The sequence below is a fragment of the Streptomyces sp. NPDC002520 genome, from assembly GCF_053595235.1.
The window spans coordinates 113,137-170,085 of record NZ_JBSFXG010000020.1 but is presented as its reverse complement, the minus strand read 5'-3'; the positions used below and the strand labels follow the sequence as shown (position 1 = coordinate 170,085).

Annotated in this window: 52 protein-coding genes, 1 pseudogene and 1 riboswitch (1 of these 54 only partly in view); of the genes and pseudogenes, 15 read left to right on the top strand and 38 right to left on the bottom strand. The window is 71.2% G+C overall.

Annotated elements, in window-relative coordinates:
- The 5 genes in view from ACWD5D_RS26410 to ACWD5D_RS26390 are tightly spaced (at most 43 nt apart) and all read left to right on the top strand, a layout consistent with a single transcriptional unit that may run on beyond the window.
- Nucleotides 1–269, top strand: the final stretch of a protein-coding gene (locus tag ACWD5D_RS26410) for an ATP/GTP-binding protein (RefSeq protein WP_451375220.1). Its footprint begins 1,231 nt before the window's first position; 269 of the gene's 1,500 nt are visible here — the last part of the coding sequence; the start codon falls outside the window, past its left edge; the stop codon is at nt 267–269.
- The gene (locus tag ACWD5D_RS26405; protein WP_451375219.1) at nt 266–2,023 is read left to right on the top strand and encodes a type IV secretory system conjugative DNA transfer family protein; all 1,758 of its coding nucleotides are present in this window, start codon (nt 266–268) and stop codon (nt 2,021–2,023) included. Before ACWD5D_RS26410 ends, ACWD5D_RS26405 begins: the two co-directional genes overlap by 4 nt.
- A complete protein-coding gene (locus ACWD5D_RS26400) occupies nt 2,020–2,469 on the top strand; it encodes a DUF4913 domain-containing protein (protein ID WP_451375218.1) in 450 nt (149 codons plus the stop codon). The genes ACWD5D_RS26405 and ACWD5D_RS26400 overlap by 4 nt, the downstream gene beginning before the upstream one ends.
- Nucleotides 2,470–2,512: 43 nt before the next feature.
- A complete protein-coding gene (locus tag ACWD5D_RS26395) occupies nt 2,513–2,770 on the top strand; it encodes a hypothetical protein (RefSeq protein WP_451375217.1) in 258 nt (85 codons plus the stop codon).
- Complete coding sequence (locus ACWD5D_RS26390) at nt 2,767–3,885, top strand: zeta toxin family protein (protein ID WP_451375216.1); 1,119 nt, start codon at nt 2,767–2,769, stop codon at nt 3,883–3,885. Before ACWD5D_RS26395 ends, ACWD5D_RS26390 begins: the two co-directional genes overlap by 4 nt.
- Before the next feature lie 5 nt (nt 3,886–3,890).
- On the opposite strand, the gene ACWD5D_RS26385 is transcribed toward ACWD5D_RS26390, so the two are convergent.
- Nucleotides 3,891–4,445 (bottom strand): hypothetical protein, encoded by a 555-nt coding sequence (locus tag ACWD5D_RS26385; protein WP_451375215.1) that lies wholly within the window; start codon nt 4,443–4,445, stop codon nt 3,891–3,893.
- Between the two features lie 40 nt (nt 4,446–4,485).
- Between ACWD5D_RS26385 and ACWD5D_RS26380 the strand changes: the two genes are divergently transcribed.
- Nucleotides 4,486–7,128 (top strand): hypothetical protein, encoded by a 2,643-nt coding sequence (locus ACWD5D_RS26380; protein ID WP_451375214.1) that lies wholly within the window; start codon nt 4,486–4,488, stop codon nt 7,126–7,128.
- A 371-nt stretch (nt 7,129–7,499) separates the two neighbouring features.
- Nucleotides 7,500–8,039: an NUDIX domain-containing protein gene (locus tag ACWD5D_RS26375; RefSeq protein ID WP_451375241.1), complete on the top strand. Its 540-nt coding sequence runs from the start codon at nt 7,500–7,502 to the stop codon at nt 8,037–8,039.
- Here the strand turns inward: ACWD5D_RS26375 and ACWD5D_RS26370 are convergent.
- On the bottom strand, nt 8,020–8,574 hold the full coding sequence (locus ACWD5D_RS26370) for a hypothetical protein (RefSeq protein ID WP_451375213.1): 555 nt from the start codon (nt 8,572–8,574) through the stop codon (nt 8,020–8,022). The genes ACWD5D_RS26375 and ACWD5D_RS26370 overlap by 20 nt on opposite strands.
- A 44-nt stretch (nt 8,575–8,618) precedes the next feature.
- Here ACWD5D_RS26370 and ACWD5D_RS26365 point away from each other — a divergent pair, with 44 nt between their 5' ends.
- A complete protein-coding gene (locus ACWD5D_RS26365; protein WP_451375212.1) occupies nt 8,619–9,125 on the top strand; it encodes a hypothetical protein in 507 nt (168 codons plus the stop codon).
- Here ACWD5D_RS26365 and ACWD5D_RS26360 read toward each other — a convergent pair.
- From ACWD5D_RS26360 to ACWD5D_RS26345, 4 genes are all read right to left on the bottom strand, one after another.
- The gene (locus ACWD5D_RS26360) at nt 9,115–10,008 is read right to left on the bottom strand and encodes an ABC transporter permease (RefSeq protein ID WP_451375211.1); all 894 of its coding nucleotides are present in this window, start codon (nt 10,006–10,008) and stop codon (nt 9,115–9,117) included. The two genes, ACWD5D_RS26365 and ACWD5D_RS26360, sit on opposite strands and share 11 nt — an antisense overlap.
- Complete coding sequence (locus ACWD5D_RS26355) at nt 9,995–10,972, bottom strand: ABC transporter ATP-binding protein (RefSeq protein ID WP_451375210.1); 978 nt, start codon at nt 10,970–10,972, stop codon at nt 9,995–9,997. The genes ACWD5D_RS26360 and ACWD5D_RS26355 overlap by 14 nt, the downstream gene beginning before the upstream one ends.
- 124 nt (nt 10,973–11,096) lie before the next feature.
- A complete protein-coding gene (locus tag ACWD5D_RS26350) occupies nt 11,097–12,353 on the bottom strand; it encodes a LolA family protein (RefSeq protein ID WP_451375209.1) in 1,257 nt (418 codons plus the stop codon).
- Between the two features lie 535 nt (nt 12,354–12,888).
- Nucleotides 12,889–13,899: a polyprenyl synthetase family protein gene (locus ACWD5D_RS26345; protein ID WP_451375208.1), complete on the bottom strand. Its 1,011-nt coding sequence runs from the start codon at nt 13,897–13,899 to the stop codon at nt 12,889–12,891.
- 685 nt (nt 13,900–14,584) lie between these two features.
- Nucleotides 14,585–14,782: riboswitch (cyclic di-AMP (ydaO/yuaA leader) on the top strand.
- Nucleotides 14,783–14,786: 4 nt separating this feature from the next.
- Here ACWD5D_RS26345 and ACWD5D_RS26340 point away from each other — a divergent pair.
- Nucleotides 14,787–15,275, top strand: a complete 489-nt coding sequence (locus tag ACWD5D_RS26340; protein WP_451375207.1) for a transglycosylase SLT domain-containing protein — start codon at nt 14,787–14,789, stop codon at nt 15,273–15,275.
- A 33-nt stretch (nt 15,276–15,308) separates the two neighbouring features.
- Here ACWD5D_RS26340 and ACWD5D_RS26335 read toward each other — a convergent pair whose 3' ends face one another.
- The gene (locus ACWD5D_RS26335) at nt 15,309–16,124 is read right to left on the bottom strand and encodes an HAD family hydrolase (RefSeq protein WP_451375206.1); all 816 of its coding nucleotides are present in this window, start codon (nt 16,122–16,124) and stop codon (nt 15,309–15,311) included.
- Nucleotides 16,125–16,521: 397 nt separating this feature from the next.
- Between ACWD5D_RS26335 and fahA the strand changes: the two genes are divergently transcribed.
- Both fahA and ACWD5D_RS26325 read left to right on the top strand, forming a co-directional pair.
- On the top strand, nt 16,522–17,739 hold the full coding sequence (gene fahA, locus ACWD5D_RS26330) for a fumarylacetoacetase (RefSeq protein ID WP_451375205.1): 1,218 nt from the start codon (nt 16,522–16,524) through the stop codon (nt 17,737–17,739).
- Nucleotides 17,740–17,898: 159 nt separating this feature from the next.
- On the top strand, nt 17,899–18,837 hold the full coding sequence (locus tag ACWD5D_RS26325) for a M56 family metallopeptidase (protein WP_451375204.1): 939 nt from the start codon (nt 17,899–17,901) through the stop codon (nt 18,835–18,837).
- A 95-nt stretch (nt 18,838–18,932) separates the two neighbouring features.
- On the opposite strand, the gene recQ is transcribed toward ACWD5D_RS26325, so the two are convergent.
- The 15 genes from recQ to ACWD5D_RS26250 form a co-directional block, all read right to left on the bottom strand.
- A complete protein-coding gene (gene recQ / locus ACWD5D_RS26320) occupies nt 18,933–20,930 on the bottom strand; it encodes a DNA helicase RecQ (RefSeq protein WP_451375240.1) in 1,998 nt (665 codons plus the stop codon).
- 192 nt (nt 20,931–21,122) lie between these two features.
- Nucleotides 21,123–22,772, bottom strand: a complete 1,650-nt coding sequence (nuoN, locus tag ACWD5D_RS26315; protein WP_451375203.1) for an NADH-quinone oxidoreductase subunit NuoN — start codon at nt 22,770–22,772, stop codon at nt 21,123–21,125.
- Entirely contained in the window at nt 22,769–24,340 is a 1,572-nt protein-coding gene (locus tag ACWD5D_RS26310) for an NADH-quinone oxidoreductase subunit M (protein ID WP_451375202.1), read from the bottom strand. The genes nuoN and ACWD5D_RS26310 overlap by 4 nt, the downstream gene beginning before the upstream one ends.
- Before the next feature lie 5 nt (nt 24,341–24,345).
- A complete protein-coding gene (nuoL, locus tag ACWD5D_RS26305; protein WP_451375201.1) occupies nt 24,346–26,241 on the bottom strand; it encodes an NADH-quinone oxidoreductase subunit L in 1,896 nt (631 codons plus the stop codon).
- Nucleotides 26,242–26,256: 15 nt separating this feature from the next.
- Complete coding sequence (gene nuoK, locus ACWD5D_RS26300) at nt 26,257–26,556, bottom strand: NADH-quinone oxidoreductase subunit NuoK (RefSeq protein ID WP_073901863.1); 300 nt, start codon at nt 26,554–26,556, stop codon at nt 26,257–26,259.
- A complete protein-coding gene (locus tag ACWD5D_RS26295) occupies nt 26,553–27,395 on the bottom strand; it encodes an NADH-quinone oxidoreductase subunit J (protein ID WP_451375200.1) in 843 nt (280 codons plus the stop codon). The genes nuoK and ACWD5D_RS26295 overlap by 4 nt, the downstream gene beginning before the upstream one ends.
- The gene (gene nuoI, locus ACWD5D_RS26290; protein ID WP_451375199.1) at nt 27,392–28,003 is read right to left on the bottom strand and encodes an NADH-quinone oxidoreductase subunit NuoI; all 612 of its coding nucleotides are present in this window, start codon (nt 28,001–28,003) and stop codon (nt 27,392–27,394) included. Before nuoI ends, ACWD5D_RS26295 begins: the two co-directional genes overlap by 4 nt.
- Entirely contained in the window at nt 27,996–29,360 is a 1,365-nt protein-coding gene (gene nuoH, locus ACWD5D_RS26285) for an NADH-quinone oxidoreductase subunit NuoH (protein ID WP_451375198.1), read from the bottom strand. Before nuoH ends, nuoI begins: the two co-directional genes overlap by 8 nt.
- Nucleotides 29,357–31,861, bottom strand: a complete 2,505-nt coding sequence (locus ACWD5D_RS26280; RefSeq protein WP_451375197.1) for an NADH-quinone oxidoreductase subunit G — start codon at nt 31,859–31,861, stop codon at nt 29,357–29,359. The genes nuoH and ACWD5D_RS26280 overlap by 4 nt, the downstream gene beginning before the upstream one ends.
- Entirely contained in the window at nt 31,858–33,204 is a 1,347-nt protein-coding gene (nuoF, locus tag ACWD5D_RS26275) for an NADH-quinone oxidoreductase subunit NuoF (RefSeq protein ID WP_451375196.1), read from the bottom strand. Before nuoF ends, ACWD5D_RS26280 begins: the two co-directional genes overlap by 4 nt.
- Entirely contained in the window at nt 33,204–33,986 is a 783-nt protein-coding gene (gene nuoE, locus ACWD5D_RS26270; protein WP_451375195.1) for an NADH-quinone oxidoreductase subunit NuoE, read from the bottom strand. The genes nuoF and nuoE overlap by 1 nt, the downstream gene beginning before the upstream one ends.
- Nucleotides 33,983–35,305, bottom strand: coding sequence for an NADH-quinone oxidoreductase subunit D (locus ACWD5D_RS26265; protein WP_451375194.1), 1,323 nt, complete (start codon nt 35,303–35,305; stop codon nt 33,983–33,985). Before ACWD5D_RS26265 ends, nuoE begins: the two co-directional genes overlap by 4 nt.
- Nucleotides 35,302–36,066, bottom strand: coding sequence for an NADH-quinone oxidoreductase subunit C (locus ACWD5D_RS26260; protein ID WP_451375193.1), 765 nt, complete (start codon nt 36,064–36,066; stop codon nt 35,302–35,304). Before ACWD5D_RS26260 ends, ACWD5D_RS26265 begins: the two co-directional genes overlap by 4 nt.
- The gene (locus ACWD5D_RS26255) at nt 36,063–36,617 is read right to left on the bottom strand and encodes a NuoB/complex I 20 kDa subunit family protein (protein WP_030742960.1); all 555 of its coding nucleotides are present in this window, start codon (nt 36,615–36,617) and stop codon (nt 36,063–36,065) included. Before ACWD5D_RS26255 ends, ACWD5D_RS26260 begins: the two co-directional genes overlap by 4 nt.
- 15 nt (nt 36,618–36,632) lie before the next feature.
- Entirely contained in the window at nt 36,633–36,992 is a 360-nt protein-coding gene (locus ACWD5D_RS26250; RefSeq protein WP_003992243.1) for an NADH-quinone oxidoreductase subunit A, read from the bottom strand.
- A 742-nt stretch (nt 36,993–37,734) separates the two neighbouring features.
- Here ACWD5D_RS26250 and ACWD5D_RS26245 point away from each other — a divergent pair.
- Complete coding sequence (locus ACWD5D_RS26245) at nt 37,735–38,553, top strand: C40 family peptidase (protein WP_451375192.1); 819 nt, start codon at nt 37,735–37,737, stop codon at nt 38,551–38,553.
- 78 nt (nt 38,554–38,631) lie between these two features.
- On the opposite strand, the gene ACWD5D_RS26240 is transcribed toward ACWD5D_RS26245, so the two are convergent.
- Entirely contained in the window at nt 38,632–40,443 is a 1,812-nt protein-coding gene (locus ACWD5D_RS26240) for a hydroxysqualene dehydroxylase (protein WP_451375191.1), read from the bottom strand.
- An 89-nt stretch (nt 40,444–40,532) separates the two neighbouring features.
- Between ACWD5D_RS26240 and def the strand changes: the two genes are divergently transcribed.
- The gene (gene def, locus ACWD5D_RS26235) at nt 40,533–41,156 is read left to right on the top strand and encodes a peptide deformylase (RefSeq protein ID WP_451375190.1); all 624 of its coding nucleotides are present in this window, start codon (nt 40,533–40,535) and stop codon (nt 41,154–41,156) included.
- Between the two features lie 66 nt (nt 41,157–41,222).
- Here the strand turns inward: def and ACWD5D_RS26230 are convergent, their stop codons facing one another.
- Nucleotides 41,223–42,557 (bottom strand): geranylgeranyl reductase family protein, encoded by a 1,335-nt coding sequence (locus tag ACWD5D_RS26230; protein ID WP_451375189.1) that lies wholly within the window; start codon nt 42,555–42,557, stop codon nt 41,223–41,225.
- Nucleotides 42,558–42,604: 47 nt separating this feature from the next.
- On the opposite strand from ACWD5D_RS26230, the gene ACWD5D_RS26225 reads away from it, so the two are divergent.
- Nucleotides 42,605–43,111, top strand: coding sequence for a GNAT family N-acetyltransferase (locus ACWD5D_RS26225; protein ID WP_451375188.1), 507 nt, complete (start codon nt 42,605–42,607; stop codon nt 43,109–43,111).
- Nucleotides 43,112–43,230: 119 nt separating this feature from the next.
- Entirely contained in the window at nt 43,231–43,548 is a 318-nt protein-coding gene (locus tag ACWD5D_RS26220) for a PASTA domain-containing protein (RefSeq protein WP_451375187.1), read from the top strand.
- 12 nt (nt 43,549–43,560) lie between these two features.
- On the opposite strand, the gene ACWD5D_RS26215 is transcribed toward ACWD5D_RS26220, so the two are convergent.
- The 14 genes and pseudogenes from ACWD5D_RS26215 to ACWD5D_RS26150 form a co-directional block, all read right to left on the bottom strand.
- Nucleotides 43,561–44,253, bottom strand: coding sequence for a demethylmenaquinone methyltransferase (locus tag ACWD5D_RS26215; RefSeq protein ID WP_451375186.1), 693 nt, complete (start codon nt 44,251–44,253; stop codon nt 43,561–43,563).
- Nucleotides 44,254–44,400: 147 nt separating this feature from the next.
- Entirely contained in the window at nt 44,401–45,000 is a 600-nt protein-coding gene (locus tag ACWD5D_RS26210; protein ID WP_451375185.1) for a hypothetical protein, read from the bottom strand.
- A gap of 7 nt (nt 45,001–45,007) precedes the next feature.
- Nucleotides 45,008–46,207 carry a cyclic dehypoxanthinyl futalosine synthase gene (gene mqnC, locus ACWD5D_RS26205; RefSeq protein ID WP_451375184.1) on the bottom strand — a complete coding sequence of 400 codons (1,200 nt, stop codon included), beginning with the start codon at nt 46,205–46,207 and terminating at the stop codon, nt 45,008–45,010.
- Nucleotides 46,208–46,311: 104 nt separating this feature from the next.
- Nucleotides 46,312–47,109 (bottom strand): prepilin peptidase, encoded by a 798-nt coding sequence (locus ACWD5D_RS26200; protein WP_451375183.1) that lies wholly within the window; start codon nt 47,107–47,109, stop codon nt 46,312–46,314.
- Nucleotides 47,106–50,054 (bottom strand): BTAD domain-containing putative transcriptional regulator, encoded by a 2,949-nt coding sequence (locus ACWD5D_RS26195; RefSeq protein WP_451375182.1) that lies wholly within the window; start codon nt 50,052–50,054, stop codon nt 47,106–47,108. Before ACWD5D_RS26195 ends, ACWD5D_RS26200 begins: the two co-directional genes overlap by 4 nt.
- A 77-nt stretch (nt 50,055–50,131) precedes the next feature.
- Nucleotides 50,132–50,593, bottom strand: a complete 462-nt coding sequence (locus tag ACWD5D_RS26190) for a TadE/TadG family type IV pilus assembly protein (protein ID WP_451375181.1) — start codon at nt 50,591–50,593, stop codon at nt 50,132–50,134.
- The gene (locus ACWD5D_RS26185) at nt 50,590–50,994 is read right to left on the bottom strand and encodes a TadE/TadG family type IV pilus assembly protein (RefSeq protein WP_451375180.1); all 405 of its coding nucleotides are present in this window, start codon (nt 50,992–50,994) and stop codon (nt 50,590–50,592) included. Before ACWD5D_RS26185 ends, ACWD5D_RS26190 begins: the two co-directional genes overlap by 4 nt.
- A gap of 114 nt (nt 50,995–51,108) precedes the next feature.
- A complete protein-coding gene (locus ACWD5D_RS26180; RefSeq protein WP_451375179.1) occupies nt 51,109–51,570 on the bottom strand; it encodes a TadE family protein in 462 nt (153 codons plus the stop codon).
- Nucleotides 51,571–51,619: 49 nt separating this feature from the next.
- A complete protein-coding gene (locus tag ACWD5D_RS26175; protein WP_451375178.1) occupies nt 51,620–51,871 on the bottom strand; it encodes a hypothetical protein in 252 nt (83 codons plus the stop codon).
- 80 nt (nt 51,872–51,951) lie between these two features.
- Nucleotides 51,952–52,875: a type II secretion system F family protein gene (locus ACWD5D_RS26170; protein ID WP_451375177.1), complete on the bottom strand. Its 924-nt coding sequence runs from the start codon at nt 52,873–52,875 to the stop codon at nt 51,952–51,954.
- Nucleotides 52,872–53,801: a type II secretion system F family protein gene (locus ACWD5D_RS26165; protein ID WP_451375239.1), complete on the bottom strand. Its 930-nt coding sequence runs from the start codon at nt 53,799–53,801 to the stop codon at nt 52,872–52,874. The genes ACWD5D_RS26170 and ACWD5D_RS26165 overlap by 4 nt, the downstream gene beginning before the upstream one ends.
- 26 nt (nt 53,802–53,827) lie before the next feature.
- Nucleotides 53,828–55,135, bottom strand: a complete 1,308-nt coding sequence (locus ACWD5D_RS26160) for a CpaF family protein (RefSeq protein WP_451375176.1) — start codon at nt 55,133–55,135, stop codon at nt 53,828–53,830.
- A gap of 140 nt (nt 55,136–55,275) precedes the next feature.
- Nucleotides 55,276–56,145, bottom strand: a pseudogene (locus ACWD5D_RS26155) (hypothetical protein); the annotation flags it as partial.
- Between the two features lie 17 nt (nt 56,146–56,162).
- Nucleotides 56,163–56,879, bottom strand: a complete 717-nt coding sequence (locus tag ACWD5D_RS26150) for a hypothetical protein (protein ID WP_451375175.1) — start codon at nt 56,877–56,879, stop codon at nt 56,163–56,165.
- Between the last annotated feature and the right edge of the window lie 70 nt (nt 56,880–56,949).

The window sequence follows — 56,949 nt, the reverse complement described above, 5'->3', positions numbered from 1 at the left end:
AGATGCGGGAACTGGGCGAGATCGTCGGCATGTCGGAGCGGGAGATCGAGCTCGTCTCGTCCTGGTCCTCGCCGCCCGGCTGGGCCAGCACCGGAGGGAACGAGGAGCCGCCAGGCCGCGGCCGTTTCCTGATCAAGGTGGGTGGCCGTCCCGGCATTCCGATCAAGGTGTCCATCACCGACACGGAACGCGACCTGCACAACACCAACAACCGCTGGACGGGCAACGGACTCAACCTCATGAAGCAGAGGGAGGGATCTCCGCGATGAGCACGCGTCCCGTGCGCAAGGGTCACTCGGCCGGAGACGACCTGCTGCCCTGGATCATCCCGGGCGTCGCCGTCCTCGTCGGCGGCGCGTTCGCCGGCGCCTGGTTCGGCGGCACGCTGGGCGCGGCGGCCGACGGCGCGGGGTGGAACCCGCCGCCGTTCTCCCTGAAGACGCTTCAGACCCTGGTCCAGGCCGGCCCCGGGGCCCTGTGGCCCAGCGCGTCGAGCGGCATGGTGACGGCCGGCATCGCCACGGTCTTCGGTGTGTTCGTCGCCCTGGTGGTCACGCTGGTCATCATGGTCCGCGGCCGGGTGTCGCGCCCCCAAGGCCTCGCGGGCCGCAAGGAACTGTCCGGCATGCTACCCAAAGGAGCCGCCGACCGGGCCCGCTCCCTGCGCCCGTCCCTGTCCAAGGCGGCCAGACTGCACCCGGACGAGACCGGCAACCTGCTGGGCAACCTCGAACCGAACGGCCCCGAACTGCGCTCCAGTTACGAGGACGTGGAGCTGGACCTGATGGCCCCGCGCGCCGGCAAGTCCACCGGCATCGCCGTACCCCGCGTGCTGCGCGCCCAGGGCAGCGTGCTGCTGACCTCCAACAAGTCCGACGTCTACAGCGTCACCCGCGCCGAGCGCGAACGCAGCGGCCGGGTCTGGGTGTTCGACCCGCAGGGCATCGCGCACACCGAGCGCGCGATGTGGTGGGACATGCTCGCCGACGCCGCCACCATCGAGGGCGCCCGTCGGCTGGCCGGCCACTTCGTCGGCGCGGTCAACGACGACGCGTCCAAGCGGGACTTCTGGATCTCGGCGGCGCAGAACACCCTCACCGCCCTCTTCCACGCCGCCAACCGGGGCGGGCGGGGGATCGGCGAGGTGCTGGCCTGGCTCGCCGACCCGGCCGACCGCACCCCCGTCGACCTGCTGCGCGACGCGGCGATGCCCGCGCTCGCCGACCAGTTGCAGGGCACCGTCCAGGGCGCCGTCGAGACGCGCGACGGCATCTACGAGACGGCCCGCCAGTGCGTGGCCTGCCTCCTCGACCCGGCCATCGCCGCCTGGGTGACCCCGGACCCGCGGATGCCGCAGTTCCGGCCGGAGCAGCACGTCCTGACCAGGGACACGCTGTACCTGCTCTCCAAGGACGGCGGCGGTTCGGCGGCGGGCGTCATCGCGGCGGCCGCGGACTCGGTGCTGCGGGCGGGCGTCGTGGCCGCCGAGCGCATGGGCGGCCGCCTCGACCCGCCGATGACGGCGGTCCTCGACGAGGCCGCCAACGTCTGCCGCATCTCCGACCTGCCCGACCTCTACTCCCACCTCGGCTCCCGCGGCGTCAACATCGTGACGCTGCTGCAGAGTTACCGGCAGGGCGTACGTGTCTGGGGCGAGCCCGGCATGGACGCCCTGTGGGGCGCGGCCACCATCAAGCTGCTGGGCGCCGGCCTGGACGACGCCGACTTCGTCGAGAAGGTCTCCCGGCTGGTGGGCGAGCACGACGTCTCCACGGTCAGCTACTCCAAGAGCAAGGACGGCCGCTCCCGCTCCACCTCCTACCGCCTGGAGCGCATCCTGCCCGCCGACCGCATCCGCGCCCTCCCCAAGGGCACCGCCCTCCTCCTGGCCACCGGCATCAGGCCGGCCCTGCTCCGGCTGCGCCCCTGGTACGCCGAGCCCGGCGCCGACCGCATCCAGGCCGCCGCCCAGGCCGAGGTGAAGGCCATCACCGCCCGCGCCGCAGAGAAAGCGTTCCGATGACCGAGCCCTCCCTGCCCCAGGAGCTGTCCGACCGGCCGCCGTTCATCTTCTACATGGACGGCGACGAGTACCTCGAGGAGCTGCGCAACCTCGCCACCTGGGTCTCGGACCTGCTGCTGCCCCTCTACGGCCGCGAGACCACCTCCCAGCAGCCCTGGTGCCCCCGCTGGTGGGAGCACCTGGAGGCGATCGCCCGGCTGCACGCCCTCTGGCTGGCCTGGCAGGAGTGCACCGGCGCGGAGGCGGGTGCCGCGGGCCCCTCGGTGTGGCAGCGCGACCATCTCGGCCCGGCGCTGGCCGAACTGCGCTCGCCCTCCGGTCCGTTCGCCGGCTGCAAGGAGGGCAGCCACCGGGCCAAGCCGGCCCCGACGGTGGAACCGTACGACGGCCCGGCCGGTGCCGGGGAGAACGACCACCCGGACCCGTACGAGGTCAGTCTCTGGTAGACCCGGCCCCGTACGAATTCAGCCTCTGTCGGACGAGGACGTCATGAACGAGGAACACCGCACCAGCCCCTCCCTGCGCTCCTACCTCGGCCGGTACGCGGCCGGCGGGGTCACGCGTGAGGAGATGCTCGCCACCGTGGCGAACTGGCCTTTCGAGCCCGAAGAGGCCTTCGACCCGGGCCACACCGCGCCCACTCATCAGGACAACACGCTCTCCGTGGTCGCGGCGGCCCGTCTGCTCGGGCAGCTCACCCGGGAGGACGTGGAGGAGATCCAGCGCAGACTGGACCGGCGGACGTGACCTCCGCCGGTCCGGAAGCCGGACTGAGCCCCGAGTACCAGGGGCTCTACCGCGAGCTGCAGCGGCGCATGGGTCCGGGCGGCGACCTCTCGCCGGGCGACCACGACACCTTCGGCCGGTACCGGCACGGCGTCCTGTGGGACCCGCGACGCGAGCTCATGCACGCCGCGATCCTCGAGGAATTCAAGCAGCGGTGCGCCGGTCTCCCCCGCGACGGTCACGCGGCCCTGCTGACCGCGGGGGCGCCCGGCGCCGGCAAGGGAGGCGCGCTGCGCGGGCTCGCCGAGTGGCAGGGCCGCGACGACGAACTGGGGCGCGCACTGGCCGACGTGCACGGCATCGACGTACGGGAGTACGTCGTGCTCGACCCGGACGAGTTCAAGGTCGCCCTGTTCGAGCACGGCGGCGGCCCCGAACTGCCCTCAGGTGCGTACGAGTTGTCCGGCGGCCTGCGGCTGTCGCCGTCCGAGACGGCGTCGCTCACCCACCGCGAATCCGCCTACCTGCAAGGCGTTTTCGAGCAGTGGGCGCGCGCCGAGGGGTACAACCTGCTCTACGACGCGACCCTGCGGGACCAGCGGTGGAACGTGCAGTTGCTCGGCGACCTGCGCACCGACGGCTACGACAAGCGTGTCCTGCTGTCCGTCGAGGTGCCGCTCGAACAGTGTCTCGCGCAGAACGCGGGCCGCTGGCAGCACGGGAGGGCCGCGTTCGACGCGGGGCGCGACTGGTACGGCGGCCGGATGGCTCCCGAGGGACTGATCCAGGACCTGTACGCGCGCAGCACGACCGGGCGGGGCCACTCGATCGGCCGCGAGAACGCGGAGAAGCTGCTCTCGGGCGGCCTCGCGACCGGCCTGATCACCTCGGACCGCGGCGCCTTCCCGGCACGCTCGAACGCGTCCGGTACAACCGCTCAGAGCTTCCGGCAGGGTGACGCCGTGGTGCGCATCGCCGCGGCGGGGCGGCTGCGCTCGGCCACGGGGACGGTGACGGGGACGGGGACGGCACCGGGTACGTCCGCGTCGCGGACAACTCCTCCCGTGGCCAAGGCTCCCGTGGCCAAGGCACCGGTCGTGCCACCCCCGTCGCCCCGGAACCCCCGGTCGCGATGAGCCGGTTACCGCTGCGGGGGGCTGAAGTGGTCGATGCCGTCGAGGATGCGCCGGTCGCGCTCCAGACGGTCCAGCAGCCTCGTGCGCTCGAACCTGCTCGGGTTCTTCCGGTACGTCTCACGACCCCGGTCCGAGGTGAACAGCTCCTCGGGGATCCGGTCGGCGTCGTCCGGGAGGAACTTGGCGACCTCCTCCAGCGCGGCGAAGGCGTAGACGACGGCCGCACGATACCGGCCATGCTCGGCGGGCGGGGTGTTGAGCAAGCGGATGCCCGCGTCCGTCCCCACCTCGTCGCTGACCCACATGAACTCGCCCGGGTCGATGATGTGCGAGGGCTCGGGGCCGCCGAACGCCGGTGGCGCCGGAGGAAGGTCGTCGGTCATGCGGAAATCGAAGGCGCGCGGACGGCCGCACTGCCCGCACACGCCCTCGAAGACCGCGACCATCACGCCGTCGCGCTGCTCCAGACGGTGCGCGCGCTCGAAGCTGTCGGCCCCGCAGACGCACGCGTGCAGGTCCATGTAGAGGTGCGCTTCTTGCATCGAACGGGCGGTCAGCATGGAAAGATCCTACGTGCCGCAAGGCATGCGGAGGGGGAAAGTGCCAGTGGAACAGGACCCGAACGACCGCGGGGCCGACCGGGCCCGATCCGGGCAGCCCGAGGAGCCGGACGTCATCACCGCGACCGATGTCGCGGGCAGCCGCTTCACCGGTACGTCCGCCGCAGGTGCCGATCAGGCCGCGATCGTCGCGCAGGCGGAGAACACCCTGCCCATGGTCGTGCAGAGCCTGTACGGGGACCGGCTGCGCTCGATCGGACAACCGGACACCGACGACCGCCGGTTCGTGCTGACCGACAACCGGGGCGACACGCTGACCCTGACGCTGGACGCGGTGCCGCTGCCGTCGGGGGTGATCGCCCGGACCTACGTCAACACGACCTCGGACAACCACGTCGTACAGCTCTCCGACCGGATGGACCCCCAGCAGGTCGGCCGGGCCCTGAGCCACGAGGTCGGCGAGATGCTGGCCGTACGCGACCGCGCGGCCGCGGGAGCCGACCGGGTCCGCGGGGACTCCCTGACGCGTGGCCCCCTGACGTCCGACCGGTTCACCCTCTCCGAGGAGGACCTGGGGCGGGTGGGCGAGCTGAACTACCTGGCCGCCCGCATGCACGACGCGAGCCTCGGCCTGTCCCGACGCACGGAAGCCCGCAACGAGTTCTCCGCCCTCCTCGACCACACGGGCCTGCGTCCCGTGTCCCCTGCGGGCAACGCCCCGGCACACGCCCTGGAGCTGCACACCGCGGAGCTCCGGCTCCGCCTGGCCGATCCGCACCTGACCCCCATGGCCATGGACGCGATGGGACAACTCGCCCGGCCCATCGAGCAGTTGTCCTCGTCCGACGCCCGCGCCCTCCAGGACTTCCGCACGCGCGCCGAACAGGCGCGGGCGACGGTCCCGCCGGAGCTGGGTGCGCGGGGCGCCCACCTCATGCCGGGCCTGCGGCCGGACGGCTCCCCCATCCCCCGGGCGGAACTGGCCACGGCCGCCGCCGAGGCGGCCGAGGCGCGCACCCGGGCGAGCCGGACCACGGTGGAGCAACTGCGCGCGGAAGCCGCGACGACGGGGCAGTGGCCGTCGCGCAAGGTCGTCGTCGGCGGTGGCGCCAGCCTCGTCGGACGCGATCCGGACGCCCTCCTCGTCGACGCGCGGGGCCGCTGGCATCTGGACCCCGGCGAGGGCATCGTCCAGTCCGCCGACCAGGTGCGCGACATGCGTCTGACCGGCCTGGGGGACGCCCATCAGTTCGGGGCCGCCACCGGCCGGGTTCCGCGCGACGCGGTACGGCTGTGGGAGGACACGCTCGCCGTACGGGGTCCGGTGATCGACGGGCAGGCCCGCCTGATCGCCGCAGACGACGGCCGGCTCTACGCCCAAATACGCCCCAACGGCTCCCCGGCCGACGGCTCGCAGGACCTGTATGTCAGGGTCGAGGGCGCGCCGACCGTCGCCACCGGTCTGCCCCCGGAGATGGTGCCGGGTGTCGACCGGGGTGTGCAGAACCTGCGCGAGGCCGCCGACGCCCTCGGCGAGCGGCTGGCCGCCGACGATCCGGTGCATCAGCGCCTCGCCGGTGTCACCACCGCCCAGGAGACGCTCCAGGTCCTTCGGGACGAGGGGAGGCTGGATTCGCTCCGGGCCGACCCCGAGGCGCGCGGCGCCCTGCAGACGCTCGATGCCACGGCTCAGTGGGAGCAGGCGAGGGCGCAGGCACCGGGCAGGATCTTCATCGGTGACGAGATCGCCGAGAGCCGTTTCGACCCGCATGCCGAGGGCGCTCCCAAGACGTGGGTCGTCGCGGGTGCGGGCGGTACCGGTGTGGCCAACGCCGAGATCATCCTGGAGGCCGACCCGGCGGCCCGGGTGACGATCATCGGGCCGAACCTGCCCCCTGCCCTGGAGAACCAGGTCCAGTTCAACGCGATGCGCGAGCGCTTCGCCGCCGAGTACGGCGGTGACGGCCGGCTCACCATCGACATCGACCGCGGCAACCGCGTCGGCGCCGTCCAGATGGTCACCGGGCCGGACGGACAGCCGCGATTCCGTGCGGGCGACGTGGAGGCCGAGGGGTACGTCGGCTGCCTCGGCCGCACTTCTCCCCTGCCCCAGGCCGTGCAGGAGCTGGGCGACCGGACCAGGGCCGCCGGCGGCCAGGTCCGGGGCGACCTGATGTTCGACCAGGACCGCCAGTATCTGGGGTACGGGCTCACCTTCGAGTCGGGCGGGAACCGGGTCCGTGTCGAGGTGACCGGCGCGGCCTCCCGGACCCTGCCCCGTGACGTGTTCCCGCCCGAGACCCAGCGGGCGCTCGCGGCGATGAACGGACGGCAGGTACCGGCCCAGACCGGCAACGCGGCCCCGGGCTTCGCACCGACCGCCTGGCAGGCCTCCCAGCTCGCGACGGCCCGGACCCAGGGGACCGTGCAGCTGCACGGCACGGTGCCGGAGGGCTGGCTCCGGCCCACCGTCATCACCCGCTCCACGGCCCCGGCGGGCGGCTCCGGCGGCACGCGTTCGGCCAACCCGCTGGGCGGTGCCGCCGCCATCCGTTCCACCCGCGCCCCGTCCGTTCCGGGACCTCGTCCCGGCGGGACTCCCGGGGCCACGTCCGCGCCCCAGGCGCCCCGCATCCCCCGTCCGCCCCAACCCGGGGACGGGGGGCGCGGCGCGGGAAGGTGACGATCCGGAACACGGACCGAAGGCGACTATCCGGAAGCGGTCCCGCCGGCCGGTGTCCGGCACGGCCCCGTACGCCCATCACGACCCATCTCGGAGGGGTCAGCACGTGCACAGCAAGCGGATGACCATGGCGGCGACAGCACTGGCCGGGGCACTGCTCGCCGGATGCGGATCGGGCGGCGACAACGGCGACGGCGGCGGTTCGGCATCCGGCAGCGGGAACCAGGGCTCCGGTAAGGAAACCTCGCCTATGAGCCCCCGGCCGCGGCCGCGCCTCAACCCCGCGTGCCACGACTGCCACAGGCGGCGGGCCCGCGAGGCAGGAGGACGACATGAGCGGCGATCGAGAAGACAGCGGAAGCGGGACACACATGCGCTGGAAGGTCCACGGCGAGCGCACGCTCCTCGACACCCCCTGGGTGAGGCTGCGCTCACTGGACGTCGAACGGCCCGACGGCGTGCGGGGCGACTACCACGTCGTACGCCTGCGGGACCTGGCCGTGACGGCCGCCGTCGACGACGAGCGGCGCGTCCTGATGATGTGGCGCCACCGCTTCGTCACGGACACCTGGGCGTGGGAGCTTCCCATGGGCCTGGTCGAGGACGGCGAGGAGCCCGCGGAGGCGGCCGCCCGGGAGTTGGAGGAGGAGACGGGATGGCGTCCGGGGTCGCTGAGGGAACTGATGTACGCGGAGCCCGCGGCCGGCATCACCGATACCCGTCACTTCGTGTTCCGCACGGACGACGCCCGGCGGATCGGCGCACCGACGGAACGCAACGAGTCGGACCGCCTGGAGTGGATCCCGCTCTCGCGGATCCGCGCCATGGTCGTCCGGAGGGAGATCGTCAGCAGTGCCACGCTGGTGGGAGTGACGGCACTGCTGCTGGGCCTCAGCCCTGCGGCGGACTGAAGCGGTCGATGTCGGCGAGGATGGCGCGCTTGCGCTCCAGGGCGCTGTCGATCCGGTCCCGGGTGAATCGGGTCGGGTCCTTCGCGTACAGCTCACGCCCTCGTTCGGAGGTGAACCGGTCCTCCGGGATACGGTCCTCGCCCTCCGGGAGGAACTTGGCGACTTCCTCGAAGGCGGCGATCGCGTACGCCGTCTGCGGACGGATCGCCCGGTGCTCGGCGAGGGGCGTGTTCAGCAGGCGGAGTCCGGAATCGGTCGCCGCCTGGTCCCCGATCCACAGGAACTCACCCGGATCGATGATCTGCGAGGGCTCGGCACCGCCGAACGCGGGAGGTGCCGGCGGCAGCTCGTCGGACATACGGAACTCGAACGACCGGGTGCGGCCGCACTGCGGGCACTCGCCTTCGTACACGGCGACCAGGGCGCCGTCCCGGTCCTCCAGACGGTGCGCCCGCTCGAACTCCGCCGCGCCGCAGACGCAGGCGTGCAGGTCCATGTAGAGGTGTGCTTCCTGCGTCGAACGAGCGATCAACATGTCATGACCCTACGGGACTCAAGGCACCACGGCGGGAAACGTCAGTGACTGGGGACAACGACCAAAAGCATTCCGAAGAGGTCATCATCACGGCCACGGACGTGCTGGGAACCGGCTTCCGGGCCGACAGCGGAACGCGTACTCCGGAGCAACGCCTGCTGGCCGAGGCCACGCTGCCCGTGGTGATCCAGGCGCTCTACGCCGACAAGCTGCGCCTGCACGGAATCACCGGGGAGGGCGACCGGCGCGCCTTCGCCCTGAGCGACGAGCGCGGCCGGTCGCTGCCCCTCCGCCTGGAGATCGCGGCGGACGGCGGGCACGACGGGAGCCGCCCAGGGCACGACCGGCAACCCCCTGTCCGCCGCGGCCCGCCTCCAGTCCACCCGCAAGCCCTCCACCGCGCCACCCGCAAGCCACCCCGCACCGGGCACCCGCACCCAGTCACAGCAGCCCCGCCTGCCGCGCCCACCTCAGCAGGGTCCCGGCGGAGGCGCCCCCGGACGCTGACCGGTCCTGAACACCGCCTGCGGCTCGGATCCCCTACGCGCTGATGTCCTTCGCCGTGAACCTCGCCCAGGCCGCCGAGCCGAACACCGCCGCGTAGACCGCCTGGAGACCGAGGTTCTTCACCAGGTCGTCCCAGTACACCGGGTCACGCATCAGGTCTGCGAAGGACAGCCAGTAGTGGGAGAAGAAGTACGGCTGGAGCGCGTGCAGTTGCGGTATCTGGTCGAGGATCTGGACCGTGATGACCAGGCCGACGGTGGTGGCCATCGCCGCGATGCCGCTGTTGGTCAGGGTCGACACGAACAGGCCGAGAGCGGCGACGCCGAGCAGCGAGGCGGCCACGACCAGGGCGATCAGCAGGGCCCGGCCCAGCCCCTCGGCGAAGCTGATCCTGGTGCCGGAGATGGTCGTGAGGTCGCCGAGCGGGAACAGCAGCGCGCCGACGGCCAGTGCGGAGCCGGCCACGACGAGCGTGGCCAGCACGCAGAACGCCATCACCGTCGTGTACTTGGTGAGCAGCAGCCGGGTGCGGCCGGCGGGGGCGACCAGCAGATAGCGCAGGGTGCCGGAGCTCGCCTCGCCCGCGATCGCGTCACCGGCGACGACACCGACCGCCATCGGCAGGAAGAACGGCAGGGTGGCGGCGAGCGCCGTGAACACCAGGAACAGCCCGTTGTTGGTGATCTGCGCGATGAAGGCGGGGCCCTCGCCGCCGCCCCCGCCGGCCGTCGAGCCGTCCCGTGTCTCGAGCTTCACCGCGATGCCGACCAGCACCGGCACCGCCGCCAGCACCCCGAGCAGCGCGAGCGTGCGCCAGCGGCGGACGGTGATGACCAGTTCGCTGCGCAGCAGCCCGAAGGTCCACAGCGGATTCGGCCGGCCCGGACCGGGTGCGGCCGGTGCGTGAAGTGCCTCAGCCCGCGACATCGAAGCCCTCTCCTGTCAGTGCCACGAACGCGTCCTCCAGGGAGGCCCGTTCGAGTGTGAAGCCCCGCACGCGGACACCTGCCGCGACCAGGGCCGCGTTCACCTCGGCGGGGTCCTGTGCGGGCGGTTCGGCGCTCACCCGGTCGCCGTCCACGGTGACGTCCGCGACGCCTTGTTCCTTCAGCACGCGGGCCGCCTCGCCCGCGTCCGGCGTGGTCACGACCAGGCGACCGCGCGCCCCGGCGGCCAGGTCGGCCACCGCGCCCTGGGTGACGAGCCGGCCCCGCGCCATCACCGCCGCGTGGGTGCACACCTGCTCGATCTCGTCGAGGAGGTGCGAGGACAGGAAGACGGTCGTGCCGTCGGACGCCAGCTCGCGGATGAGAGTGCGGATCTCCCGCATGCCCTGCGGGTCGAGCCCGTTGGTGGGCTCGTCCAGGACGAGCAGTCTGCGCGGCTGGAGCAGCGCGGCGGCGAGCCCGAGGCGCTGCTTCATGCCGAGCGAGTACGCCTTCGCCTTCTTGCCCGCGGCCGCCGCGAGGCCCACCCGGTCCAGTGCGGCGGCGACCCGGGCGCGCCGGGTGCGCGGGTCGGCGGTCGGGTCGGCGGAGTCGTAGCGCAGCAGGTTGTCCCGGCCGGAGAGGAAGCCGTACAGGGCCGGGCCCTCGATGAGGGCTCCCACCTCGGGGAGGACCTGCCGGGCCGCCCGGGGCATGGGGCGGTCCAGGACCCGGGCCGTGCCCGCGGTGGGCTCGATCAGACCCATCAGCATGCGGATGGTGGTGGTCTTGCCGGAGCCGTTCGGGCCGAGGAAGCCGAAGACGCTGCCCTCCGGGACGGTCAGGTCGAGACCGTCCACGGCGAGCTGTCCGCCCCGGTAGCGCTTGGTGAGACCGCGCGTGGCGATGACGCTCCCCGCCTCGTCCCGCGGGCCGCCCTGTCGCGTGGCGGACGGTTCGTCCATCGGCTCCCCCTCGACTCGTCGTGCTCCGGATGGGCCTCGCAGGGCTCCGGAAGACCCCGGAACGGCCACTGAGGGGCCCCTGGAGGCCCCTCAGGGGCCCGGGAGCCCGAGGCCCCGCAGGAAGTTACTTCCCTTCGTTCGCGGCCTTCACCAGGGCGTCCTTGGTCACCGCGCCGGCGTACACCTTGCCGTCGTCGGTGATCAGGGCGTTGACCAGGCGGGTGGAGAAGACCGTGCCCTTGCCGAACTTGCCGGAGACCTGGTCGCCGAGCGAGCCGAGGAAGCCGCCGAGGTCACCGCCCGGGGAACCGGAGGCGCCGGAGGGCAGGCCGCCCTTGGCGCCGGTGTCGAAGGTGGCTATGGCGGTCCAGCCCTTGCCGATGACCTTGCCGCCCTCCCCGCCCTGACCGAAGCCCTGACCGAAGCCCTCTCCGGGCTTCGAACCGGGCTTCGTACCGGGCTTCGTACCGTGCTCCGGGGCGTGCTCCCGAGCCTTCGACTCGTCCTTCTGCTCGGTGACCTTCGCGCCCTTGGGCGGGGTGAAGGAGAAGGTGGAGGCGGCCGGGCGGGCGAAGGAGACCTGCGTGAAGCCCGCGTCGATCACGGCGGCGCCGCCGCTCTTCGGGGTCAGCGTGAACTTCAGCGGCATACCGGTCTTCGCGTCCACCGCGATGTTGATCGCGCCGACCGTGGTGCCGGACTGCTTGGGCTTGATCTGCAGCTTGTAGGCGTCGCGTCCGGCGACCTGGGCGGTGCCGTCGACGGTCACGGACGTGGTGTCGTCGACCGCCTTCAGTGCCTCGTCGGCGAAGTCCTTGGGCGTGGCCGGCGCCTCGGTCCGGTGCTCCTTGCCGGAGTCCTCGGCGGTGCCGTGGAAGACCTCGTTGCTCTTGCTGTCGTAGCCCCACACGTCCTTCCCGTTGTGGATCAGGCTGTACTCGGCGCCGCTCTCCAGCAGGGAGAGCTTCTGCCGGTCGGGGCCGTCGGCGGCCACGCGCAGGGTGTGCGTGCCGGAGACCAGCTCGGTGAGCTTGGCCTTCGGGTCCGCGGACGAGCCGTCGTGGCCGCCCTGGGCCGCGCCGGACGCAAGGCTGTTCTCCAGGCCTCCGAGGTTCGGCAGGCCGAGGTCGGTGCTGACCTTCACCGTGCCGGACAGCTCCTGGACGTCCGACTTGGCGATCTTCTCGATGAGCTGCTGTGCGGTGATCCTGGGCAGGTCGGGGTCACCGGAGTCGGCGAGCGCCGGGACCAGCCCGATCGTGGCCGCCGCCACCCCCACCACCGCGACCGGGACCACGTACCGGGCGGCCTTGCGGCGTCCCGAGCGCAGGTCCTCGTCCGGCGCGGCGCCCGTCGCGTCGTCGGTTTCGTACGGTGCCATGTGTGCCTTACCTCCGTCGTCGGCGGCGGCTGTCCTCACGCTGGTCCACCTGAGCCGCCATTCTCACCCGAATCGGTGAGGAGTGGTGATTTCCGTGGTATCCATCAGACCAAATTCGCCACGCGAAGGCGTCAGACCACGGAGCCAAGTCCGCGTACGACTGGGGTATGACGCGCGAGGGGCGGCGTCTCCCCCGACCCGTAGGGGTCGTGCGGGAGACACCGCCCTCGTGTGTGCTGCGGGCCGGTGACCGGGACCCGGGAGAACCAGGAGCCGGGGCCGGAGGAAGCCGGAGCCGGGAGCCCCGAAGGCCAGGGACCGGCAGCCAGGACCGCGAGCCGAGGTCAGAGACCGGCAGCCAGGACCGCGAGCCGAGCCCAAGGGCCCGTAGCCGGACCGCGAGCCGAGGTCAGAGACCGGCAGCCAGGACCGCGAGCCGAGCCCAAGGACCCGTAGCCGGACCGGGAGCCGAGGTCAGAGACGGGCAGCCGGAGCGGGGCCACAAGGGCTGTCCGCCGGGCCACCGCGCCGGGTCCTAGCCGGCGCGGTGCACCACGGCGTCGCAGAGCTGGGTCAGCGCCGCCTTGGCGTCACCCTCGGGCAGCGGGGAGAGCGCGGCCCGCGCCTCCTCCGCGTACCGGATGGTGTCCCGGCGGGCCTGCTCCAGCGCCGGGTGGGCGCGCAGGCCGGCCAGCGCCCGGGCGTGCCGGGTGTCGTCGCTGAGGTCGGAGTCCAGCAGCTCGCACAGGGCGATGTCCTCGGCGAGGCTCAGCCGGGCGGCCCGCTCGCGCAGCCGGAGCACGGGCAGGGTGGGGATGCCCTCGCGCAGGTCGGTGCCCGGGGTCTTGCCGGACTCGTGGGAGTCGGAGGCGATGTCCAGGACGTCGTCCGCGAGCTGGAAGGCGACCCCGAGCCGCTCGCCGTACTGGGTGAGCACGTCGATCACCGTCTCGTCCGCGCCGGACATCATCGCGCCGAACCGGCAGGACACGGCCACCAGGGAGCCCGTCTTGCCGCCCAGCACGTCCAGGTAGTGCTCGACCGGGTCGCGGCCGTCCTGGGGGCCCGCGGTCTCCAGGATCTGCCCGGTGACCAGCCGCTCGAACGCGAGGGCCTGTACGCGGACCGCCTCGGGGCCGAGGTCGGCGAGTATCTGGGAGGCGCGGGCGAAGAGGAAGTCGCCGGTGAGGACCGCGACGGAGTTGCCCCAGCGCGTGTTGGCACTGTCCACACCACGCCGCACGGCCGCCTCGTCCATGACGTCGTCGTGGTACAGCGTGGCCAGGTGGGTCAGCTCCACGACCACGGCCGACGGCACGACGCGCGGCGCGTAGGGGTCGCCGAACTGGGCGGCCAGCATCACGAGCAGCGGCCGGAAGCGCTTCCCGCCGGCCCGTACCAGGTGTTGCGCGGCCTCCGTGATGAACGGGACCTCGCTCTTGGTGGCCTCGAGCAAGCCTTCCTCGACAGCCGTCAATCCGGCCTGGACATCGGCTTCCAGAGCCTGGTCCCGCACGCTCAGCCCGAACGGCCCGACGACGGTCACGAGGGGTCTCCTGTCTGCTGGTGTCTGCTGGCGATTACACGGCTTGTCGATAGGTCGCTGCCATCACTCAAGTCAGCGTATCCGGTCCTCTTTCGATCACCGATAGCACCCACCGGTCCAGCCCGGGCGGTATCGGGATCACGGCCGTTATGTTGTCGATCATTCAATAAGAACGGACATTCATCGACTTAATAGGACGATGCACCCCACCGTCGGGCGCCACGCCGACCGTGCGCGCGTTCGACGCCCCCGAGTGCGACTCCGGGAGCGAGCCCGAAGGCGGCTCCACAGACCTCGAAGCCGCACCCCGGAGGCGATCCGGAGACCGCCTCACCCCCCTTCGGCGAAGTACACCGCCCCAGAGGTTCCGGACCCAAGGGGACAGAAACCCTCCAATGACCTCATTGAGCGCGAATCCCGTTAATCCCCTATGTCTGGTTTTGCGGAATTTGCCGCTTCGTGAATTGGGTCACTCACCCCCCTCGGCGACCCCACCGACCCGACCACCCCTCCCGCCTTGCCCCATCGGGCAGTTGAGTATTGGCAACCGCAAAGGATCAATTACCCCAATTGGCACATTCCAAGGTCAACTACCACTTCATGTGAATCCACCACTTGTTCCGGACATGTGCTCTCGCATACGTTCCGGGCCGTCAGACGGACGCCGAATCCTGCCGCGTCTGACACCACCCACTCGACGAACTCATTTCGTACGGCAGGAGCGGGGGACCCAGGGAAGTCGCCGGACCGGTCGGCACATGTCGCACCGGAACGGCTAGGGGTGAAGTCGCACCACCTCCAGTGCCCAACGGGCCTGGCGGCGCGGCCGGGCACCTCCCCGCCCGAACCCGACAGCTCACCTCGCAGGCGCCGGAGAGGACAACGCCATGCCCGCTGCCGCTCAGTTCCGCCGCACCCGCTCGACCCGCCTCTTCCGCACGCTCACCGTCGCCGGTACCGGCGCCGCCGTGCTCGCCCTTCCGATCCTCGGCGCCACCACTGCCTCGGCCGCCGGCTCGACCACCTCCACGCCGTCCACGACCCTCGCCGGGTACCCGAACAACCTCGACGGCTGGATCCGCGAGTCGCTCGCGATCATGGGCGAGAAGAAGATCCCGGGCACGTACAACGGCATCTACCGCAACATCATGCGTGAGTCGTCGGGCAACCCGAAGGCCATCAACCTCTGGGACTCCAACGCCGCCAAGGGCATCCCGTCCAAGGGCCTGCTCCAGGTCATCGACCCGACCTTCAACACCTACCACGTGGCGGGCACGGCCTACGACCCCTACGACCCGGTCGCGAACATCACGGCCGCCTGCAACTACGCGGCCGCGCGCTACGGGTCGATCGACAACGTCAACGGCGCCTACTGATCCACACAGCGGCAGGCCCTGCTGAGCCTCCGGTCAGCCGACCGGAAACAGTCTTTCGAGGACGACGGCGATGCCGTCGTCCTCGTTCGACTTCGTGACCTCGTCGGCGACGGCCTTGAGTTCGGGGTGGGCGTTGGCCATGGCGACACCGCGGGCGGCCCAGTCGAACATGGGGATGTCGTTGGGCATGTCGCCGAAGGCGAGGGCCTGTTCGGCGAGGACCCCGAGATGCCCGGCGGCCAGCGCGAGGCCCGTCGCCTTGGTGACACCGCACGGCTGGAGCTCCACGGTCCCCGGCCCCGACATCGTGACTGTCGCGAGCGAGCCCACCACCGCGCGCGCGACCTCCGCCAACTCATCGTCGGACAGCCCGGGATGGCGCAGCAGCACCTTGCTGATGGGCTCGCACCACAGGTCGTCGCGCCGGCCGACCCGCACGGCGGGCAGGGTCGGGTGCGGCATCAGATACCCGGGCTCGATCAGCGTGAGCCCGTCCACCCCGTCCTGGTCGACGGCCGCGTACACCTGCCCCACCTCGGCCTCGATCTTGCCGAGCGCGACCTCGGCCAGTTCCCGGTCCAGCCTGACCGACCACAGGAGGCGGTCGGCCCCGGCGTCGTAGACCTGCGCGCCCTGCCCGCACACCGCGAGCCCGGTGGAGCCGAGGACGTCCAGCAGCGGCCGTACCCGCGGGACCGGGCGCCCCGTCACCACCAGATGGCTCGCACCGGCGCGCGCCGCCCGCGCGAGCGCGGCACGCGACCGGTCGGAGACGGTGTCGTCGCCGCGCAGCAGCGTTCCGTCCAGGTCGGTGGCGATCAGTGAGTACGCGGGAGGAGGTGCGGCCATGATCAGAGAATACGGACCGCGCACACCCTCGACTCACCGCGTGGTCACCGGACTTGTGCGCCGCCGGGTCCCACGTGCGGCCCGGCTTGTCCGTGGCGGGCGTTACGTTGTGCGCGAGGCGATGTGACGGAGCGGGGGCGGGCGTGGTGACGGACGACGGGCGCGGGGGCCTGGAGTGGCAGCGGGCGGCCGAGGAGGTCTGAAGGACGCGAGGGCTGAAGGACGCGGAGGTCTGTGGCCCTCCGGCAAGGCCTATTCGGACATCGCGAACTCTTGAGACACCGCCGGGGCAGCCCTGGAGGCACTGCCCAAGACCCGCACCTCAGCCGTAACGTGTGGCGCGACCACATGGAACACAGCGCCATGCATGGCCCGGATGAGAGCGAGGCAGTACCCCATGCCCCCCTTCGACGTCCCCGAGGGCGACCCCTTCGGTCCGCACAACCTTCCCTACGGCGTGTTCTCGCCCTCCGGCAGCGCGGAGCGGAGGGTCGGCGTCCGGCTCGGTGACCACGTCCTCGACGCGGGCGCCGCGGCCGCCGAACTCGGCTCCCCGTACGTCTCCCTGCTCGCCCGGCCCACCCTGGACGCGCTGCTGGCGGCCGGGCCCACCGCCTGGTCGGACGTGCGGCGCGCGCTGACGGCGTGGGTGACGGTGCCCTCCCACCGGTCCGCCATCGAGCCGCTGTTCCACCCCTTGTCCTCGGTGAGGCTCCACCTGCCCTTCGAGGTGGCGGACTACGTCGACTTCTACTCCTCCGAGAACCACTCCCGGAACGTCGGCCAGATCTTCCGCCCGGACGCCGAGGACGCCCTCACCCCCAACTGGAAGCACCTGCCGATCGGTTACCACGGCCGCGCCGGCACGGTCGTTGTCTCGGGGACCGACGTCGTACGGCCCTCCGGGCAGCGCAAGGGCCCCGCCGACCCGGCCCCCGTCTTCGGCCCCTCCGTCCGGCTCGACATCGAGGCGGAGGTCGGCTTCGTGGTCGGTGTGCCCTCCGCGCTGGGCCAACCGGTCGCGCTCGGCGACTTCCGGGACCACGTCTTCGGGCTCTGCCTGCTGAACGACTGGTCGGCGCGGGACATCCAGGCCTGGGAGTACGTCCCCCTCGGCCCGTTCCTCGGCAAGTCCTTCGCGACCTCGGTGTCGGCGTGGATCACCCCGCTGGAGGCGCTGGAGCACGCGCGCACGGCACCGCCCGAGCGCACGCACCCGCTGCTGCCCTACCTTGACGACTCGGCCCCCGGGATCGAGCCCGGCGGCTACGACCTGCGGATCTCCGTCGCCATCAACGGCCAGGTGGTGTCCGAGCCGCCGTTCTCCACCATGTACTGGACCGCCGCCCAGCAGCTCGCCCACATGACGGTCAACGGGGCCTCGCTGCGCACCGGCGACCTGTACGGCTCAGGCACGGTCAGCGGCCCGGCGGAGAACCAGCGCGGCTCGCTGCTGGAACTGACCTGGAACGGCCGCGACCCGCTCGAACTCCCCGACGGCAAGCGGGCGTTCCTGGAGGACGGCGACGTGGTCACGATGACGGCGTGGGCACCCGGCGAGGACGGGAGTCGGGTCGGTCTGGGAGAGGTCAGCGGGCGCATCGTGTCGGGCTGAGCCGGGAGCCGTCGGGCGGACGCGATCGGCGCCGGACACCTGACGCGTGGTGCGTGTCCCCGTCATACTGGCGGGACACGCACCATGCGACGCGCCCTCGGCGCGTCACCCGCACCACCTGCCCCGCACACCTCTCCGACCAGGAACCGGAGCCCCGGCATGACCGTCTGCCTGCTCCTGCTGAGCGTCGTCGGCCTGACGGCCGCCGTACCGGTGCCGCGCGCGCTGACCCGGGCGGTGTGGCCCGAGCGGGACCCCGTGGTCGCCTTGTGGGTGTGGCAGTGCCTGGTCGCCACGGTCCTGCTGTGCTGCCTGACCGCGCTGGTGCTGGGCACGGCGGCCGTCTTCCACACCGTCCGCGACCGGGTGTTCGCCCCCGCGCCGCCCGCCGTCACCGCCGCGTACGACCTCTCCACCGCGCCGGTGTGGGCCTCCGCCCTCACCGTGCTGCTGGCCTGCGGGGCCGCCTGGACGACCGCGATGCTCGCCCGGGAGGTGACCGAGGTGCGCCGGCGCCGCGGCCGGGCCCGGGCCGAGCTGCGCGAACGCGCCCCCGACCTGCCCGCGGGGCTGCCCGCGACGCGCGGGCCGATGCTGGTGCTCGAGGACGAGTACCCGGACGCCTGGTGGATGCCCGGCCACCCGCCCCAACTGGTCGTGACGACAGGGGCGTTGCAGCGCCTGACCGACCACCAGCTGGACGCGGTCCTCACCCACGAGCGCGGTCACGCCCGCGCCCACCACGACTGGCTGCTCCATCTGTCCACCGCGCTCGCCACCGGCTTCCCGCGCGTCCCGCTCTTCGCCCACTTCTGCGACCAGACGCACCGGCTGGTCGAACTGGCCGCCGACGACACCGCCTCCCGCCGCTGCGGCCACCTCACCACCGCCCTCGCCCTGATCGAGCTGAACCAGCACCGCGGTGTCCTGTCCTGCGCCTCCAGCCGCCGCCTCCTCGGCGAGCGTGTCGACCGCCTTCTGGAGCCGCCGCCGCGGCTGCTGCGCCGACACCGGGCGCTGACGACGACGGTGGCGGCGCTGGTGCCGTTGCTGCCGCTGCTCATCACGTTCGCCCCGGGACTCCAGGCGCTGTCCTGAGCCGCTGCGTCCAGCCGCCCCCGGGCCAGTGCGCCCAGTCGGTCCTGAGCGGCTGTCCATCCGGAGCGGGTGTCCATCCGGTCGGCGCCGAGCCGCTACACCCAGTCCTCCGGTTCCGGCTCGTCCCCCGGCCCGGGCCAGTCGTCCTCGGGTGACTCACCGGGGGCGGGCGGCTCGCCGGCGGCCGTCGCGGAGCCGTCCAGGGAGGCGAGCACGGCGAGGACCTCCTCGCCGTACGTCGCCAGCTTCTTCTCGCCGACCCCGCTGACCGTGGCCAGTTCGCCCACCGAGCCCGGCATGCGGGCGACGATCGCGCGCAGGGTGGCGTCGTTGAAGATGATGTACGGCGGGACGCCCTGCTCCCGGGCCTGCCCGGTGCGCCAGACGCGCAGCGCCTCGAAGGCGGGGAGCAGCTCCTCGGGCAGCTCGACCGCTGCGGCCTTGGCCTTGCCACCGCCCCGGCCGGAGCCCGCGCCGGAACCGGAACCGGAACCGGGCCGGGACACGGCCGGCTTCTTCGGCTCCTTGCGCAGCGGCACCTCCCGCTCGCTGCGCAGCACCGCGCCGCTCGTCCCGGTGAGCACCAGCGTGCCGTACTCCCCCTCGACCGCGAGCAGCCCCTGGGCCAGCAGCTGCCGGACGACGCCCCGCCACTCGCCCTCGGTGAGGTCCTGGCCGATGCCGAAGACGGACAGCTGGTCGTGGTCGAACTGGATCACCTTGCCGGTGCGCTTGCCGAGCAGGATGTCGACGATCTGCAGGGCGCCGAACTTCTGCCCGCGCTCCCGCTGCAGCCGTACCACCGTCGACAGCACCTTCTGCGCGGCGACCGTGCCGTCCCAGGTCTCCGGCGGGGTGAGGCAGGTGTCGCAGTTGCCGCAGCCCGAGGTCTCCGCGTCCTGGCCGAAGTAGGCGAGCAGCTGGCCGCGCCGGCACCCGGCGGTCTCGCACAGGGCGAGCATCGCGTCGAGGTGGGCGGCGGCCCGGCGACGGAACGCCTCGTCACCCTCGCCGGACTGGATCAGCTTGCGCTGCTGCACGACGTCGTTGAGGCCGTAGGCCATCCAGGCGGTGGAGGCGAGGCCGTCGCGGCCCGCGCGGCCGGTCTCCTGGTAGTAGCCCTCGATCGACTTGGGCAGGTCGAGATGGGCGACGAAGCGGACGTCCGGCTTGTCGATGCCCATGCCGAACGCGATGGTCGCGACCACGACCAGGCCGTCCTCGCGCAGGAACCGGGACTGGTGGGCCGCGCGCGTGCCGGCGTCCAGGCCCGCGTGGTAGGGCACCGCCTCGACGCCGTTGGCGCTGAGGAACTCGGCCGTGCGCTCCACCGAGTTGCGCGAGAGGCAGTACACGATGCCGGCGTCGCCCGCGTGCTCCTCCCGCAGGAAGGCGAGCAGCTGCTTCCTGGGGTCGGCCTTGGGGACGATCCGGTACTGGATGTTGGGCCGGTCGAAGCTGGCGACGAAGTGGCGGGCCGTCGGCAGGTTCAGGCGCTGGGTGATCTCCTGGTGGGTGGCGTGGGTGGCCGTGGCCGTGAGAGCGATCCGGGGGACGTCCGGCCAGCGCTCGCCGAGCAGGGACAGCGCGAGATAGTCCGGGCGGAAGTCGTGGCCCCACTGGGACACGCAGTGCGCCTCGTCGATCGCGAAGACGGAGATCTTGCCGCGGGAGAGCAGGTCCAGGGTGGCCTCCACCCGCAGCCGCTCCGGGGCCAGGTACAGCATGTCCAGCTCGCCGGCGAGGAACTCGGCCTCGACCACGCGCCGCTCGTCGAAGTCCTGCGTGGAGTTGATGAAGCCGGCCCGCACACCGAGGGCCCGCAGGGCGTCCACCTGGTCCTGCATGAGCGCGATCAGCGGGGAGACCACCACGCCCGTACCGGGCCTGACCAGGGCCGGGATCTGGTAGCACAGCGACTTGCCGCCACCGGTCGGCATCAGGACGAGGGCGTCGCCGCCCCCGACCACGTGCTCGACGATCGCTTCCTGCTCACCGCGGAAGGCCTCGTACCCGAAGACCCGGTGCAGTGTGGCGAGCGCCTCGCTCTCTGCCGCCTCTGCCATCTCCTTGATCACGCCCGTCCCGCGCATCGTCGTGTCTCCCGTACGTCGTCCCTCGACCACTGCCTCAACGATAGGGGTCTCCACCGACAGCCCCGGAGTTGTCCACAGGCCGAGGAGGGTTCCGGCCCGCTGCTCCCGGCCGGAGCACCGGGCTGACGACGCGCGAAGGCCCCGGCTCCCTGAAGGAACCGGGGCCCGCCGCGAGGGACCCGGAGGGGCTCAGCGCACGAACACGCTCGCCTGGTTCGCCAGGTGCAGGAAGTACTGCGGGGCCACACCGAGCACCAGCGTCGCCGCCACGCCGATGGCGATCGTCGCCATCGTCAGGGGTGAGGGCACGGCCACGGTCGGACCCTCCGGCTTCGGCTCGCTGAAGAACATCAGCACGATCACGCGGATGTAGAAGAACGCGGCGATCGCCGAGGAGATCACACCGACCACGACCAGCGGGGCCGCACCGCCGTCCGCCGCCGCCTTGAACACGGCGAACTTCCCGGCGAAGCCGGAGGTCAGCGGGATGCCGGCGAAGGCCAGCAGGAACACCGCGAAGACCGCCGCGACCAGCGGGGAGCGGCGGCCGAGGCCGGCCCACTTGGACAGGTGGGTCGCCTCGCCGCCCGCGTCGCGCACCAGCGTGACCACGGCGAAGGCGCCGATCGTCACGAAGGAGTAGCCGGCCAGGTAGAACAGGACCGACGAGACGCCGTCCTTCGACGTGGCGATGACACCCGCGAGGATGAACCCGGCGTGCGCGATGGACGAGTACGCCAGCAGCCGCTTGATGTCGGTCTGCGTGATCGCGAGGATCGCGCCGCCCAGCATGGTGACGATCGCGACGGCCCACATGACCGGCCGCCAGTCCCAGCGCATCCCGGGCAGGACGACGTAAAGCAGGCGCAGCAGCGCGCCGAACGCCGCGACCTTCGTCGCCGCCGCCATGAAGCCGGTCACCGGGGTCGGCGCGCCCTGGTAGACGTCGGGCGTCCACATGTGGAACGGCACCGCGGCCACCTTGAACAGCAGGCCCATCACGATCAGGGCGGCGCCGATGAGCAGCAGCGCGTCGTTGCCCATCGTGCCCGCGAGCGCCGGGTCGACGTCGGTGACCGAGCCGTCGACGACCTGCGCGATGCGCGCGTACGACACCGAGCCCGCGTAGCCGTACAGCAGGGCGATGCCGAACAGCGTGAACGCCGAGGCGAACGCGCCGAGCAGGAAGTACTTGACCGCGGCCTCCTGCGACAGCAGCCGCTTGCGGCGGGCCAGCGCGCACAGCAGGTACAGCGGGAGGGAGAAGACCTCCAGAGCCACGAAGAGGGTCAGCAGGTCGTTGGCCGACGTGAAGACCAGCATGCCGGAGACCGCGAAGAGGAGGAGCGGGAAGGCCTCGGTGGTGGTGAAGCCCGCCTTCACCGCCGCCTTCTCGCTGTCGCTGCCCGGCACGGACGCGGCCTGCGCGGCGAACGAGTCGACCCGGTTGCCGTGCGCCGCCGGGTCCAGGCGCCGCTCGGCGAAGGTGAACAGGCCGACGAGACCGGCCAGCAGGATCGTGCCCTGGAGGAACAGGGACGGCCCGTCGACCGCGATCGCGCCCATCGCCGCGATGTGCGCCTTCGTGGTGCCGTACCCGCCGGCCGCGAGGGCGACGACCGCGGCGAACGCGGCGCACAGCGCGACGACGGAGACGAAGACCTGCGCGTAGTAGCGGGACCTGCGCGGGACGAACGCCTCGACGAGCACGCCGACCAGCGCCGCACCGACGACGATCAGGGTCGGCGACAATTGCCCGTATTCGATCTTCGGTGCCGGGATCTTCGAGATCGGCTCGGCCGCGGTTGTCCACAGGCTGTGGACGGCTGTTGCGCTCACTTGGCCGCCTCCACCGAGGGCTTGGGGTCGGTCTTGTGTACGTCGGACATGGTCTGCTTGACCGACGGGTTGACGATGTCCGTGACGGGCTTCGGGTAGACGCCCAGGAAGATCAGCAGCACGATCAGCGGGGCGACGACCACCAGCTCACGCGCGCGGAGGTCGGGCATCGCGGAGACCTCCGGCTTCACCGGGCCCGTCATCGTCCGCTGGTACAGGACGAGGGTGTAGAGCGCGGCGAGGACGATGCCGAAGGTGGCGATGATGCCGATCGCCGGGTAGCGCGTGAACGTGCCGACCAACACCAGGAACTCGCTCACGAACGGCGCGAGGCCGGGCAGCGAGAGGGTGGCGAGGCTGCCGATCAGGAAGGTGCCGGCGAGCACCGGGGCGACCTTCTGCACACCGCCGTAGTCGGCGATGAGCCGCGAGCCGCGCCGGGAGATCAGGAAGCCGGCGACCAGCATCAGCGCGGCCGTGGAGATGCCGTGGTTGACCATGTAGAGCGTGGCGCCGGACTGGCCCTGGCTGGTCATCGCGAAGATGCCCATGATGATGAAGCCGAAGTGGGAGATCGACGCGTAGGCCACCAGGCGCTTGATGTCGCGCTGGCCGACGGCGAGCAGTGCGCCGTAGACGATGCTGATCAGCGCCAGGACGAGGATCACGGGCGTCGCCCACTTCGACGCCTCCGGGAACAGCTGGAGGCAGAAGCGGAGCATCGCGAAGGTGCCCACCTTGTCGACGACCGCGGTGATGAGGACGGCGACCGGGGCGGTGGACTCCTGCATGGCGTTGGGCAACCAGGTGTGCAGCGGCCACAACGGCGCCTTCACCGCGAAGGCGAAGAAGAAGCCGAGGAAGAGCCATCGCTCGGTGCTGGTCGCCATGTGCAGCGAGCCGTTCGCGCGGGCCAGCGCGATCTCCTGGAGGCTGAAGTTCCCCGCGACCACGTAGAGGCCGATCACCGCGGCCAGCATGATCAGGCCGCCGACCAGGTTGTAGAGCAGGAACTTCACGGCCGCGTACGACCGCTGCGTGGACGCCGCCGCCTCGCCGTGCTCGTGGGCACGGTCCCCGAAGCCGCCGATGAGGAAGTACATCGGGATGAGCATGGCTTCGAAGAAGATGTAGAAGACGAAGACGTCGGTGGCCTCGAAGGAGATGATCACCATCGCCTCGACGGCCAGGATCAGGGCGAAGAAGCCCTGGGTGGGACGCCAGCGGCGGCTGCCGGTCTCCAGCGGGTCGGCGTCGTTCCAGCCCGCGAGGACGATGAACGGGATCAGCAGGGCGGTCAGCGCGACCAGCGCCACCGCGATGCCGTCGACGCCCAGTTCGTAACGGACCCCGAACTCCGCGATCCAGGCGTGGGATTCGGTGAGCTGGTACCGGGCGCCGCCCGGGTCGAAGCGGACCAGGACGATGATCGCCAGGGCGAGTGTGGCGAGCGAGACCAGCAGCGCCAGCCACTTGGCGGCGGTGCGCCGCCGGGCCGGGACGGCGGCCGTGGCGATGGCCCCGATGGCCGGGAGCACCGCCGTCGCTGTCAGCAGAGGAAAGGACATCGGTATCAGACCGCCCTCATCAGCAGGGTCACGGCGACCAGGAGTGCGGCACCGCCGAACATCGAGACCGCATAGGAGCGGGCGAAGCCGTTCTGGATCCGGCGCAGCCGCCCGGACAGGCCGCCGAAGCCGGCCGCGGTGCCGTTGACGACGCCGTCGACCAGGGTGTGGTCGACGTAGACCAGGGAGCGCGTGAGGTGCTCGCCGCCGCGCACCAGGACCACGTGGTTGAAGTCGTCCTGGAGCAGGTCGCGCCGGGCGGCCCGGGTGAGCAGGGAGCCGCGCGGGGCGACGGCCGGGACGGGCCTGCGCCCGTACATGGCGTAGGCGAGGCCGACGCCGACGACCAGGCAGACGAGCGTCGCGCCCGTCACGGTCCAGGCGCTGACCGGGGAGTTCCCCTCGCTGTGCCCGGTGATGGGCTCCAGCCAGTTGACGAAGCGGTCGCCGAGGTGGAAGAAGAAGCCCGCGCCGACCGACCCGACCGCGAGGACGATCATCGGGATGGTCATGACGTTCGGGGACTCGTGCGGGTGCGGCTCGTGGCCCTCGGCGTCGGGCTGCCAGCGCTTCTCGCCGAAGAACGTCATCAGCATCACGCGCGTCATGTAGAACGCGGTGATGGCGGCGCCCAGCAGGGCCACACCGCCGAGGATCCAGCCCTGGGTGCCGCCCTTCGCGAAGGCCGCCTCGATGATGGCGTCCTTGGAGTAGAAGCCGGACAGGAACGGGAAGCCGATGATGGCGAGGTAGCCGAGGCCGAACGTGACGAACGTGACCGGCATGTACTTCCTGAGACCGCCGTAGTGGCGCATGTCGACCTCGTCGTTCATGCCGTGCATGACCGAACCGGCGCCGAGGAAGAGCCCGGCCTTGAAGAAGCCGTGCGTGACCAGGTGCATGATCGCGAAGACGTAGCCGATCGGGCCGAGGCCCGCGGCCAGCACCATGTAGCCGATCTGCGACATGGTCGAGCCGGCCAGCGCCTTCTTGATGTCGTCCTTCGCGCAACCGACGATCGCACCGAAGAGGAGCGTGACGGCGCCGACGACGGTGACGGCGAGCTGGGCGTCGGGGGCCGCGTTGAAGATGGCGGCCGAGCGGACGATCAGGTAGACGCCCGCGGTCACCATGGTCGCGGCGTGGATCAGGGCCGAGACCGGGGTCGGGCCCTCCATGGCGTCCCCGAGCCAGGACTGGAGCGGTACCTGGGCCGACTTGCCGCACGCGGCGAGCAGCAGCATCAGGCCGATCGCGGTGAGCTTGCCCTCGGAGGTGTCGCCGGTGTGGCCGAGGACCGGGCCGAAGGCGAAGCTGCCGAAGGTGGTGAACATCAGCATGATCGCGATCGACAGGCCCATGTCGCCGACGCGGTTGACCAGGAAGGCCTTCTTCGCGGCCGTCGCGGCGCTGGGCTTGTGCTGCCAGAAGCCGATCAGCAGGTAGGAGGCGAGACCGACGCCCTCCCAGCCGACGTACAGCAGCAGGTAGTTGTCGGCGAGGACGAGCAGGAGCATCGCCGCGAGGAACAGGTTCAGGTACCCGAAGAAGCGGCGGCGGCGCTCGTCGTGCTCCATGTACCCGACCGAGTACAGGTGGATCAGCGAGCCGACGCCGGTGATCAGCAGGACGAACGTCATCGACAGCTGGTCCAGGCGGAAGGTGACGTCCGCCTGGAAGCCGCCGACCGGGATCCACGTCCACAGGTGCTGGGTCAGGGTGCGGCGCTCGGCGTCCTTGCCGAGCAGGTCGGCGAAGAGGATCAGGCCGACCACGAAGGAGGAGGCCGACAGCAGGGTGCCGATCCAGTGGCCGACGGCGTCCAGCCGCCGGCCGCCGACCAGGAGGACGGCCGCTCCGAGCAGGGGCGCCGCGATGAGCAGCGCGATCAGGTTGTCCACGATTCTTCCGACCCCTTACAGCTTCATCAGGCTGGCGTCGTCGACCGAGGCCGAGTGGCGGGTACGGAACAGCGACACGATGATCGCGAGGCCCACCACGACCTCCGCGGCGGCGACGACCATCGTGAAGAAGGCGATGATCTGGCCGTCGAGATTGCCGTGCATCCGGGAGAAGACGACGAACGCGAGGTTGCAGGCGTTGAGCATCAGCTCGATGCACATGAACACGACGATCGCGTTGCGCCGGATCAGCACCCCGGTCGCGCCGATGGTGAACAACAGAGCGGCGAGATAGAGGTAGTTGACGGGGTTCACTTCGACGCCTCCTCGGGCCGCTTGAACGTCGTCGGCTCGATCTCGGTCCGCTCCAGACGCTCCTCGGAACGCTGCTCCAGGGCCCGCAGGTCGTTCAGCGCCTCCGCGGACACGTCGCGGATCTGGCCGCGCTCGCGCAGCGTCTTGTTGACGGTCAGCTCGGACGGGGTGCCGTCGGGCAGCAGGCCGGCGACGTCCACCGCGTTGTGCCGGGCGTAGACACCCGGGGCGGGCAGCGGCGGGAGGTGCTTGCCCTCGCGGACGCGCTGCTCGGCCAGCTCGCGCTGGGTCTTCGCGCGCTCCGTGCGCTCGCGGTGGGTGAGCACCATGGCGCCGACGGCCGCCGTGATCAGCAGGGCGCCGGTGATTTCGAAGGCGAACACGTACTTGGTGAAGATGAGGGCCGCGAGGCCCTCCACGTTGCCGTTGGCGTTCGCCCGGCCGGTGCCGTTGAACTCCGTCAGGGAGGCGTTCCCGATGCCCGCGAAGAGCAGGACGCCGAAGCCGACCCCGCACAGCAGGGCCAGCCAGCGCTGGCCCTTGATGGTCTCCTTCAGCGAGTCCGCGGCCGTGACGCCGACGAGCATCACCACGAACAGGAACAGCATCATGATCGCGCCGGTGTAGACGACGATCTGCACGATGCCCAGGAAGTAGGCGCCGTTGGCGAGGTAGAACACCGCCAGGACGATCATGGTCCCGGCGAGGCTGAGCGCGCTGTGCACGGTCTTCTTCATGAAGACGGTGCACAGGGCGCCGATCACCGCGACGCTGCCGAGGACCCAGAACTGGAAGGCCTCACCGGTGGAGGTGGTGTAGGCGGCGAGCTGCGCGCTCATGCGTCCACCCCTTCTTCTTCCGGCTTCTCGCCCTTGGACACGGCGACCTGCCGTACGGTCCCGGGCGCGGCCTCCGTCACCAGGCCCCGGTAGTAGTCCTGTTCGTCGGCTCCGGGGAAGATCGAGTGAGGCGTTTCGACCATGCCCTCCTCGAGGCCGGCGAGCAGCTGCTCCTTGGTGTAGATGAGGTTGGCGCGGCTGGAGTCGGCCAGTTCGAACTCGTTGGTCATCGTCAGCGCGCGCGTGGGGCACGCCTCGATGCACAGCCCGCACAGGATGCAGCGGGCGTAGTTGATCTGGTAGACGCGGCCGTACCGCTCGCCCGGGGAGTAGCGCTCCTCGTCGGTGTTGTCGGCGCCCTCCACGTAGATGGCGTCGGCGGGGCAGGCCCAGGCGCACAGCTCGCAGCCGACGCACTTCTCCAGGCCGTCCGGATGGCGGTTGAGCTGGTGCCGTCCGTGGAACCGCGGAGCCGTGGTCTTCTTCTGCTCCGGGTACTGCTCGGTCAGCCGCTTCTTGAACATGGCCTTGAAGGTCACGCCGAAGCCGGCCACGGGGTTCTGGAAGCCGGGATTCGACTGCCCGGTCTCCTTGGGCTCCTCAGCCATCGGACGCCTCCTTTCCATCCGAAGATCCGTCACTGACAGTGTCCGACCCGCCACTGACAATCAGCTCCCGCTCCCGGTTCGGGCGGCGCCTCGGCACCGGCGGCAACTCCTGTCCGGGCAGCGGCGGCACGGGGAATCCGCCCGCCATCGGGTCGAATCCGGGCTGCGGGCCGGCGGCCTCCCCGGCCGCCTTCCCCTTGTCGCGGAACATGTCGGCGACGAAGGAGAGCAGCAGCAGGGCGAGGACGCCGCCACCGACGTAGAGCGCGATGTCGGCGAAGTCGTAGTTCTCGTTGCGCAGGGCCCGAACGGTCGCGACGAGCATCAGCCAGGTCACGGAGACCGGGATGAGGACCTTCCAGCCGAGCTTCATCAGCTGGTCGTAGCGGACGCGAGGCAGCGTGCCGCGCAGCCAGATGAAGCCGAACAGCAGCAGCTGCACCTTGATGACGAACCAGAGCATCGGCCACCAGCCGTGGTTCGCGCCCTCCCAGAAGGTGCTGATCGGCCAGGGGGCACGCCAGCCGCCGAGGAACAGCGTGGTCGAGACGGCCGAGACCGTCACCATGTTCACGTACTCGGCGAGCATGAACATCGCGAACTTGATCGACGAGTACTCGGTGTTGAAGCCGCCGACCAGGTCGCCCTCGGACTCCGGCATGTCGAAGGGGGCGCGGTTGGTCTCGCCGACCATCGTGACGATGTAGAGGATGAAGGAGACCGGCAGCAGCAGGATGTACCAGCGGTCGTGCTGCTGCTCGACGATCGTGGACGTCGACATCGACCCCGAGTACAGGAACACCGAGGCGAACGCGGCGCCCATCGCGATCTCGTAGGAGATCATCTGCGCGCAGGAGCGCAGACCGCCGAGGAGCGGGTACGTCGATCCGGAGCTCCAGCCCGCGAGGACGATGCCGTAGATGCCGACGGAGGCGACCGCGAGGATGTAGAGCATCGCGATCGGCAGGTCGGTGAGCTGCATCGTGGTGCGCGTACCGAAGATCGAGATCTCGTTGTCGGCCGGGCCGAAGGGGATCACCGCGATCGCCATGAAGGCCGGGACGGCCGCGACGATCGGCGCGAGGATGTAGACCACCTTGTCGGCGCGCTTGACGATGAGGTCTTCCTTGAGCATCAGCTTCACGCCGTCGGCGAGCGACTGGAGCATGCCCCAGGGCCCGTGCCGGTTGGGGCCGATGCGCAGCTGCATCCAGGCGACGACCTTGCGCTCCCAGACGATGGAGAACAGCACGGTCACCATCAGGAAGGCGAAGCAGAACACCGCCTTGACGACGACCAGCCACCAGGGGTCGCGGCCGAACATCGAGAGGTCTTCAGCGGCGAGGTACGGGCTCATGCCTCCACCTCCTTGGGGGCCTCTTCGGCGACGGTCGCCGGGCCGATGCGGACGAGGGAGCCGGGCTGTGCGCCGGTTTCGGAGGCGACGCCCCGGCCGGCGGAGTTCAGCGGGAGCCAGACCACCCGGTCGGGCATCTCGGTGACCTGGAGCGGGAGTTCGGTGGTGCCGTTCGGGCCGGTGACGGCGAGGAAGTCGCCCTCCTTGACCCCGGCCTCGGCGGCCGTCGCGGCCGACACGCGCGCGTGTGCGGCGTGCCGGGTGCCGGCGAGCGCTTCGTCGCCCTCCTGGAGGACGCCCTGGTCGAGCAGGAGCCGGTGCCCGGCGAGCACGGCCTCGCCCACGGCGGGCCGGGGCAGCACGGCCCCGGTCTCGACGGGCTCGGTGGCCCTCGTGCCGTCCCAGGAGCCGAGCCGGTCGATCTCCGCGCGCGTGGTGCGCAGGTCCGGCAGGCCCAGGTGGACGTCCATGGCGTCGGCCAGCATCTGCAGCACGCGCCCGTCGGTGGGGGCGAGGCGGCGGGTCATCTGCTCGGGCTTGAGGGCCGCGTCGAAGAAGCGCACCCTGCCCTCCCAGTTGAGGAAGGTGCCGGCCTTCTCGGCGACGGCGGCGACCGGCAGGACGACGTCGGCGCGCTCGGTGACCTCACTGGGCCGCAGCTCCAGCGAGACCAGGAAGCCCACACTGTCGAGCGCCTCACGCGCGCGTGCCGGGTCGGGCAGGTCGGCGACCTCCACACCGGCGACCACCAGGGCGGACAGCTCGCCGGTGGCGGCGGCCTCGACGATCTGGTGGGTGTCGCGGCCGTGGCGCGAAGGGAGTTCGGCGAGCCCCCAGGCCGCGGCGACCTCCTCCCGCGCGCGCGGGTCGGTGGCCGGGCGGCCGCCCGGCAGCAGCGACGGCAGCGCGCCGGTCTCGATCGCGCCGCGCTCCCCGGCCCGACGCGGGATCCACACCAGCCGGGCGCCGGTCGCGGTGGCGGCGCGTACGGCGGCGGTGAGGCCACCGGCGACGGCGGCGAGCCGCTCTCCGACGACGATCACGGCGCCCTCGGCGCGCAGGGCCTCGGCGGCCTTCGTGCCGGGCTCCTCCAGGCCGACGCCGCTCGCGAGGGCGTCCAGCCACTCGGTCTCGGTGCCGGGCGCGGCCGGCAGCAGGGTGCCGCCCGCCTTCTGAAGGCCCCGGGTGGCGTGTGTGGCCACCGCGAACACCTTCTGCTTGTGCCCCCGCCAGGCCTTGCGCAGCCGCAGGAAGACGCCGGGCGCCTCCTCCTCGGACTCGAACCCGACGAGGAGGACGGCCGGGGCCTTCTCCAGGGAGGTGTACGTGACGCCCGTGCCGTCGAGGTCGCGTCCGCGCCCGGCCACCTGGGACGCCAGGAAGTCGGTCTCCTCGCCGCTGTGCACGCGCGCGCGGAAGTCGATGTCGTTGGTGTCGAGGGCCACGCGCGCGAACTTGCTGTACGCGTAGGCGTCCTCGACGGTGAGCCGGCCGCCGGTGAGGACGCCGGCGCGGGAGCGTGCGGCGGCCAGACCGCGCGCGGCCGCTTCCAGGGCCTCCGGCCAGGATGCGGGCTCAAGGACACCCTCGGCGCCTCGGACCAGCGGGGTGTCGAGGCGGTCCTTCATCTGCGCGTAGCGGAACGCGAAGCGTCCCTTGTCGCAGATCCACTCCTCGTTGACCTCGGGGTCGTTCGCCGCGAGCCGCCGCATGACCTTGCCGCGCCGGTGGTCGGTGCGGGTCGCGCAGCCGCCGGCGCAGTGCTCGCACACCGACGGCGAGGAGATCAGGTCGAAGGGGCGGGAGCGGAAACGGTAGGCCGCCGAGGTCAGCGCGCCGACCGGGCAGATCTGGATGGTGTTGCCGGAGAAGTACGACTCGAACGGGTCGCCCTCGCCGGTGCCGACCTGCTGGAGCGCGCCCCGCTCCAGCAGCTCGATCATCGGGTCGCCCGCGATCTGGTTGGAGAAGCGGGTGCAGCGGGCGCACAGCACGCAGCGCTCGCGGTCCAGGAGCACCTGGGTGGAGATCGGTACGGGCTTCTCGTAGGTCCGCTTGCGGCCCTCGAAGCGGGATTCGGCGTTGCCGTGCGACATGGCCTGGTTCTGCAGCGGGCACTCGCCGCCCTTGTCGCAGACCGGGCAGTCCAGCGGGTGGTTGATGAGCAGCAGCTCCATCACCCCGTGCTGGGCCTTCTCGGCGACCGGCGAGGTGAGCTGGGTCTTCACGACCATGCCGTCGGTGCACGTGATGGTGCACGACGCCATCGGCTTGCGCTGGCCCTCGACCTCGACGATGCACTGGCGGCAGGCGCCGACGGGGGCGAGGAGGGGATGGTCGCAGAACCGCGGGATCTCGACGCCGACCTGCTCGGCGGCCCGGATGACCAGGGTGCCCTTGGGCACGCTGATCTCGATGCCGTCGATCGTCAGTGTGACGAGGTCCTCCGGCGGGACCGCCGCCTCTCCCCCTCCGGAGGGAGCACTGGTGGTCACGGTCATGCGTTCACCTCCGGGCGGTCCGCCCAGGCCGTCGACTTGGCCGGGTCGAAGGGGCAGCCCCGGCCGGTGATGTGCTGCTCGTACTCCTCGCGGAAGTACTTCAGCGAGGAGAAGATCGGGGATGCGGCGCCGTCGCCGAGGGCGCAGAAGGACTTGCCGTTGATGTTGTCGGCGATGTCGGCGAGCTTGTCGAGGTCGGACATGGCTCCCTTGCCGGCCTCGATGTCCCGCAGCAACTGCACGAGCCAGTACGTGCCTTCGCGGCAGGGCGTGCACTTTCCGCAGGACTCGTGGGCGTAGAACTCGGTCCAGCGGGTCACCGCCCGCACCACGCAGGTCGTCTCGTCGAAGCACTGCAGGGCCTTGGTGCCGAGCATGGACCCGGCGGCGCCCACTCCCTCGTAGTCGAGCGGGACGTCGAGGTGCTCGTCGGTGAACATCGGCGTGGAGGAGCCGCCCGGCGTCCAGAACTTCAGCCGGTGCCCGGGGCGCATCCCGCCGCTCATGTCGAGGAGCTGGCGGAGCGTGATGCCGAGCGGGGCCTCGTACTGGCCGGGGCTCGCGACGTGGCCGCTGAGCGAGTAGAGCGTGAAGCCGGGCGACTTCTCGCTGCCCATCGCCCTGAACCACTCTTTCCCGTTGCGCAGGATGGCGGGAACCGACGCGATCGACTCGACGTTGTTCACCACAGTGGGACAGGCATAGAGGCCTTCCACCGCAGGGAAGGGGGGACGGAGCCGCGGTTGACCACGGCGGCCTTCGAGCGAGTCGAGCAGTGCGGTCTCCTCACCGCAGATGTACGCGCCGGCGCCGGCGTGCACGGTGAGTTCGAGATCGAGTCCGCTGCCCAGGATGTTCTCGCCGAGGTAGCCCGCCGCGTAGGCCTCGCGCACGGCCTCGTGCAACCGCCGCAGAACGGGGACGACTTCACCACGCAGATAGATGAAGGCATGCGACGACCTGATGGCATAGCACGCGATCACGATGCCCTCGATGAGGCTGTGCGGGTTCGCGAAGAGGAGCGGGATGTCCTTGCAGGTCCCAGGCTCCGACTCGTCGGCGTTGACAACTAGATAGTGCGGTTTCCCATCACCCTGGGGAATGAACTGCCACTTCATTCCGGTCGGGAATCCCGCGCCGCCGCGCCCGCGCAGACCTGAGTCCTTGACGAACGCGATCAGGTCGTCCGGCGACATGGCGAGCGCCTTGCGGAGCCCCTCGTACCCCTCGTGCCTGCGGTAGACGTCCAGAGACCAGGACCGGTCCTCGTCCCAGAAGGCCGACAGCACGGGTGCGAGCAGCTTCTCGGGGCTGGTGTCCTTGAGTTCGGGTACCACCGTCATCACTCCCCCTCCTCTTCTGCCGGGGTCGCGGACGGCGCGTCCTGGGGTTCCTGGGTCCGCGGATGGACCACGCGCGCGGGCGCGGCCTCTCCCTTTGCCAGGCGAAGGCCCACCAGCGAGGCGGGTCCCGCGCTGCCGCTCTCCTCGACGGCCCCGGGCCGCTCGTCGGGGAAGCCGGCCAGGATCCGGGCGGTCTCCTTGAAGGTGCACAGGCGCGCCCCTCGCGTCGGCTCGACGGGGCGTCCCGCGCGGAGGTCGTCGACGAGGTGCTTGGCGCTGGCGGGGGTCTGGTTGTCGAAGAACTCCCAGTTGACCATCACGACCGGCGCGAAGTCGCAGGCCGCGTTGCACTCGATGTGCTCCAGGGTGACCTTGCCGTCGTCGGTGGTCTCGCCGTTGCCGACGCCCAGGTGCTCCTGGAGGGTCTCGAAGATCGCGTCGCCGCCCATCACCGCGCACAGCGTGTTGGTGCACACGCCCACCTGGTAGTCACCGGACGGCCCCCGCCGGTACATGGTGTAGAAGGTGGCGACGGCGGTGACCTCGGCGGTGGTCAGGTCCAGCACGTCCGCGCAGAACTTCATTCCGGTGCGCGTGACGTGGCCCTCCTCCGACTGCACGAGGTGGAGCAGGGGCAGCAGGGCGGACCGGGAGTCCGGGTAGCGCGCGATGATCTCGCGCGCGTCCGCCTCCAGCCGGGCCCGGACGTCGTCCGGGTACGCGGGCGCGGGCAGTTCGGGCATGCCCAGGCTGACGCCCCGCTCCGAAGAAGAGGTGGTCACCGGTCGACGCCTCCCATCACGGGGTCGATGGACGCCACGGCGACGATCACGTCGGCGACCTGGCCGCCCTCGCACATCGCCGCCATGGCCTGCAGATTGGTGAAGGACGGGTCACGGAAGTGGACCCGGTAGGGGCGGGTGCCGCCGTCGGAGACGACGTGCACCCCGAGTTCGCCCTTGGGTGACTCGACGGCCGTGTACACCTGTCCCGGTGGGACGCGGAAGCCCTCGGTGACCAGCTTGAAGTGGTGGATCAGGGCCTCCATGGAGGTGCCCATGATCTTCTTGATGTGGTCGAGGGAGTTGCCCAGTCCGTCCGGTCCCAGGGCGAGCTGGGCGGGCCAGGCGATCTTCTTGTCGGCGACCATGACCGGGCCGGGCTGGAGCCGGTCCAGGCACTGCTCGACGATCCTGAGCGACTGGCGCATCTCCTCCAGGCGGACGAGGAAGCGGCCGTAGGCGTCGCAGGTGTCGGCGGTCGGGATGTCGAAGTCGTACGTCTCGTAGTCGCAGTACGGCTGGGCCTTGCGCAGGTCGTGCGGGAGACCGGCGGAGCGCAGGATCGGGCCGGTGGCGCCGAGGGCCATGCAGCCGGCCAGGTCGAGGTAGCCGATGTCCTGCATGCGGGCCTTGAAGATGGGGTTCCCGGTGGCGAGCTTGTCGTACTCCGGGAGGTTCTTCTTCATCTTCTTCACGAACTCGCGGATCTGGTCCACCGCGCCGGGCGGCAGGTCCTGGGCGAGTCCGCCGGGCCGGATGTACGCGTGGTTCATGCGCAGGCCCGTGATGAGCTCGTAGATGTCGAGAATCATTTCACGATCACGGAATCCGTAGATCATGATCGTGGTGGCGCCCAGTTCCATGCCGCCGGTGGCGATGCACACCAGGTGGGAGGACATCCGGTTCAGCTCCATCAGGAGCACTCGGATGATCTTGGCGCGCTCGGTGATCTCGTCCTCGATGCCGAGGAGCTTCTCGACGCCGAGACAGTAGGCGGTCTCGTTGAAGAAGGACGTCAGGTAGTCCATGCGCGTCACGAACGTGGTGCCCTGCGTCCACGTGCGGTACTCGAGGTTCTTCTCGATGCCCGTGTGGAGGTAGCCGATGCCGCAGCGGGCCTCGGTGACCGTCTCGCCCTCGATCTCCAGGATGAGGCGTAGCACTCCATGGGTGGACGGGTGCTGGGGACCCATGTTGACGACGATGCGCTCGTCGTCGGCGCGGGCCGCGGACTGGACGACCTCGTCCCAGTCACCGCCGGTGACCGTGTAGACGGTGCCCTCGGTGGTCTCGCGTGCGGATGCTGACTGTGTGCTCACGAGTACGACCTCCGCTGGTCCGGAGCCGGGATCTGGGCGCCCTTGTACTCGACGGGGATGCCGCCGAGGGGATAGTCCTTGCGCTGCGGGTGGCCCTGCCAGTCGTCCGGCATCATGATCCGGGTCAGGGCCGGGTGACCGTCGAAGACGATCCCGAAGAAGTCGTAGGTCTCGCGCTCGTGCCAGTCGTTGGTCGGATAGACGGAGACCAGGGACGGGATGCGCCGGTCGCTGTCGGGCGCGCTGACCTCGATGCGGATCAGCCGGTTGTGCGTGATCGAGCGCAGGTGGTAGACGGCGTGCAGCTCGCGGCCCTTGTCGTTCGGGTAGTGGACGCCGCTGACGCCGGTGCACAGCTCGAAGCGCAGGGCGGGGTCGTCCCGCAGGGTCTGGGCGACGCGGACGAGGTGCTCGCGTTCGATGTGGAAGGTGATCTCGCCGCGGTCGACGACCGTCTTCTCGATGGCGTTGCCGGGCAGGAGTCCCTGTTCCTCCAGGGCGCCCTCCAGCTCGTCGGCGACCTCGTCGAACCAGCCGCCGTAGGGCCTGCTCGCGGGTCCCGGGAGTCGGACCGAGCGGACCAGGCCGCCGTAGCCGGAGGTGTCGCCGCCGTTGTCGGCGCCGAACATGCCGCGCTGGACGCGGATCTCCTCGCCGCCCTGGCCGCGCTGGCCGGGGAGGTTGGAGGCGGCGAGGTCCTTCTCGGGGTTCACCCCGTTCGCGGACCCGTTCGCGCCGTTGGTGCCGTTCGCGTCGCTCACCGCAGCAGCCCCTTCATCTCGATCGTGGGCAGGGCCTTGAGCGCCGCCTCCTCCGCCTCGCGGGCCGCCTCCTCGGCGTTGACGCCGAGCTTGGAGGACTGGATCTTCTGGTGGAGCTTGAGGATCGCGTCCATCAGCATCTCGGGCCGGGGCGGGCAGCCGGGCAGATAGATGTCGACGGGAACGATGTGGTCGACGCCCTGGACGATCGCGTAGTTGTTGAACATGCCGCCCGAGGAGGCGCAGACGCCCATGGAGATCACCCATTTCGGGCTGGGCATCTGGTCGTAGACCTGGCGCAGCACCGGTGCCATCTTCTGGCTGACCCGGCCGGCGACGATCATGAGGTCGGCCTGGCGCGGCGAGCCGCGGAAGACCTCCATGCCGAAGCGGGCGAGGTCGTATCGGCCGGCGCCGGTGGTCATCATCTCGATGGCGCAGCAGGCCAGGCCGAAGGTGGCCGGGAAGACGGACGCCTTGCGCACCCAGCCCGCGGCCTGCTCGACCGTGGTCAGCAGGAAGCCGCTCGGCAGCTTTTCTTCGAGTCCCATGTCGTTAAAGGCCCCTCAGTCCCATTCCAGGCCGCCGCGCCGCCATACGTACGCGTACGCGACGAAGACGGTGAGCACGAAGAGCAGCATCTCCACGAGCCCGAAGATCCCCAGGGCGTCGAAGGTGACGGCCCAGGGGTAGAGGAAGACGATCTCGATGTCGAAGACGATGAAGAGCATCGCCGTCAGGTAGTACTTGATGGGGAAGCGCCCGCCGCCGGCCGGCGTGGGGGTCGGCTCGATTCCGCACTCGTAGGCTTCGAGCTTGGCGCGGTTGTACCGCTTCGGACCGATCAGCGTGGCCATGACCACGGAGAAGATCGCAAAGCCTGCCCCGAGGGCTCCCAGTACGAGGATGGGCGCATACGCGTTCACCGCTCCTCGCTCCTCTCAGTCGGCACTGACTGCTGGCGGTTGGCCGGGCCGGCTTCCGCCCCGTCAGCCCCACGAACCCCGTTCGTCCCGACGAAGATCGCGAACATGTGAAGCAGGTCACAAGCCCAGTCGCCACGCATCTTATGCCCGCTGGTCTGTGATCTGCGACACGGGGTATTACACAAGCTTTGTGATCTCCACCACCTGACGAAGGATCATGAAGTCGGATGATGGGTGATCTTCATACGCGAAGCGTTCAGGCAGTCACCAGAAGTGACAATTTCATGCATCGTCGCAGGCCGGAGGGGGCATCTCCATATCAAGATGGTTCCGCTGCATGCAAATTGGTGCTGGACGCGGGCGGCTGCTAGAGGTCCGCGTTCACACATCAGGGGGAGGTTCGGGGCGGAGTGTGGACGCCGCTCCGGCACGTGCACGCGTTCACGAGCGCCGCGCACACAGGACGCACGCCTCCCGGTAACCGTTCCGTGACCTCCGCCACACCCGCGAGAGCCCCCCGGGAGCGGGGCTTGGCCATCCACCCCGACCGGTGGTACGTGCGGGGCAATTCGGACGTAATGATCAAAGACCGTGATCAAGGGCTTGATCGCGCTCGTCCGCTATGTCCGTTACGGCGTCAATAAAGAGCGACACGCCCGGGATTCGGGGACCCCATTGAGCAACTGTGGCGCAGCACACGTTTCTTGAAGATATGAAGGAGCCCCTGGTACCAGTTGGTCTCATGTCCCACACCGCTCACATACGCAGCCACCGGAAACCCCGCCGCAGCGCGTCCACCATCGCGATGCGGGCCGGAGTTGCCGGTGGCGTCCTCAGCACCCTGGCAGTCGCCGGGGCGTCCGGGTCGGCGAACGCCGCCGAGCCGGTGACGCAGACCCTCGAACTGCCCACCCTGACGGCCGACGTGGCCACTCAGGTCGCCCAGTCCGCGGACGCCACGCAGCTGGCCGCCGCGAACTACGAGCTGCAGGCCGAGCGTGACGCGGCCGCCGCGAATGCCGCGAAGCAGGCCAAGGCGGACCTCGCGGAGGCGAAGAAGAAGGCAGCGGCGAAGAAGAAGGCCGAGGAGGCCGCTCGCAAGGAGGCCGCCGCTCGCGCCTCGCGCGCCGCGGCGCGTACGACGCTCTCCGCCTCGGCCGGCAGCACCGGCGCCAGCATCTCGACGAGCACGTCCTCGGCCACCGGTTCGGCCGCCACGGTGCTCGCGTTCGCCAAGGCGCAGATCGGCAAGAGCTACGTCATGGGTGCCTCCGGCCCCAACGCGTGGGACTGCTCGAGCCTGGTGCAGGCCGCCTTCAAGCAGGTCGGCGTCAGCCTGCCGCGGGTCTCCCAGGACCAGTCGACCGCCGGTACCCCGGTGTCGCTGAGCAACCTCCAGCCGGGCGACATCCTGTACTGGGGCAGCGCGGGCAGCGGCGCGTACCACGTGGCGATCTACGCCGGCGACGGCATGTTCGTCGGCGCTCAGAACCCCTCCACCGGCATCGTGGAGAAGCCGCTGTCGTACGACCCGCCGACCGGCGCGGTGCGGGTGCTCTGAGCACACCGCCGCCACATCGGCACACGGAAGGGCCGCAGCCGCTCGGGGGCAGCGGCCCTTCCGGCTGTCCGGGGACGGCTATCCCAGGTCGAAGGTGTTGGGGAGCCCCAGCCGGTAGCGCAGTTCGTCGACGCGCTTGAGGGGTTCCATCTCCGGCGGGCGGAACAGTTCCAGGACCTGGCACCGTTCGGCGCCCGAATCGTCCGCGTCCAGGAGTGCGTTGACGGCTCGGCGCGCGGACTCGTTGGCGCCCTCCATCGTCGCGAGGTCCACGTCCGTGCGGACGTAGTCGCCGGCGAGGAAGAAGTTCGGCACCTGGGTGCGGGCGGACGGGCGGTTGTAGAGGGTGCCCGTGGGGTGGATGAGGAGCTGTTCGCGGTTCTGCGGGTCGGGGCCGCCCAGGCCCGTCACCGCCGGGTCCATGAACCAGCCGAGCCGGTCCTCGTCCCGCAGCGTCGTCTTGCCGGAGTCGTTGAGCCCGTCCTTCAGCTGGGCCCACAGCTCGGCGACGATCTCCTCCTTGGTGCACTCGCGGGCCGTCTTGCCGTACAGGATGCCGGGTTTGTCCCACTCGGAGATGATCGTGGAGAGACAGTCGTGCGCCTGCCCGTCGCCGAAGTCGCCCGCGAAGTCGTGCCCGTCCCAGAACTGGGCCTGACCGATGCCGGTCACCGCCCAGGGTGAGTCGAGGCAGTTGATGTGACCGTGCACGACGGGGGTGGGCGTGCGCAGGTAGAACATCACGCCCGTCATCCAGTCGGTCTTCAGCGCGTCGCACCGGCCGAGCTGGGGGTCGGCGGCGCGCAGGGCCCGGCCCCAGGTGGCGCGGGCGTGCTCGACAGGCAGCGCGGAGACGTAGTGGTCGGCGGTGACCGTGCGCTCGGGGCCGCCGTCGCGGGGCGCGACGCGGACGCCGGTGACCCGGCCGCCCTCGTACACCACCTCGCGCACCTGGGTGCCGAGCACGAACTCGACGCCCCGGGAGCGCAGGTGCGCCTCCCAGGGGTCGATCCAGGCCTCGCTGGTCGGGGCGTTCAGGACCCGGTCGATGTCGGCGTCGCCGTCCATGCCGCGTCCCAGCAGGCCCCACAGCAGCAGGGCCTCGATGATGACGCGGCCGACCGTGCGGGTGGAGGCGATCTCGGCGCGGGTGGCGACCAGGTTGCGGGTCTGGCCGATGCCGAGGAGCACCTGGTACTCCCGGCTCATGTCGCCGGCCCGGATGAAGTCCCACCACGCCGTCTTCTCCCACTGGTCCTCGCGGCGGGCGTCGCAGCTGGTGAGGTGGACCAGGAGGCGGTCTGCGAAGTAGGCGGCCTCGTGGGCGGGCAGCCGGGTACCGAGGTCGAGGACGGACAGGATCTGGTCGCGCAGCCAGGACGGCGTGATGTCGCCGGGCGCGGGCGGGGTGGTGACCCGGCGCAGCGGGAAGTGGAGGTCGGGGCGGCCGGCGGCGCGGGCGAACAGGGCCTCCGTCGTGCCGCGGAGGTTGTCGTGCACGCCGTTCGCGTTGCCGGGGAAGGGGATACGGCGCATGGTGTCCGGGAGGTTCCGGTAGAAACCGGGGAAGAACCGGAAGCCGTGCTCGCCGGGGAGCGGGGCGCGGCCGCCCGTGCCGGTTCCGGGGACGTCCATCGAGCGGGCCTTGCCGCCCAGGATGTCGTAGTACTCGTAGACGGTGACCGCGTAGCCGCGCTCGACGAGTTCGTGGGCGGCGCTCAGGCCGGAGACCCCACCACCGAGGACGGCGACGCGCCTGCCGGTGGCCGCGCTCGCGGTGCCGGCGGGCCATAAGGCGAGGGCGCCGACCGCTCCCCCGGCGCCGGCGAGGAAGCGTCTGCGGGTGTGGCCGGTGTTCTCCGGCGGCTGGTGCGCCTGTTCTGTTGTCATGAGTACCGGAGGGTAGGGAGGGGCTCCGAATGCCGGAACCCCGTTGTCCCGCCACCCACAGCATCCTCACAATCACAGGGAGCACAGACATGCCGAGCGTGTTCGTCCAGGGCAGGCCCGTCGACTCGTATCCGCAGCTCGCGCCCGAGGCCCGGCGCGGGTCGGTGCGGCGCATCACCGAGGTCGGCGAGGAGGTTCTGCACAAGCCCTGTCGCGACGTCACCGAGTTCGGGCCCGATCTCGCCGCGCTCATCGACGACATGTTCCTGACGATGTACATCGCCGAGGGGGCAGGGCTCGCGGCGAACCAGGTCGGCGTCGATCTGCGGCTGTTCGTGTACGACTGCCCCGATGACGACGGAGTCCGGCACGTCGGGCACATCGTCAACCCGGTGCTCGAAGCGCCGGTGAGCGGGCGCCGGCTGCTCGACGAGGGCGAGGGGTGCCTGTCGGTGCCCGGCGCCGTCATGGACGTACCGCGGCCGGACCGGGCCGTCGTGCGCGGGCAGGACAAGGACGGCGCACCGGTCGTCGTCGAGGGCACGGGGTACTTCGCCCGCTGCCTCGCCCACGAGACCGACCACACCGAGGGACACGTCTACCTGGACCGGCTCTCCCAGCGGGACAAGAAGGACGCGCTGCGGCAGATGGCGGCCCTGCGGGACGAGGTCCTCGCCCGCCGGGCCGCCAACACGGCCGCGCTCAAGGCCTGAGCGCCCGCGCGCCCGCGCGCCCGCGCCGGTGCGCGCCGGTCACGCCGGTCACGCCGGTCACGCCGGTCACGCCTTCGGCGCCACCTTGCTCAGTGCGTTGATGATGCGGTCGATCGCGTCGCCGCCCGTCGGGTCGGTGAGGTTGGCGAGGAGCTTCTGGACGAACTTCATCAGCATCGGGTGGGTGAGGCCGCGCTGCGTGGCGATCTTCATGATCTTCGGGTTGCCGATGAGCTTCACGAAGGCACGGCCGAGCGTGTAGTAGCCGCCGTAGGTGTCCTTGAGGACCCGCGGGTAGCGCTGGAGGGCGATCTCGCGCGAGGCGGGCGTGGCCCGGGCGTGGGCCTGGACGATGACGTCGGCGGCGATCTGGCCGGACTCCATGGCGTAGGCGATGCCTTCGCCGTTGAAGGGGTTCACCAGGCCGCCGGCGTCGCCGACGAGCAGCAGGCCCTTGGTGTAGTGCGGCTGGCGGTTGAAGGCCATGGGCAGGGCGGCGCCGCGGATCGGGCCGGTCATGTTCTCCGGGGTGTAGCCCCAGTCCTCCGGCATGGAGGCGCACCAGGCCTTGAGGACCTCGCGCCAGTCCAGCTCCTTGAAGGAGGACGTGGTGTTGAGGACACCGAGGCCCACGTTGGAGGTGCCGTCGCCCATGCCGAAGATCCAGCCGTAGCCGGGCAGCAGCCGGTCCTGCGAGCCGCGGCGGTCCCACAGCTCCAGCCAGGCCTCGAGGTAGTCGTCGTCGTGGCGGGGCGAGGTGAAGTACGTGCGCACCGCGACACCCATGGGGCGGTCCTCGCGGCGGTGCAGGCCCATCGCGAGGGACAGGCGGGTGGAGTTGCCGTCGGCGGCGACGACGAGCGGCGCGCGGAAGGTGACCTCCCGCTTGTCCTCGCCGAGCCTGGCCGTCACGCCGGTGATGCGGCCGGTGCGGTCGTCGACGATCGGTCCGGAGACGTTGCACAGCTCGAAGAGCCGCGCCCCGGCCTTCTGGGCCTGGCGGGCGAGCTGCTCGTCGAAGTCGTCGCGCTTGCGGACGAGGCCGTAGTTCGGGAAGGAGGCGAGTTCGGGCCAGTCGAGTTCGAGCCGACTGCCGCCGCCGATGATGCGCAGGCCCTTGTTGCGCAGCCAGCCGGCCTCCTCGGAGATGTCGATCCCCATGGCCACGAGCTGCTTGACCGCGCGCGGGGTGAGGCCGTCGCCGCAGACCTTCTCCCGGGGGAACTCGGTCTTCTCCAGCAGGAGGACGTCGAGTCCGGCCTTGGCGAGGTGGTACGCCGTGGTGGAGCCGGCCGGCCCCGCGCCCACGACGATCACATCGGCGGTGTTGTCGGAGAGGGGCTCGGTCACGGCGGGATCTCCCCAGGGTTCGAAATGTGAGTGCCGATGGGCACTGGACATGGGCAGTCTATTCAGCAGCATTGATCACCCGGCTGAAGGGTTGCCCCGTGAACCGAACTCACCCCGCAGTACGGCTTCGTGTGCCCACCGACGAGGACGCGTTCGTCTGGCACCGGGTCTTCGCCGACCCCGACGTCATGGAGTTCCACGGGGGCCGGGCCGCCGAACTCTCGGTCTACGAGGAGCTGACCGCGCGCCAGCGCCGGCACGACGCGGAGCGCGGGTTCTGTCTGTGGTCGGTGCTGGACGGGTCCGGGGACGTCGTCGGCTTCACCGGCGCCCAGCCGTGGCCGCACGCGTGGGGGCCGGCGGGCGAGATCGAGATCGGCTGGCGGCTGGGCCGGGCGCACTGGGGCCGGGGGTACGCCACGGCGGCCGCCGAGGAGACCCTGGAGCGGCTGCGGGCGGCGGGGGTGCCGAGCGTGGTGGCGATGGTGGACGCGCGCAACGAGCGCTCCGTCGCGGTCACCCGGCGCCTGGGCATGCGGCTCGCGGAGACGTTCACGACGCCGTCCTCGGAACGGCAGGGACGCTGCTACCGACTCGATCTATGACTCAGAGTAACTAACTGCTACAGAACGCCACATGACGCTTCCGAGTGGCTCGGGCGCGCGTTACCCTGCCAGTACCGCTGGGGGTGACATCTGTGCGTATAACACCCAAAACACCCGAAGTGCGCGTCCCTCGTCTGGTCGGTCTGATGGCCATGGACGCGCGCGAGACGGCCCGGACGCTGGGCCTGTTCCTGAACGCCCCGGACCGCCCGGACTTCCACCTCACGGTGGTGGACTACGTCGTACGGCAGTACCCGCAGCCCGGGGCCGAGGTGCCACCGGACTCGATGGTGTACGTGTGGTTCGACTTCGCTGAGGGCGAGGGCGGCGGAGGCGTGCGCGAGCCACGCATCCCGCGGCCGCCCACGGGCGGGATGCAGCGCGAGCTGAACCAGCCCGGCGACGACCCGTACGCCGTGGCGGGATTCAGCCCTTGAAGCCCCCGGGATTCAGTCCTTGAAGCCCCGGTGCAGCGCGACCACACCGCCGGTGACGTTGCGCCACGCCACCCGTGACCAGCCCGCCTTGCGCAGCCGCTCGGCGAGGGCGGGCTGGTCGGGCCAGGCGCGGATGGACTCGGCGAGGTAGACGTACGCGTCCGGGTTCGAGGAGACGGCGCGCGCGACCGGCGGAAGCGCGCGCATCAGGTACTCGGTGTAGACGGTCCGGAAGGGCGTCCACGTCGGGTGCGAGAACTCGCAGATCACCACGCGGCCGCCGGGGCGGGTCACCCGGTACATCTCACGCAGGGCCGCGTCGAAGTCCTGCACGTTGCGCAGCCCGAAGGAGATGGTCACGGCGTCGAAGGTGTCGTCCTTGAACGGCAGCCTCGTCGCGTCGCCGGCCGTGAACGGCAGCCAGGTGTGCTTCTTCTTGCCGACCTGGAGCATCCCGATCGAGAAGTCGCACGGGACGACGTACGCGCCCGCCTGGGCGAAGGGCAGCGAGGAGGTCGCCGTGCCGGCCGCGAGGTCGAGGACCTTCTGCGCGGGACGCGCGTCGACCGCCTTCGCCACCTCCTTGCGCCAGCGCCGGTCCTGGCCGAGCGACAGCACGTCGTTGGTCAGGTCGTACCGTTCCGCCACGTCGTCGAACATCGAGGCGACTTCGTGCGGCTGCTTGTTCAGGGAGGCGCGGGTCACCCGCCCATTGTTGCAGCAGGGGGTACGGCACCCGGGAAGCGCCCTCGGCTCCGCCCGCGCGGCGCACGCCCGAGCCCGCGCCGCGCACGCCGGGCCCCGAGCCCGCGCGGCGCAGGCCCGGCCCCGAGCCCGTCCGGCGCCCCGCGGTCAGCGGCCCCGGTACACCAGCCGCCCGCCGATCACGGTCGCCACGCACGTCCCAGCGCCGCGGCGAACCAGTTCGGCGCGGTCCGCGACGTCGAACACGGCGAAGCGGGCGGGCCCGCCCGGCACGAGCGGCGGCAGCAGGACCAGCGGGGTCGGGGACAGCGCCGCGGGTCCCGGGAGGCGGTCGGGCCGCTGCCCCACCGCGAGTCCGGCCCTGCGCACCGCGTCGGCCACGGCCCGCGACCGCAGCTCCCCGGCCACCGCCACCGTGCCGTGCGCCAGCATCCGCTGCACCCCGCGGCGCGCGCTCGCGCCGAGGCGTGCGGGATCACGGCGGAAGATCGCCCGCGCCCGCTCCCCGCCGATGGGCTCGGTGCCGAGGGCGTCGGCCTCGCGCGGGTCGGGGTGGTAGGTGGCCTCCAGCAGCTCCGGACCGTACGGGTTCAGCAGCCCCGGAGTGAGGATGCCGGGCCAGCGCCGCACCCTGGCCCGGGGTTCGGCGGCGGCCAGCTCCTCGTACGGGCCGACGGCGGCGACGACCGCCCCGTCGACCAGAACCGCCGTCTCGGGAGACCGCTCGGCGACGTGAAGTGTCAGCACGACGGCCCTAGTTGGAGGCGAGCAGCTTCAGCTCGGGGTGGGCCGTGCCGCCCTCGATGGCCGTGGAGGAGATGTGGGAGACGACGCGGTCGTCGACGGGGTCGTTCGCCGGGTCGTCGTGGACGACCAGGTGCTCGTACGTCGTCGCGCGCTGCGCCGGAACCCGGCCCGCCTTGCGGATCAGTTCGATGATCTCCAGGCGGTTGGAGCGGTGCTTGGCACCGGCCGAGGAGACCACGTTCTCCTCCAGCATGATCGAGCCGAGGTCGTCCGCGCCGTAGTGCAGGGACAGCTGGCCGACCTCCTTGCCGGTGGTCAGCCAGGAGCCCTGGATGTGCCGGACGTTGTCGAGGAACAGGCGGGCGATCGCGATCATCCGCAGGTACTCGAAGAGCGTGGCCTGGGTACGGCCCTTCAGGTGGTTGTTCTCGGGCTGGTAGGTGTACGGGATGAAGGCGCGGAAGCCGCCCGTACGGTCCTGGACGTCCCGGATCATGCGCAGGTGCTCGATGCGCTCGGCATTGGTCTCGCCCGTGCCCATCAGCATGGTGGAGGTGGACTCCACGCCCAGCTTGTGCGCGGCCTCCATGATCTCCAGCCAGCGCTCGCCGCTCTCCTTGAGCGGGGCGATGGCCTTGCGGGGCCGCTCGGGGAGCAACTCGGCACCGGCGCCGGCGAACGAGTCGAGCCCGGCCTCGTGGATCCGGGTGATGGCCTCCTCGACCGACACCCCGGAGATCCGGGCCATGTGCTCGACCTCGGAGGCGCCCAGCGAGTGGATCACCAGCTGCGGGAAGGCGTCCTTGATGGCCTTGAAGTGCTGCTCGTAGTACTCGACGCCGTAGTCCGGGTGGTGGCCGCCCTGGAACATGATCTGGGTACCGCCCAGCTCGACGGTCTCCGCGCAGCGGCGCAGGATGTCGTCGAGGTCGCGGGTCCAGCCCTTCGCCTTGTCCTTGGGGGCCGCGTAGAAGGCGCAGAACTTGCACGCCGTGACGCACACGTTCGTGTAGTTGATGTTGCGCTCGATGATGTACGTCGCGATGTGCTCGATGCCGGCGTACTTGCGGCGGCGTACGGCGTCGGCGGCGGTGCCCAGCGCGTGCAGCGGGGCGTCACGGTAGAGGACGAGGGCCTCTTCCGGGGTGATCCGCCCACCGGCTGCGGCACGGTCGAGAACGGACTGGAGGTCGGCCTTCTCGGTCACCGGGGCGGTCCCTTTCGTCGTCTTCGTCTTCGTCGTCCGTCCTCTTCACCAAGGGGTGAGGACGGACCGGACCAGCCTACGCCAGCCGTTTCGGCCACCCGACCTCAGGCCGCGTAGGCGCCGATCAGCAGCCCCACGAAGGCGCCGGCCATCAGGAACGGCCCGAACGGGATCGCCGTCTTGCGGCCCGCCCGCCGTACGACGACGAGCGCACCGCCGTAGAAGGCGCCGAGCAGGAACCCGGCGAACGTGCCGAGCAGCACCGTCGGCCAGCCGTACCAGCCGAGTGCGGCACCCATCCCGACGGCCAGCTTCACGTCGCCGAAGCCCATGCCGGCCGGGTTGATGAGCCACAGCACGAAGTACCCGGCGCCGAGCGCGAGCGCGCCGTACAGCGCGGTGGGCCAGTCACCGGCGTGCTCCGGCAGCAGGGCGGCCAGGCCCAGCAGAGCGAGGGCGACGCCCGCGAGAGGCAGCGTCAGCGGGTCGGGCAGCCGCCGCACCCGGAAGTCCACGACGGCCAGCAGCACACCGACCGGCGCGAGCAGCAGCCACACCGCCAACTCGGGCCGGGTGCCGGTGGCAGCGGCGAGGGCGGCGCATACGAGGGCGGTGACGAGGGCGAGGAGGGGGGCGGAGGGGGCGTACGGCGCCGTCTGAGCGCTCTCCACGCCCGGCGCGTCGCTTACCCCCCGCGCCCCCGCACCGGCGCTGCCCGCACCCCGTGCGCAATCTCCGCAGCCGCACCACCCGAGCCAGCCCCGAAGCACATGCCCCATCGGGCAGCGGGAGCGCCACGGCTCGCCCGCCGGTACCGTGAAGCGGTAGGCCGCCCGGGGCAGGGCGGCGCCCGCCGCCGCGCCCCACACAGCGGCCGTGAGGATCAGGGCGAGGTCGGTCATCCGGCTGTCGCGGCGTCGTCGCGCCAGGTGGGCAGCAGTTCGTCGAGGAAGGCTTCCGTGCGCGCCGGCAGGCCACGGGCGCCGCTGCGGGCGAGAAGGCCAGCCACACGGGCGCGCAGGCGGTCGGAGTCGCCGGTGGCGTGCGTGGCGCGCAGCAGCTCGTTCCACAGCCGCTCGTCCGTCGGCGCGGTCCTCAGGGCCGCGTCGAGCGCCTCGATCGCCTTCTCCGCGCGGTCCTTCTCCAGGTGGAACTCGGAGAGGGCAAGACCGATGTCAGCGACCAGCAGCGGAAGTTGCGCGTCGATGATCTCGTGGGTGAGCCAGCCGTAGCGGCCCTCGGGGCGGCCGTCGAGCAGCGGCCCGCGAACAAGGATCAGCGCGTCGGTGAGGAGGCGACCGCGTACCGCGCGGTTGTCGGCGCCCTTGCCCTGCGTGGCCTCGTGGTAGAGGGAGCGCAGCACGTCCAGGTCAGAGACGACGGACTTGGCGAGGGTGAGCCGGCCGGTCGCGTCGGCGCAAAGGCGGGCGCTGCCGTCGGGATCGGTACCCAGCCACGCGCGCAGCCGCTCGATGAGCGCGTCCCGGACGTCCTCGCCGGCCCCGCGCGGCCACAGCGCGGAGGCCAGCACGCGCGGATGGACACCCTCACGGTGCAGGAGCAGCAGGGCGAGCGCCTCGTGCAGCAGGGCGCTGCGGTCGCCGTCAGGGGTGTCGAGGCCCATGACCTCGTACGGCCCGACGAGCCGGGCGTACACCGCGGGACGGCCCTGTTCGCTGATGTCGACGAGGAACGGCAGGGTGGTGGCCGGCCCGTCCGGATCCCGCTCGGGGTCGGCCTCGGTGAACAGCCGCACGACCGCGCGCTGCTGCGCAACCGGCAGCAGCTGGGCGTCCAGCTCAAGGCCGAGAAGCGGGGCGAGCAGCTTGCCCTCGGTCGTGATCTGCATCTCCCAGGCGGCGCCGGGCAGTTCGGTGGTCTCGGTGCCGATCAGGTAGCCGATGCCGAGGCGGCTCGCGTCGACGGCGAGTTCGGCTAGCTTGACCGCGTCCTCGGCGGAGGGCTGGGCGGCGAGCAGGACGAGGTGCGGGGCCCAGCGGGTGTGCTGGGCGGGGCCGGTACGGCCGGTGAGCACGGAGTCGTGCCCGGCGGCGCCGAGTGCGCCGCGCCGCTGCCGGGTCTCGGCCTCCATGGTCTCGATGAGCGCCTCGATGCCGTCGAGGTGACGGACTCGGTTGGGCGCGAGCGCGGTCAGATCCTCGCCGAAGCCCACAAGGGTGATCGTCATTCGGTCGGACCACCCGTTGGTGGCGAGTTCGGCGGCGATCGAGGCGAACACGGCGGCCCGGTCGGCCTCGCGGCCGCTGAGCGAGACGATGCCGGGTACGGCCTCGAGGTTGAGCAGCAGCCGGGAGTCGTCCATGGTGCCGAGGCTGACCAGGCCGGGGTACGGGGCGGCGGTGTCGGCGTCCTCGTACCGCTCGGCGTCCGCGCGGGACAGCATCCAGAACGTCTGGTCCTGGCCGAGCCGCCAGGGCGCCGGCGGCTTCCCGGCGGGCTGGGCCAGCTGGAGGTGCAGGTCGCCGTGGCTGAGCCAGGCGGCGTAGACGACGGGCAGCGGGCGGGACTCGGCGGTGAGGGCGGCGGCGAGTCCGCGCAGGGACCGGTCGAGGAGTCGTACGGCGTCGGGGTCGGCGCCGATCATCAGCGCGTCCTGGACGTCCTGGGCGTCGCCGGTGGGCGTCGGCGGCTCCATGCCGCGGCGACCGCCGACGGCACCGAGCGCGGACTGCCACAGCGCGTGCCGGCGCCGGCGGCCGAGGGCGGCCAGCAGCCCCGCGGCGAGGAGAGGGGCGCCGAGGAGAGCCTCCGGGAGACCGAACGAGGAGTGGCCGGAGGAAGCCGTGGCGTGCTGCTGCTCCTGACCACCCGCCCCGGATCCGGACCCGCCGTCCTGGGCGGGCCGCTGCGATGGCAGGGCCGCGTGCCCGGTTCCTCCGCCCGCCTGCTGCACCTGTTCGTGGGCGTGGGCACCGCTCTTGTCGTAGTCGCTGATCTGCTTCTGCACGGCCGGGGAGACGTGCGCGTCGGGCATCTCGACGAGTTCGCCGCCGTGGGCGTCGCCGGGCATCTCCATGATCCAGCCGGGACGGATCAGGCTGGCCTCGGTGAGACGGGAGCCGTCGGCCTGGACACGGTCCTTGTTGAGTTCGTAGATCTCCTTGTACCGGCGGCCGTCGCCGAGGTGGCGCTGGGCTACCTCCCACAGTGAGTCGTGGTGACGGCCCTCGGGCGGCTGGATCCGGTAGAACTTGGTGTCCCCGTGCTTGCCGGTGCCGGACTCGGCCTGGGCCGCGGTGTGGTGGGCCGCTTCGGCGAGGGCGGCCGCGGTGGCCTGGGCCCGCTCCTGCTGCTGGACGAGGATGCCCGGGGTCTGCTGGGCGGCGGCGACCGTGGTCTTCTGGTTGCCCTCCAGAACGGCGTTGTGCCCGAGCTGCGAAAGACCAGGGGTGAGGCTTGCGGCGGTGGCGCCGATCAGCAACAGGGCGGCGACGAGCTGCCGGGCGAGCAGCTGGCTGGGACCGGCGCCGGGAACGCGGCCGGGCAGGCCGACACCGGAGAGCGCGGCCTTGGCCTCCACGAGCACACAGGCGGTGAACTGGGCCCAGGCGAGCCATACGACGACCGTGAGGACGTGCAGGAACGTCTGAACGGTGATCTCCTGCGTCAGCCACTCCTGCGAGGGCAGGCCGTGCGGCAGCGGCCAGCCCACCCCCACGGCCAGCGCTCCCGGCACCCCGACGACGAGCAGGAGCAGGGCGACGAACGCGAGGAACGCCTTGACGAAGTCCCCGAACGTACGCTTCCGCAGGCGTACCGGCTGAGGAGTCCGATTCCGCGGTCCCGACGGCCGTCCCGTCGAGCTTGAAGTGCTGCGTCGCGCCATGGCGGGTGTCCTGGGTCGTGGGTGTACGGGGGATGGGTCGGCGGTGGGCCTACGGAGATCCTAGGGAACCTCACGCGTCAGCCCACCTCGTTGCGCGCGACGGAGCGGCCGTGCACGACGACGGCACCGTCGTAGAACATGCCCGTGAACACCGGCTGGTAGGTCAGCTCGACCTCGACCTCGACCTGCTGGGCGTCGGCGGAGACGCAGTGGGTCGCGGCGATGTCGGCCGTGGACAGGTTCATCTCGCGGGCGAAGGCCTTCACCCTGGCGTCGCAGTTCTGGTAGTTGATCGGCGCCGCCCCGCCCTTGTTCTCGTACAGCGCTCCCTTGTCTATGTCCTGGGCGGCGTAACGGGCCGCCTGTTCCGCGATGTCGGCGGCGCGTTCGCGCTGGGAGATGGACAGGCCGCCGTCGATGACGAAAGCCGCGAGGGAGAGGAAGACCAGGGCGAAGATGATGACCGCGCCCGCGCCCGAACCCCGGTCGTCCAGCCGGCTCCGGCGGTCCGCCCACCACGTGCTTACGAGGTCGCTCACGCCGCCCTCCGGTACGGGTCCAGCGGGGAGGAGAAGCGGGCCGACAGATGCGTGGGCACGTCCAGGCCCAGCATGGCCAGACCGCGTACCTGGCAGCTCACCTCCACCGTGAAGAAGGGGTCGACGGACGGGGCGAACCCGGTGCTCTTCTGGACCACCGACACGGGACCCGAGCAGACGTCCCCGAGGTCCGCCTCCGCGGCCTTGCGGGCCTCGGACATGGCGACCGCGTGGTCCTTCTGGATCGAGCCCGCACGGGCGGCGTCCCGGGCGGCGCCGTCGATCGCACCCCGGCCGTTCACGAGTTGCCCGAACGCCACCAGTACGAGGATGAAGAGGATCATCACCGGCGCGAGGATGACGACCTCGACCGTGGACAGGCCCCTGTCGCCCTCGACCATGGACAGGCCCGTGTCGCCGGCCGAACGGGTCCGGTCGCCTCCGCGCCGGGCGGCCGCTTCACCGGTTCGGCCGGCCGGCCGCCACGCGTCCCCTGAAATCCGCCGGCGCAGCATCTAGTTCCCGTCGTCCTTCACGAACCGCTCCACCGGGCCCACCGACTGCGCGTGGACGGTGAGGTCGAGGCCCGGGAACACCGTCGGCACGCGTGCCGAGATCTCCACACCGACCGTGTGCTGCTCCGGCTGGACCGGCCGCACGTCCGGCGACAGCACGAGCTGCGGGCCGAGCTGGCGGATGTAGGCGTCGGCCACGTCCCGTGCCTCGCCCCGCCAGGCGCCGGGCTGCTCGTCGGCCATGGCGCGGGCCTTGCGGGCGCCCGCCTGGGCCGCCGCCTGGGCCACGTGGTCGGCGAAGAAGTACAGCGCGAACTGGACGGTCGCGAAGATCATGAAGAAGAGGACCGGCGTGAGCAGCACGAACTCGATCGAAGTCATGCCGGAGTCGGCGGTACGGCCTCGCGCGGCCGCCGCCCGGCGGCGCACCCACCTGCCGACGCTCACCCGCAATCCCGTCATCCCCGTCGTCCCCGTCGTCCCTGTCGTCCCCGTGTCGTCGTACGACCGCTCAGCAGGTCTTGGACGCGCTGGCGCCCTTGATGCAGTCACCGACCTTGTGGGCGCCGTCGCTGAGCGCGTTGTTGATGATCGCGGCCACCACGCCGACGATCGCCACGACGACCGCGGAGATGATGACCCACTCCACCGCCGAGGCACCACGGTCCAGTTCACCGGAGCGGGCACGCTCGACGCGGCCGCGCATGAAGGTGATCAGGAAGTCGACCGCCGGAATGCCGGTGCCGAAGTTCCGTCCGTTCATTGTGGGTTGTCCCCTTTGTCCTCTCGAAACAGCAGTTGGCAGTTGGTTCGCGCGCCTGGCGAACACCTAGGTAGGACGGCTCACACCTGGAACACCCGCATCGCCGCCGGGAAGATCAGGAACACCAGGAACCCGGCGCACAGCAGCAGCTGTGCGACGAGCATCGACTGCGACTTCTCCCCCGCACTGCCCTCGATCTCGGCGAGCTCCCGGTGCCGCATGGTCTCGGCACGGGAGGCGAGGGACTCACGGACCTTGGCGCCGTCGTCGGCCACCAGGGCCAGGGACGCCGACAGGTCCTTCAGCTCCTCCACGCCCAGCTCCTCGCCGAGCATGCCCAGCGCCTGCCACTGGCTGTGCCCGGTGATCCGGGCGTCAGCGAGGGCGCTGCGGATGCGCTGGTTGGCCCAGCCGTCGGAGATCTCCGCCGCCGCCATCAGCGCCTCGGGCAGACCGCGTCCGCCGGCCAGGCTCATCGACACCAGGTCCAGGTACGCCCCGATGACCCGGCGCAGGTCCCGGCGCTTGGCCGCCGCGTCCCGTCGTACCTCCAGGTCGGGCAGGAAGAAGAACAGAGCCGCGCAGGCCAGGGCCAGCCAGACCGGGATGACCGGGCCGGAGCCGAAGCCCATCGTCCAGACCACCGCGAACAGGAACGGCCCGAAGAACAGGCCGGCCGCCGCGAGCAGCACCTTGGTGGCGAGGAAATTCTCCCAACTCCGCTCCAGGACGGCCAGGTCCGCGCGGAGGGAGCGCTGTTCCCATCCCTGCTGGACGTAGAACTCCGAGATCCGTGCGCCGATCCGAGCGCGCGCCGAACCGAAGCGGCCGTGGGACTCCTTCGTCTGCCGCACCGACTCGTACGCGGCTCCGCGCGCCCGCAGCGCGTCGATCCGCGCGACCTGCGCGACCGGGCTGCGTCGGCTGGGCATCAGGGCGCGAATCAGGGCGTAGACACCGAGGCCGAAGACGACCCCGACGACGATCGGCATGGTGAGGCTCATCGCCGTACCCCCTCCTCCTGCGGCGCGGGCGTGCGGGGCCGTACGAAGCGGACCGCGGACTCGTCCCGGACCAGGAACCGTTCGGGCGTCTCGATGGTGGACAGCTTGCGCAGCCACCAGAAGCCGAGCCCGAACAGGGCGCAGACCAGGGTGAGGACGAGCTGGCCGACGGCAGTGCCGTACGGTGCGACGAAGTCCCGGTTGAAGACGGAGAGTCCGAGGACGAACGCGATCGACACGGCGACGACGATCTGCACCGAGCGCCGGGTCGAGGCGCGCTGGGCCATCACGCGCTGGCGCATGTCGACCTCCTCGCGCGCGGACTTGGCGAGCGCGCCGAGAACCTGGCGCAGACCGGGGCCGCGCAGCCGGGCGTTGAGGATCAGCGCGGCGACGATGATGTCGGCGGACGCGTCGTCGATCTCGTCGGCGAGCAGTTGCAGCGCGTCGGGCAGCGGCGTGCGGGCGCGCAGCCGGTCGACCAGCGCGTCCAGATGCGGCCGCAGGATCGGGGCCGCGGCACGGGCGGAGGCCGGGATGGCCTGCTCCAGGCCGACGGCACCGGCGATGGTGTCGCGCAGGGACTCGGTCCAGGAGGCGAGGGCCTCCACGCGGCGCATGGCGGCGCGTTCCTCGCCGGCGCCGCCGAACAGCCGGTCCCAGAAGAAGACGAGGACACCGGCCGCGAGGCCCGCCACCGCCCAGCGGGTCAGCAGCAGCACCGCGAGCCCGAGGATCGCGGCGAGCGAGCCGCGCTGCCCGGCGAACCGGACGAGTTCCGCGGCCCGTTCGTTCGCCCGCCGCTTCTCGTGCTCGGGCTTGGCGGGCAGCCCGCGGAGGGCGATCAGCAGCAGCGCCAGTCCGCCGCCGGCGGCGACACCGCTGGCGATGGCGTACAGGACGGTGGTGGAGAAGAGGCCGCCCATGGCGCCGAGCGCACCGAGGTTCATGCTCACCCCCACGTCCCCTGCGGCCGGTAGCCGTACGCCATGAGGTCCTCCAGGCAGGCTATGGGCGCGTGCGGCACGACCCGTCCGTCGGGGGTCTCGGCGAAGACCTCGCTCGACAGCACGCGGCCGTCGACCCCGTTGACCTCGCGGACGGAGGTGACCACGCGCTGCAGCCTGCCGCCGGTCTGGTAGTTGTTGCGCCGCTGGACGAACACGACGAAGTTGACCGCGCCCGCGATCAGCATCTGGCTGGCCTCGATGGGCAGCCGCTCGGAGGCCTGCAACGCGTACGTGGAGATACGGTTGAAGACCTCGCTGGAGCTGTTGGCATGGATCGTGGACAGCGAGCCGTCGTTGCCCTGCGACATCGCGTTCAGCATGGTGACGATCTCGTCGCCGAGGACCTCACCGACGATGACGCGGGAGGGGTTCATACGAAGGCTGCGGCGGACGAGTTCGGCCATGCTGATGGCGCCCTGCCCCTCGGAGTTGGGCAGCCGCTCCTCGAACGCGACGACGTTCGGGTGCAGTTCGGCGAAGGTGTCCAGGCCCAGCTCCAGGGCGCGCTCCACGGTGATCAGCCGCTCCTGCTGCGGGATCTCGTTGGCCAGCGCCCGCAGCAGCGTCGTCTTGCCCGCGTTGGTGGCACCGGCGATCATGACGTTCTTGCGGGCCCGCACCGCGCAGGACAGGAAGTGGCCGAGCTCCGGGGTGAGGGTGCCGTTGCCGACCAGGTCGGAGACGAACACCTTGCCCATGCGGGCCCGTCGGATGGACAGCGCGGGCCGCCGGGCCACGTCCATGACGGCCGAGAGCCGGGAGCCGTCGGGCAGCCGCAGGTCGAGCTGCGGGTTGGCGGAGTCGAACGGCCGGGAGGACAGACCGGAGTACGCGCCGAGCACCTGGATCAGCTCGATGAGCTCCTCGTCTGACTCTGCGACGGGCTCCCCCTTCACCTCACGCCCGTCGGAATAGCCGACGAAGACCTGGTCGCAGCCGTTGATGTCGATGTTCTCGACCTCGGGGTCGTCCAGCAGCGGCTGCAGCCGGCCCACACCGAACAGCGCGGCGTGCACGGCGGCCGCGTACTGCTCCTCGGTCTCCGCGTCCAGCGGCGTCCGGCCGACGTGGATCTCGGCGCGGGCGTACTCCTCCAGAATCTGCGCGATGACCGCGCGCGCGTACTGCCGCTCGTCCTCCACGGACATCGGCGCCACGCCGCTGACCTGGTCGAGGCGACGCTGCTCGGCGATCCGGTCACCGGCGTCCTGCCGGAACCGCTTGACCAACTGGTGGTCGACAGCGGTCATCGGCCGGCCTCCGCGTGGCCTTGCGGGTACGGCTGCTGGGGGTACTGGTTGGCGTGGGGGGCCTGCGGGCCGTACGGCTGCCGGGTGTCGTACGACAGCTGCTGCTGGGGTTGGTGTGCGTGCTGGGGCTGCTGGGGCTGGCCCGGACGGGTCTGCTGGTCGGCCTGATGTTCCGGCTGCCGGACCGGCTGCTGAGCCCGGGCCGACGCGGTCCAGGCGGTGCCGAACTGCTGGTTCAGATCGGCTGTGATCTTGCGAGCCGAGCGGACCAGCAGGGACTTGTCAAGACGCCCGCGCTTGCGCCCGGCCAGCATGTCGGCGCCGGCCGGATCGTCCGCGAGGGTCCCGACGACCCGCGCGCCGGTCTGGGAGTGCACCAGCATGTCGTTGACCTGGTTGACCAGCTTGCCGGAGCTGCTCGGGTCGGCGATCAGCAGCACGCCGACGAGCGGGGTGCCGAGCGCCGCGGGGCCGCGTGAACCACCGTGCAGCTTGCCGGACAGGGCGGCGGCCCGGTCCCGCACCCGCGCGAGGGCCTCCGGCTCGGTCCGGGAGACCAGAAGGACGAGCGCCGCGTGAGGGAACAGTTCGACGGCCGGGGTGTCACCGCTGACGCGCCCGCAGTCGGCGATGACGTCGGCGGGGGCGTCCGGCGAGTCGGCGAGAGCGGCGAAGGCGTGCCCGAGGGTGGGCCACAGTCCGGCGAGTCCACCCGCCTGTTCGGCGATGCCGAGGCCGACGAGCACGTCGAGACCGCCGCTCAGCGGCTGGGTGTGGTCCCAGAGCTGGTCCGGCACCAGCCCGCGGCGCGCGGTCGCCGCTATCGACAGCAGGCCGGTGTTGGGGTTGAGCGGTCCGCCGTGCGCGGCGGCGCTGCGGTAGACGAGGTCACCGCCCGCCGGGTCGGTCTCGGCGAGCAGGACGCGGCGCGGCCAGACCGCGGCGAGGGCGACGGCCGCCGTGGTGACACCGGGGGAACCCTTGTCGGCGGCGAGAGCGATGAGCGCCATGGGGTCTGGGCCGCCTTCTAGTTGCCGGAACCGGAGACGTGCACGACGGCGACCGCACTGGCGGATGCGGCACGCGCCACGGCGGCTGCGTCGGACTGGTCGACGAGGAGCGTCAGCGAGAGATTGCCCGTGCTGACGGTGGCGTCGCCGCCGTCCTGCTTGTAGGCGACCTTGCCGGTGGTGAGGGGCTCACCGGAGGCGCCGGCGACGGAACCGGACCCGGACCTGGACGAACTGGAACCGCTGGTGTCGACGTCGTAGACGGCCACGGTGTCACCGGTGTTGATGTCGGCCGGGTACTGGCCCTCCTTGAGGGAGACACCGACGACGGCCTTGCCCGTGGGCAGGACATTGCCGTCGGTGAACATCTGGCCCATGACGATGCTGTCCTTGTAGATGGTCGTCCGCGCCTTGAGCTTCTTCAGTGCGGAGACCTGGTCCCACTTGACGTAGTTGATGCTGTCGTCGGCAGCGACCATGACCGAGGTGACATTGTCACCGACGCTCTGTCCCACCTGGATGTCCGAGGTCACCTTGACGACCTCGACGCGGTTGCCGGCACGCAGCACGAGCGTCGTGGCGCCCAGCGCACCGAGCAGGATGAGCAGCACCGCGAGGGCGGCCAGGGCGGGCTTACGCTCGCGCGGCGGAGAAGGAAGCCGGTCACCGACCGGCGACTGAGCCGGAGCGGCGGAACGACCGGCGCCCGCCCCCGTACGCTCTTGGATCTTCACGCAACCGCTCCCCGTACACCCAAGAAAGTCTCGCCTGCCAGATTCCGTTTGCAACCAGACAGTCCACCCT

Coding starts and splice junctions, on each gene's coding strand:
- ACWD5D_RS26195 (WP_451375182.1), bottom strand. CDS start 50,054: ATGGCGCGACGCAGCACTTCAAGCTCGACGGGACGGCCGTCGGGACCG.
- ACWD5D_RS26405 (WP_451375219.1), top strand. CDS start 266: ATGAGCACGCGTCCCGTGCGCAAGGGTCACTCGGCCGGAGACGACCTG.
- ACWD5D_RS26400 (WP_451375218.1), top strand. CDS start 2,020: ATGACCGAGCCCTCCCTGCCCCAGGAGCTGTCCGACCGGCCGCCGTTC.
- ACWD5D_RS26385 (WP_451375215.1), bottom strand. CDS start 4,445: ATGCTGACCGCCCGTTCGATGCAAGAAGCGCACCTCTACATGGACCTG.
- ACWD5D_RS26375 (WP_451375241.1), top strand. CDS start 7,500: ATGCGCTGGAAGGTCCACGGCGAGCGCACGCTCCTCGACACCCCCTGG.
- ACWD5D_RS26395 (WP_451375217.1), top strand. CDS start 2,513: ATGAACGAGGAACACCGCACCAGCCCCTCCCTGCGCTCCTACCTCGGC.
- ACWD5D_RS26180 (WP_451375179.1), bottom strand. CDS start 51,570: ATGACGGGATTGCGGGTGAGCGTCGGCAGGTGGGTGCGCCGCCGGGCG.
- ACWD5D_RS26245 (WP_451375192.1), top strand. CDS start 37,735: ATGTCCCACACCGCTCACATACGCAGCCACCGGAAACCCCGCCGCAGC.
- def (WP_451375190.1), top strand. CDS start 40,533: ATGCCGAGCGTGTTCGTCCAGGGCAGGCCCGTCGACTCGTATCCGCAG.
- ACWD5D_RS26340 (WP_451375207.1), top strand. CDS start 14,787: ATGCCCGCTGCCGCTCAGTTCCGCCGCACCCGCTCGACCCGCCTCTTC.
- nuoI (WP_451375199.1), bottom strand. CDS start 28,003: ATGGCTGAGGAGCCCAAGGAGACCGGGCAGTCGAATCCCGGCTTCCAG.
- ACWD5D_RS26370 (WP_451375213.1), bottom strand. CDS start 8,574: ATGTTGATCGCTCGTTCGACGCAGGAAGCACACCTCTACATGGACCTG.
- fahA (WP_451375205.1), top strand. CDS start 16,522: ATGCCCCCCTTCGACGTCCCCGAGGGCGACCCCTTCGGTCCGCACAAC.
- ACWD5D_RS26240 (WP_451375191.1), bottom strand. CDS start 40,443: ATGACAACAGAACAGGCGCACCAGCCGCCGGAGAACACCGGCCACACC.
- ACWD5D_RS26160 (WP_451375176.1), bottom strand. CDS start 55,135: ATGACCGCTGTCGACCACCAGTTGGTCAAGCGGTTCCGGCAGGACGCC.
- ACWD5D_RS26335 (WP_451375206.1), bottom strand. CDS start 16,124: ATGGCCGCACCTCCTCCCGCGTACTCACTGATCGCCACCGACCTGGAC.
- recQ (WP_451375240.1), bottom strand. CDS start 20,930: ATGCGCGGGACGGGCGTGATCAAGGAGATGGCAGAGGCGGCAGAGAGC.
- nuoH (WP_451375198.1), bottom strand. CDS start 29,360: ATGAGCCCGTACCTCGCCGCTGAAGACCTCTCGATGTTCGGCCGCGAC.
- ACWD5D_RS26170 (WP_451375177.1), bottom strand. CDS start 52,875: ATGAGCCTCACCATGCCGATCGTCGTCGGGGTCGTCTTCGGCCTCGGT.
- ACWD5D_RS26295 (WP_451375200.1), bottom strand. CDS start 27,395: ATGAGCGCGCAGCTCGCCGCCTACACCACCTCCACCGGTGAGGCCTTC.
- ACWD5D_RS26355 (WP_451375210.1), bottom strand. CDS start 10,972: ATGGACGAACCGTCCGCCACGCGACAGGGCGGCCCGCGGGACGAGGCG.
- nuoF (WP_451375196.1), bottom strand. CDS start 33,204: ATGACGGTGGTACCCGAACTCAAGGACACCAGCCCCGAGAAGCTGCTC.
- ACWD5D_RS26360 (WP_451375211.1), bottom strand. CDS start 10,008: ATGTCGCGGGCTGAGGCACTTCACGCACCGGCCGCACCCGGTCCGGGC.
- ACWD5D_RS26280 (WP_451375197.1), bottom strand. CDS start 31,861: ATGACCGTGACCACCAGTGCTCCCTCCGGAGGGGGAGAGGCGGCGGTC.
- ACWD5D_RS26230 (WP_451375189.1), bottom strand. CDS start 42,557: ATGTCCAGTGCCCATCGGCACTCACATTTCGAACCCTGGGGAGATCCC.
- ACWD5D_RS26185 (WP_451375180.1), bottom strand. CDS start 50,994: ATGGTCGAGGGCGACAGGGGCCTGTCCACGGTCGAGGTCGTCATCCTC.
- ACWD5D_RS26200 (WP_451375183.1), bottom strand. CDS start 47,109: ATGACCGACCTCGCCCTGATCCTCACGGCCGCTGTGTGGGGCGCGGCG.
- ACWD5D_RS26255 (WP_030742960.1), bottom strand. CDS start 36,617: ATGGGACTCGAAGAAAAGCTGCCGAGCGGCTTCCTGCTGACCACGGTC.
- ACWD5D_RS26310 (WP_451375202.1), bottom strand. CDS start 24,340: ATGTCCTTTCCTCTGCTGACAGCGACGGCGGTGCTCCCGGCCATCGGG.
- ACWD5D_RS26165 (WP_451375239.1), bottom strand. CDS start 53,801: ATGGGCGGCCTCTTCTCCACCACCGTCCTGTACGCCATCGCCAGCGGT.
- ACWD5D_RS26325 (WP_451375204.1), top strand. CDS start 17,899: ATGACCGTCTGCCTGCTCCTGCTGAGCGTCGTCGGCCTGACGGCCGCC.
- ACWD5D_RS26350 (WP_451375209.1), bottom strand. CDS start 12,353: ATGGCACCGTACGAAACCGACGACGCGACGGGCGCCGCGCCGGACGAG.
- ACWD5D_RS26175 (WP_451375178.1), bottom strand. CDS start 51,871: ATGAACGGACGGAACTTCGGCACCGGCATTCCGGCGGTCGACTTCCTG.